The organism is Thermus tengchongensis (assembly GCF_021462405.1).
Taxonomy (GTDB): domain Bacteria; phylum Deinococcota; class Deinococci; order Deinococcales; family Thermaceae; genus Thermus; species Thermus tengchongensis.
In genome coordinates, this window is sequence record NZ_JAKEDU010000003.1 from 213,881 (window position 1) to 266,378 (window position 52,498).

Sequence of the window (52,498 nt, forward strand, 5' to 3'; positions counted from 1 at the left end):
CTTGGGGTGGTCTTTATCCTGCCCCGCCTGCTTTTGGGCAGGCACCTCTCCCACCCCCAGGTGGCGGCCTATGCGGGGCAGAGGGTGGAGGTGGCCTTTGCGCAGCCCGTGCCCGCCCATGCGGACGGGGAGCTCCTGCCGGAAAGCGCCCTCTACCAAGCGGAGGTGCGGCCCTTGGGCCTGCGGGTGGTGGGGGGAAGGGCGGCGGCCCGGGGGCAGGAGCCCCTCTTGGCTCCTGTAGGGGCGGGCTGAGGCCACCCCACGTGGACTTTGCCCCTGTGGGGGCCCCGGTGAAGAGGTACCCAAGGCCCCTGCTGGGGGAAAGGAGGCAAGGGTTTGGCAGCAAGGGTTAGGAGGCCGCTTTCGTGTGGAAAAAGCGGGGGAAGGAGAGGGTTTCTCCCCGGCTTAGGGGCGGGCTTCTTCCAAGCGCTTTAAGAGGTCCTGGAACCGGGCAAGCGCCTGGGGTAAGGCAGCGTAGATCCTTTCCGCTAAAGCCTCGTCGTAGGTGTGGCTGGTGAGGTTCCGGAGTTCCAGCATTTCCAGCCAGCCCGGGTCTTCCGGGAGGAGGCCCACCTGGAAGGCTCCGCGGATGGCGGCCCTGGGGGAGCGGGCCTCGAGGCCCTCCCGTTCCAGGTAGAGCTTGAGCACCTTCCAAGCGAGCTCAAAGGTGAACTCAAAGCGCTGTATGGCCGAGTCCCGGATGAACTCATCCTTGGGGCGCGCCAGGGCATCCCCTAGCCGCTCCACCGCCCGTCGGAATAGGGCGGTGCGTTCTCTAAGATGGGTTTCCTTCTCCAAGGAGCACCCCTTCCCGTTCCACCGCCTCCTTGAGCCCTGGGGCCCAGGAGAGCTCTACCAGGTCCACCCTTTGCATGAGGGGCAAGCCCTCCAACTCCTCCCGCAAGCGGGCCAGGGTGGCCAGGTCCAGGGGCGGGTCGGCCCACAGGGCCAGATCGTAGTCGGAGCGGGGGCTGGCCTGCCCCCTGGCCCGGGAGCCGAAGAGCCAGAGGCGGTAGCGCCTGCCCTGAAGGTGGCGCGCCACCCGCTCGGCCACCTCCTCCAAAACCTCTTTTTGCGAAAGGGGGAGGCTCATTACTTCCTATACTAAGCACCCGCACGCAAAGGTTGCCCCATTGGCCAAAGCCCAAGCGGCCTGCCCATGGCCCCTTTGGGGCCACCGCCGTGGCGCGAGCCGTAGAACGTCAGAGTCCCCCGCCTTCCCGTATACTTATGCCATGCGCGGCCTCTCGCAAAGGGTCAAGGCCATGAAGCCCTCGGCCACGGTGGCGGTGAACGCCCGCGCCCTAGAGCTCAGGCGCCAGGGCGTGGACCTGGTGGCCCTCACCGCCGGGGAGCCCGACTTTGACACCCCCGAGCACGTGAAGGAAGCGGCCCGGCGAGCCCTGGCCCAGGGGAAGACCAAGTATGCGCCTCCCGCGGGCATCCCCGAGCTCCGCGAGGCCCTGGCGGAGAAGTTCCGAAGGGAGAACGGCCTCGAGGTCACCCCGGACCAGACCATCGTCACCGTGGGCGGGAAGCAGGCCCTTTTCAACCTCTTCCAGGCCATCCTGGACCCGGGCGACGAGGTCATCGTGCTGGCCCCCTATTGGGTGAGCTACCCCGAGATGGTGCGCTTCGCCGGGGGGGTTCCGGTGGAGGTGGCCACCCGTCCCGAAGAGGGCTTCGTCCCCGACCCGGAGGCGGTGCGGCGGGCCATTACCGGGCGCACCAAGGCCCTGGTGGTGAACTCCCCCAACAACCCCACGGGGGCGGTCTACCCCCGGGAGGTCCTCGAGGCCCTGGCCCGCCTAGCCCAAGAGCACGACTTCTACCTGGTTTCCGACGAGATCTACGAGCACCTCATCTACGAGGGGGAGCACTTCTCCCCGGGGCGGATCGCTCCCGAGCACACCCTCACCGTAAACGGGGCGGCCAAGGCCTTCGCCATGACCGGCTGGCGCATCGGCTACGCCTGTGGCCCCAAGGAGGTCATCCGGGCCATGGCCGACGTGTCCAGCCAGTCCACCACCAGCCCCGACACCATCGCCCAGTGGGCCACCCTCGAGGCCCTCACCAATCTGGAGGCCAGCCAGGCCTTTATCCAAATGGCCCGGGAAGCCTACCGGAGGCGGCGGGACCTGCTCCTTGCGGGCCTGGGCCGGCTGGGCCTGAAGGCCGTGCGCCCCAGCGGGGCCTTTTACGTCCTCCTGGACACCTCCCCCTTCGCCCCGGACGAGGTGCGGGCCGCCGAGAGGCTTCTGGAGGCCGGGGTGGCGGTGGTCCCGGGCACGGACTTCGCCGCCTTCGGGCACGTGCGCCTCTCCTACGCCACCGGCGAGGAGAACCTGCAAAAAGCCCTGGAGCGCTTCGCCCGGGCCCTGGGGGTGCCGAGCGCCTGAACAGCCTTCCTGGAGCCTTCAGCCCGCAGGCGCCTTCTCCCAAGTGGGGAGGGCCTCCAGGAGTAGGCGCCTCAGCGCCCCCGGGTCTGATAGCCGCTGGCTTGCGTCCAGGATCTCGATGCCCAAAAGCTTTCCTTGGGCATCCCAGTCCAGGGCAACCCCTTCTGCCACTTCTTCCACCTGGGCGGTTCCCTCCCCAAAGGCGATGTACAGCGCATCCGCTTCAGGATCGTAGCTGATCCTCATCCCTCCTCCTTCAGGCCGCCCCGGGGTAGGAAGTAAACGTAAACGGTGATCACCACCACAGCACCTTCTTCCTCCACGAACACGGGGCGCACCTGCTTACCAGTGTAGCGTTTCCCGTTCCATTCCCCATGGAAGGGAACCTCCAGAAGACACTCCCATCGCCCCCGGGCGGCTGGCCTCCAAGGAGCTTCCTGGATGGCGCGGATCACCTCCTCCAAAGAGGTGCCCCGGGCCAGGCGCAGGCGGGCGTGATGGGTGAAGCGGATGGGCTTTCCCATAGCAAAAATCATTCTGCGGGCAGACCTTTAAAAGCGGCGCCGCCTTCTGGGGGCCAGGAGGAGCAGGGCGGCCCCCACCGTCACGCACACGTCCGCCAGGTTGAAGACGGGGAAGTTGGCGATGAGGGGGATGGAGGTTCCCAGGTCCAGGTAGTCCACCACCCAGCCCCTTCCCAGGCGGTCGATGCCGTTGCCCAAGGCGCCCACCGCGATGAGGGAAAGGGCGAGGGTCTGCCAAAAGGGGTAGCGCCGCGTTGCCAGGAGATAGAGGAGGAAGCTCCCCACCAAAAGGCTCAACCATCCTAGGAGGAAGGCCTGGCCCTCGAGGAGGCCGAAGCCTGCCCCCGTGTTTTTGACCAGGGTGAGGTAGAGGAGGTCTCCCAGGAAGGGCCTCGGCACCGGGGAGAGGTTTTCCAGGGCCCAGAGCTTAAGGATCTGGTCAAAGGCCATGAGGAGGGGCACCAGGATCGTGGGCATCCCCTAAAGTCTACTGAAAGCTCTCCTTTGTGCTATACTCCATAGGGTTTGCCTTCGGGCACGGGAGGGTCGTATGTCCAAGGTGTGCGAGATCAGCGGAAAGAGGCCCATCGTGGCCAATAGCATCCAAAGGCGGGGTAAGGCCAAGCGGGAAGGGGGCGTGGGTAAGAAGACCACCGGCATTTCCAAGCGTCGGCAGTACCCTAACTTGCAGAAGATCCGCGTCCAGGTGGCGGGCCAGGAGATCACCTTCCGGGTGGCGGCGAGCCACATTCCCAAGGTTTACGAGCTTCTGGACCGGGCCAAGGGGCTTAAACTGGAGGGCCTTTCCGCCAAGGAGATTAAGGAAAGACTCTTGAAGCTACTCTAAGGCCTTCCCCCCTGGGAAAGTCCCCAAAGGGGGATTTTTGTAGCATGGGTTCATGGTCTGGAAGCCGGGGCATTACCTCCTTCTGGCCCTGGCCCTCTACAGCCTGGTGGTTACCCTGGGGTTTTCCCTAAGGGGAAGGCAGCTTGCCGGCCTACGCCAGGAGATGGGGGTTCTAAGCCAGAGGGCGGCCCTGGCGCCCGAGGGGTATGTTCTTCCCCTACCCGGGGCCTGCCTGCCCACTAGGCCCGAAAACCTCCCGGGTGCCCCCCGCCCCTACCGCAAGGGGGTGAGCGCAGGCTTCGTGTTCATCCAAGGGGATGCCTGCGTGCCCGTGGTGCGGGGGATGGGGGTGGTGGCCGCCCAGGCCGGGGAGGTGGTGCGGGTGGACCTGGACCACAAAGAACCCTCCCCAGAGGAGTACCAGAAGCTGCTGGAGGCGGTGCGGGAAGGGGCCTTCCCAGAGCAGATGGACCTCCTGCGGGGCCTCGAGGTCTGGCTCCGCCACCCGGACGGGCGCATCACCGTCTACGCCCACCTCCAGGCCCCCTACCCGGGCCTGAGGGTGGGGAAGCGGGTCTTCCGCGGCGACCCCATCGGCTACGTGGGCAACACCGGCCTCAACGGGGGCGCCCCCAGGCTCCTCTTTGAGGTCTGGGAGGGGGAGCCCGACCGAAGCCCGTTCCTCTTCCAGGGGTTGGCCCAGGAAGAGCTCCTCCGCCAGGCCAAGGTCTTCTTCGGCTTAGAATAGCCCCATGCGCGAGGCCTTCGCCCGGGTGTGGGAGAACCCCTACGTGCGGGTCCTCGTTTACCTTCTCCTCTTTTTCCTCCTCTACCGCTTCCTGGCCCGGACCTGGCCTGCCCTCTCGGTCCTCCTCACCGCCTTTACCTTCGCCTACCTGGCCCACCCCGTGGTGCGCTTCTTTGAAGGGCGAAGGCTTCCCCGCGCCTTGGGGGTGGTCTTGGTCTACCTCCTCCTCGGGCTCTTCTTGGGCCTGGCCTCCTTCCTGGCCGCCCAGACGGTTCTGGAGCTAACCCGCTTGGCGCAGGAGCTTCCCCGCCTGCTGGAGCCCCTCTTCTCCTGGCTTCTCTCCTTGCCCGACCGCGCGCGGGCGGTGCCCGTGCCCGAGGCCCTCAAGCCCATCCTGGCCGAAGCCAGCCGCGGCTTGCAGGGCCTTCTCCAGGGCTTCTTGGAAACCCTCGTTCGCTGGCTCCAGGGCCTCCTCGCCCAAGGGGGAAACCTCCTGGGCTTCTTGACCTCCCTCCTGGGCGGGGTCTTTCAGCTCCTCACCGCCCTGGCGCTTTCCATCTACTTCCTCTACGACCTTCCCCGCCTGGGCCGGGCGGCCCTCCTGGTCTTCCCCGAGCCCTACCAGCCCCTGGTGGCTGAGCTGGCCCACAAGCTGGACCGCAGCGTGGGCGGCTTCGTGCGGGGCCAGCTCTTGGTGGCCTTCCTGGTGGGCCTCTTGGTGGGGGTAGGGCTTTGGCTCGTTGGGGTGCCCCTGGCCGCCAGCCTAGGCTTCCTGGCCGGGGTCTTCAACCTCATCCCCTTCGTGGGGGTCATCGTCTCCGGGGTGCCCGCCCTCCTTTTGGCGGCCACTGGGGGCTGGGTCAAGGTGCTCCTGGCCCTTTTGGTCCTCTGGCTGGCCAACCAGATCGAGGGCAACCTCCTGGGCCCCCTCATCGTGGGCCGGGCCACGCGCCTCCACCCCGTGACGGCCATCGCCGCCATCCTTCTGGGGGCTACCCTCTTTGGCCTCTGGGGAGCCCTTTTGGGGGTGCCCGCCGCCGCCTTCTTGAAGGTGCTCCTGGAAGACTACTATAAGGCAAGCCGTTTTTACCGGGAAGGTTAACCGTCCCTACAGGGAAAGCGGTTCCGGTTTGGAAGGGTTGCGCTTGCGGCCCCTTGGGGTGCCTACGGCAGGCGTTCCTCCTCGGTAGCCAGCTCCTCCGGCTCCAGCTGCTTGGGCAAAAGGAGGTTCAGCACCACCCCCACCAGGGCGGCCAGGGCCATGCCGCTCACCTTGAGGGGCACGGCGGCCCCCGCTACCTGCACCTTCCCCAGCTCCGCCACCGCACCGCCCAGGCCCAGGACCAGGATGGCGGACACCACGATCAGGTTGCGGCTGTGGGTGAAGTCGATCTCGGCCTCGGCCAGGGTGCGGATGCCGATGGAGGCGATCATGCCAAAAAGAAGCATGGAGATGCCCCCCAGAACCCCTTGGGGCAGGGTTTGGAGGAGGGCGGCGAGCTTGGGGGAGAAGGAGAGGAGGATGGCGAAGACCGCGGCGATGCGGAGCACCAAGGGGTCGTAGACCCGGGTCACCGCCAGCACCCCGGTGTTCTCCGAGTAGGTGGTGTTGGCTGGCCCCCCCAAAAGCCCCGCTAGGCTGGTGGCCAGGCCGTCCCCCAGGAGGGTGCGGTGGAGGCCGGGTCGGGCGAAGAAGTCCTTGCCCACCACCCGCCCGTTGGTCAGGATGTCCCCGATGTGCTCCATCACCGTGACGAAGGCCACCGGGGCGATGAGGAGCACCGCGCCCCACTCCCAGGTGGCCAGGGTGAAGGAGGGGAGGCCGAACCAGGTGGCTTCCTTCAAGGGCGTCAGGTCCACCCGGCCCAAGGCCAGGGCCAGCAGGTAGCCTGCCCCCACCCCCAGGAGCACGGGAATCATCTGGAAGAGCCCCCGGAGGAACACCGCGCTCACCACGGCGCTCAGAAAGGTGAAGACCGCAAGAAGCCAGTCCTTGCTGGCCATCTGCACCGCCACCGGGGCCAGGGTGAGGCCGATGACCACGATCACCGGCCCCGTCACCACCGGGGGGAAGACCTGGCGCACCCGCTCCGAGCCGATGAAGAGGACGAGCAGGGCAAAAAGGGCGTACACCAGCCCCGCCGCCGCGATCCCCCCGCCCACCGCCGCTAGGGAAAAGCCCGCCTCCTTGGCGGCCAGGATGGGGGCGATGAAGGCAAAGCTGGAGCCCAGGAAGACCGGGACCATGCGCCCCGTGACCAGGTGGAAGACCAGGGTGCCGAGCCCGGCGGTGAAGAGGGCCACCGCCGGGTTGAGCCCGGTGAGGAGGGGTACCAGCACCGTGGCCCCGAACATGGCCACCGCGTGCTGGAGGCCCAGGATAAGGTGCCTTGGCTTCATACCGAGCCCATTCTAAGGGTCCTTGGGGGGCCCGTCGCCCAAACCGAGGCTTTTCACCCCCGGAACGGGGGCTCCCTCAGCCCCTTTCCCCATAGGCCGCGTCACCAATGCCCACCTGCCGCCATGGCCTCCCGGAACCAGGCGGGCACCTCCTTGCCGAAGCGCCGTTCCGCAAAGGCCCAGGCGAAGGCCCCGTAGTCTCCACGCCGTATAGCCTCCCGGGCCCCCTCGGTGAGGCGGTGGAGGTGGCGCAGGTTGTGCAGGGAAAGGAGGATGCCCCCCAGCATCTCCCCGGCGCGCACCAGGTGGGCGATGTAGGCCCGGCTGAAGTGCTGGCAGGCGTAGCAGTCGCACCCCTCCTCCAGGGGCCTTGGGTCTTCCAGAAAGCGGGCGTTTTTGAGGTTGATCCGCCCCTCCGGGGTGAGGGCGCTCCCGAAGCGGCCCGTGCGGGTGGGGTAGACGCTGTCGAAGAGGTCCACCCCCAGGCCCATGGCCGCCACCAGGTCCTCGGGGTGGCCCACCCCCATGAGGTAGCGGGGGCGGTCCTCCGGGAGGATTTCCGTGGAGAGGGCCACCATGGGGAACATGGCCTCCTTGGGTTCCCCCACGGCCAGGCCTCCGATGGCGTAGCCGGGCAGGTCAAAGCGCAGGGTTTCCCGGGTGGAAAGGGCCCTGAGTTCCGGGTCCGTCCCCCCTTGGGCGATGCCGAAAAGGGCCTGGTCGGGCCGGGTCTTGGCCTTCAGGCTCCGCTCCAGCCAGCGCAGGGTGCGCTCCAGGGAGGCCTTCAGGTACTCGGGGGAGGAGGGGTAGGGGGGGCACTCGTCGAAGGCCATGATGAAGTCCGCCCCTAAGGCTTCCTGGACCGCAATGCTCCTTTCCGGGGTTAGCCGCACCAGGCTCCCGTCCAGATGGCTCTGGAAGACCACGCCTTCCTCGTCGATGCGCCTGAGGTGCCCCAGGCTCATCACCTGGAAGCCCCCGGAGTCCGTGAGCCAGGGGCCCCGCCACCCGGCGAAGCCGTGGAGCCCCCCTAAGGTCCGTACCCGCTCGGGCCCAGGCCGCAGGAGGAGGTGGTAGGTGTTGGCCAGGAGCACCTGGCTACCGATGGCCTTCAGGTCCTTGGGCAGGAGGCCCTTCACCGAGCCCTGGGTGCCCACGGGCATGAAAAGGGGGGTTTCCACGGGGCCGTGGGGGGTTTGCAGGCGGCCCACCCGGGCCCGCCCCGAGCGGGCGAGGAGCTGGAAGCGGAAGGGCTCCATCAGCTCCCGAAGCGCCGCTCTACGTAGGCTTCCACCAGGGCGATGAACTCCTGGGCGAGGTTTTCCCCTTTGAGGATGGTGAGGAGCTTGCCGTCCGCGTAGACGGGGGCCTTGGGCTCCTCCCCCGCCCCTGGCAGGGAGATGCCGATGTGGGCGTGGCGGCTCTCCCCGGGGCCGTTCACCACGCACCCCATCACCGCCACCTTCAGGCCCTCCACCCCGGGGTACTTTTCCCGCCACTCGGGGAGCTTGGCCCGGAGGTGGGCGTTCACCTCCTCAGCCAGCTCCTGGAAGAAGGTGCTGGTGGTGCGGCCGCACCCCGGGCAGCTCGTCACCTCGGGGGCAAAGCTCCGGAGGCCCAGGGCCTGGAGGATCTCCTGGGCCACCTCCACCTCCTTGGTGCGGGGCTCGCCCGGGGCGGGGGTGAGGGAGACCCGGATGGTGTCCCCGATGCCCTCCAGGAGCAAAGGGGCCAAGGCGGCGGCGCTGGCCACCATCCCCTTCACCCCCATCCCCGCCTCGGTGAGGCCCAGGTGCAGGGGGGCCTGGGTGCGCCGGGCCAGCTCCCGGTAGACCCACACCAGATCGGGGGCCTTGGACACCTTGGCGGAAAGCACGATCCGGTCCTCCCCCAGGCCTAGCTCCAGGGCGGCCTCGTAGGCGCGTACGGCGCTTTCCACCAGGGCCTCCAGGAGGACCTCGTGGGCGCTTTTGGGCTCGGGCCTCTTGGCGTTTTGGTCCATGAGCTCGGTGAGGAGGGCAGGATCCAGGCTTCCCCAGTTGGCCCCGATGCGCACGGGCTTGCCCAGGTCCTTGGCGATCTCCACCATCTCCCGGAAATGCTCGTCCTTGTGGCGGCCCCGGCCCAGGGTGCCGGGGTTCAGCCGGAACTTGTCCAGGGCCTCGGCCATCTTGGGGTATTTCCGGAGGAGCAGGTGGCCGTTGAAGTGGAAGTCCCCCACCAGGGGTACCTCCGCTCCCTCCGCCAGGAGCCTTTCCTTGATCTTTGGCACCGCCTGGGCTGCCTTCTCGTCGTTCACCGTGAGGCGGACGATCTCGCTCCCCGCCCGGTGGAGGGCCAGGACCTGGGCTGCCGTGGCCTCCACGTCCGCGGTGGGGGTGTTGGTCATGGACTGGACGGCGATGGGGTGGGCGCTTCCCAGGGGAACGCGTCCCACCCATACCGTGGGGGTAGGGCGTCTCATCCCACCCATGGTAGCGGAGAGGGGGCGTTCTCGTCTGGATATTGGCCTGCTATTCCAGCTCCATCCCCATCACGTGGTACCCCGCATCCACGTAGACCACCTCTCCCGTGATGCCGCTGGCGAGGGGGGAGAGGAGGAAGAGGCCCAGGTTGCCCACTTCCTCCTGGGTAATGTTGCGCTTCAGGGGGGCCACCTGGGCCACGCGGTCGTACATCTTCATGAAGCCAGGGATGCTCCTTGCGGCCACGGTGCGCACGGGCCCCGCGGAGATGGCGTTCACCCTGATCCCCTTGGGGCCGAGCTCGTAGGCCAGGTAGCGGACGCTTGCTTCCAGGGCCGCCTTGGCGATGGCCATCACGTTGTACCGGGGCACCACCTTCTCGCTGGCGTAATAGGTTAGGGTCACGATGCCCCCGCCCTCCCTTAGGAGGGCTTCCGCCCTTTGGGCCGCGGCCACCAGGGAGTAGGCGGAGACCTCGAGGGCCAGAAGCCAGTCCTGCCGCCTGGTGTCCAGGTAGCGCCCCTCCATGGCCTCCCTTGGGGCGAAGGCGATGGCGTGGACCAGGTAGTCCAGATGCCCCCAGGCTTCCCCAATGCCCGCAAAGAGCCGGTCCAGCTCCTCGTCCCGGGTTACGTCCGCTTGGAAGGTGAGGGCCCCTAGGGGGGCGGCGAGCCGCTCCACCTCCTCCTTGAGCCTCTCCCCCTGGTAGCTGAAGGCCAGCTCTGCCCCGGCTCCGTGGAGCTTTTCCGCGATGGCGTAGCCCAGGCTCCTTTGGTTGGTAACGCCCATGACAAGGGCTTTTTTGCCGGAAAGGTCCAGGGTGAGCATGGGGGGATTATACCCAAGGGTTGAGGGGCCGTGCTCAAGATGAAGGGGGACTTTGTTGTTCCACGTTTTCCAGAAGAAGCGTCCAGGCTTGCCTCAGGGACAGGACCCATACCCCCCGTATCTTCCGCCCCATGAGGGAACCGAAATGCTTGTGGTCCCCGGTGACAAGAAGGTCCGCCTTGGCTGCCCAGGCGGCCGCCAGAATGGGAGCGTCCTTTGGGGGCAACCCCTCCTTCAGGGCCTGGCGTACCAGGCGGATGGGCGCTTCGGGAACCCGTTCTACCTTGAGGGAGAGTTCTTCCAGGACCCTAAGGGTTTCCGGCCGCTTTAGGGACAGGTTTCTTCGAGCCTCCTCCAGGGCGTGCGCGGAGGTCAGGAGGTGGACTCCTGCCCTTTGCGCCAGGAGGAAGAGGCTTCTGGCCCTTCCCTCCTGCCAGGCTGCGGCGAAGAGGACATTGGCATCCAAAAAGAGGCGCATCAGCGCTCGCCCAAGGCTTTGGCCAGGCGTTCTCTTTCCTCCTGAGTAAGCTGGTCCTGCTCCAGAAACTCTCGGATGCGGGCCTGGGAGTAGATCTCCACGGGATAGACCCCGGCGGGCCGAAGCACGATGGCCCCTTCAGGGGAAAGCTCCACCAGGAAGTAGGCCTCCCCCTCGAGGCCCAAGGCCTTGAGGAGGCGCTTGGGAATGGAAACCTGCCCTTTGCGGCTGAGCTTGGCGAGCTCCATGCCTTTAGCTTACCCGATTTCCCTGAAGTTTGGTTTCCTTACTTTTAGCAAACCGGGAGCTGGGGCTGAGCCATTTTTGGATAGGCCGACGGCCCCCGTTTCAACGGGAAGCCGGAGTTTGCTCCGCCTGATACCTGGCCAGCCAGGCGTTGAGGGAGGCCGGGGAAACCCCGCGGATGGCCTCCACCTTGCCGTTCCACTCCAGGACCACCCCGGCGGTGGGGCTTCCCACCAGCTCGGCCATCTTCCGCGCCGCCTCCGTGTCCTGGCGGGCGTTCACGAACTCGAAGGGGATACCCTTTTGCGCCAGGAACATCTTCACGATTTCGCACGGGCCGCATCCGGGGATGCCGTAGAGCCGCACCATACCCCTCCATGGTACCAGAGGGGCCTGCGTGGTACCCTGGGGGTATGGGGCAAGTGCTGGAAAAGACCCACTATGTTCTACAAGTGGGCTCCAAGGGTCGGGTGGTCCTGCCCGCGGAGGTGCGGGCGGCCCTGGGCCTCCAGGAGGGGGATCGGCTGGTGGCCCGCCTGCGGGAGGACGGCACCCTGGAGCTCTTGAGCTTCCGCGAGGTGGTCCGGCGGGTCCGGGGCCTCTACAAGGACCTGGTCCCCCCCGGGGTGAGCCTGGTGGAGGAGCTCATCCGGGAAAGGCGGGAGGAGGCGAGAAGGGAGGAGGAGTGAAGGCCGTTCTGGATGCCTCGGCCCTTCTGGCCCTTCTCCTGAACGAGCCGGGCGCGGCCCGAGTGGAGGCGGTCTTGGCGGAGGGAGCGGCCATCAGCGCGGTGAACCTGGCGGAGGTGTTCTCCAAGCAGGCGGAGCGGGGCCACGCGCCCGAGGCGGTGCGGGAACGGCTGGTGCGGGAGGGCCTCCTGGGCCAGGTCCTCGAGGTCTTCCCCTTCACCGAGGAGGACGCCCTCGAGGCCGCCCGCCTGCGCCCCCTCATCCGCCCCATGGGCCTTTCCCTGGGGGACCGGGCCTGCCTGGCCCTGGCCCGGCGCCTGGGCCTTCCCGCCCTCACCGCCGATGCCACCTGGGAGGGGCTGGATGTGGGGGTGAAGGTGGAGGTGGTGCGCTGATATCGCCCCACCCGACCTCGTCAGGGCAGGGGCCCCGGTGCAGGGGTGTGTGCGGCTTTTTGAGGGCACGAGAAGCACTTTAGAATGGGCCCCATGCGCCTAGTGGACCGCCACCCCGAGGTGGACCTGGAGAAGCTCCTGGCCCACTTTGTCCCCCCGCCCCGCTTCCGGGGGGCCACCTTCGCCGCCTACCGCCCCGACCCCCGCTACCCTTCCCAGGCCCTGGCCAAGGAGCGCCTGCGACGATGGGTCAAGGACCGCCCCCGGGGCCTCTTCCGCCCGAGGCTCCCCGGGCCCCAGGGGATCTACCTGGACGGGGGCTTCGGGGTGGGGAAGACCCACCTCCTGGTGGCCGCCTACCTGGAAGCCCCCGCGCCTAAGGCCTTCCTCACCTTTGAGGAGCTCACTTACTCCCTGGGCCTCATGGGCCTAAGGGAGGGGGCCAGGCGCTTCGCCGCTTTGCGCTACCTCTTCCTGGACGAGTTCGAGCTGGACGACCCCGGGAACGCCCAGATGATCACCCGCTTCCTGGCCCTCACCATGGAGCGGGGCCTCAGGGTGGCCACCACTTCCAACACCCCGCCCGGGGCCTTGGGGGAGGGGCGGTTCAACGCCGAGCAGTTTAGGCACCAGATCCAAAGCCTGGCCCGGCGCTTCGCCGTGGAGCGCATAGACGGGGAGGACTTCCGCCACCGCGACCCTGGGCGCTACCCCGAACCCCTCTCCGAGGAGGCCCTCCTGGCCCTTTACCGGGAAGACCCCAGGCCCAAGACCCTGGACGCCTTCCCCGAGCTTCTGGCCCACCTGCGCACCCTCCATCCCATCCGCTACCGCTACCTCCTGGAGGGGGTGGAGGCGGTCTACCTCCTGGGCCTCGAGCCTATCCCCGACCAGAACGACGCCCTGCGCTTCGTGCACTTCGTGGACCAAGTGTACAACCTGGGGGTGGACCTCCGGGCCTCGGGGGCGCCCTTGAGGGAGATCTTCCCCGAGAGCTACCGCCACGGGGCCTTCGCCAAAAAGTACGGGCGGGCCCTTTCCCGGCTGGCGGAGCTTTTGGGGTAGCATGGGGGCATGGAGCTCTCAGAAAGGCTCTCGGAGCTGGCCCAGGCCCTTTCCCAGGCCAGCGCGGCGGTGGGGATCCTCGAGGCCATCGAGGAGGTGTTGGACGAGTACCAGGACGGGGAGCTCTCCCTGGAAGAGGCCATGGAGGAGATCCAAGGCCTGGTGGAGGAGTTCCAAGCGGTGCGGGCCCTTTCGGAGATGACCCCGGAGGAGCTTATGGCCCTGGCCGGGGAGGAAGAGGAGGAAGAAGAAGGGGGCTTGAGGTCTTAATGAAGCTCACGGCCATCGTCCTGGACTCGGTGGGCCTTGGGTATCTACCGGATGCCCCTCTTTTCGGGGACGAGGGGGCGGACACCCTGGACCACACCGTTTTGAAGACGGGGGTGGAGCTTCCCCACCTGACGGCCTTGGGCCTGGGGTGGGTTCCTGGGGTCCACACCCTGCCCCGGCCCAAGCCCCAAGGGGCCTTTGGCCGCATGCGGGAGGTGAACCCCGGCAAGGATACCACCACCGGGCACTGGGAGTTCGTGGGGGTGCACCTGGAAAGGCCTTTCCGCACCTACCCCGAGGGCTTTCCCGAGGAGCTCCTTAGGGCGTGGGCGGAGGCCATTGGGGTGGGGGGGTGGCTCCTGAACCGGCCCTACTCCGGCACCGAGGCCATCCGGGACTACGGGGAGGCCCACCTGAAGACGGGGTTTCCCATCGTCTACACCTCCGCGGACAGCGTCTTCCAGGTGGCGGCCCACCTGGAGGTGGTGCCCCTGGAGGCGCTTTACCGGTGGTGCCAGGTGGCCCGGGAAATGCTTTTGGGCGAGCACCAGGTGGCCCGGGTCATCGCCCGGCCCTTCGCCGGGGAGCCCGGGAACTTTTACCGGCGGGAGGATTTGCGGAAGGACTTCGCCTTGGAACCCCCCAGGAATGTTCTGGACCTTCTGAAGGAGGGGGGCCTCGAGGTGGTGGGGGTGGGGAAGATCCCCGACATCTACGCAGGGCGGGGCTTCACCCGGGAGGTGAAGACGGTGGACAACCGCGACGGCCTGGAGAAGACCCTTTCCCTCATGCAAGAGCCCTTCTCCGGCCTCGTCTTCACCAACCTGGTGGACTTTGACGCCAAGTACGGCCACCGCCGGGACCCAGAGGGGTACGCCCGGGCCCTCAAGGAGGTGGACGATTTCCTCCCCCGGCTCCTCGAGGCCCTGGGCCCCGAGGACCACCTCTTTTTGGTCTCCGACCACGGCAACGACCCCACCTTCTTCGGCACCGACCACACAAGGGAGTACGGCATGCTCCTCTGGGTGGGGCCGGGGGTGGAGGGGGATTTGGGTACCCGGGAGAGTTTTGCGGATCTGGGGGCCACCTGGGCCAAGCTTTTTGGGCTTCCCTGGGAGGGCCCTGGAAAAAGCCTCCTTTAGGCCATGCCCTTCACCTGGCGCGACCTCTTGGACATCCTCCTGGTGGCGGTCCTCTTTTACTCCCTCCACCGCCTCCTCTCCGGCACCCGGGCCCTGAACCTGGTGCGGGGGGTTCTGGTCTACCTGGCGGTCTGGTTTTTGGCGAGCCTCCTGGGGCTTTCCACCCTTTCCTGGCTCTTGGGCAACGCCGCTACCCTGGGGGCCTTCGCCCTGATCGTGGTCTTCCAGCCGGAGCTCAGGGGGCTTTTGGAGCGCATCGGTCGGGCGCAGGGGCTCAGGGCGCCTTCCCTGGCCCTGGAGGAGCTGCTTTTGGGCCTTTCCCGGCTTTCCGAACGGCGCTACGGGGCCATCCTGGCCCTGGAGAGGCGCACCCCCCTGGGGGAGTATGCGGCCACGGGGGAGATCCTCGAGGCCCGGCTTTCCGCCAGGCTTCTGCAGACGGTCTTCTACCCCGGCACGCCCCTGCACGACGGCGGGGCCATCCTGCGGGGAGATCGGCTTTTCGCCGCGGGGTGCGTCTTTCCCCTTTCCGAGGCCCAGATGGGCCTGGGCACCCGGCACCGGGCGGCCTTGGGGCTTTCCGAGGTTTCTGATGCCCTGGTGATCGTGGTGAGCGAGGAAACGGGGGCCATAAGGCTGGCGGAGGGGGGAAGGCTTTCCCCGCCCATGAGCCTCGAGGCCCTGAGGGAAAAGCTCAAGGAGGTGCTCCGTGCGTGACTGGGGGAGCTTTCTCCTGGCCCTTTTGGCAGCTGTGGCCGTCTGGTACTCCCTAAGGGAGAGGGCTCCGGTGGTGGAGCGGGCGGTGAGCGTGCCCCTGCAGGTGGTGGGCTTGGGGGAGGAGCGCACGGCGGAAGGGGTGCCCAAGGAGGTGATGTTGCGCTTAAGGGGGCCGGCCCCCCTGGTGGAGGGGGCCAGGCTCCCCGTTTCCGCCTACCTGGACCTCTCCGGGGCGGAGGGGGCCTTTGCCCGGGAGGTGCGGGTGGCTGTGCCCCAGGGGGTAGAGGTCCTGGAGATCCGCCCCGCCCGGGTGGAGGGCCGGGTGGAGGCCATCCTCACCCGCACCCTTCCGGTGGAGGTTCTTTCCCAAGGGGCGTGGGTGGAAACCCAGCCCGCCTTTGTGGAGGCCAAGGGGCCGCGGAGCCAGGTGGAGGAAGCGGTGGCCGCGGTGGGCCTGGACCTGGGAGGGGAGGCGGTGGGCCTCACCGCCTTCGGTCCCCGGGGTCCCCTCCTGGGGGTGGAACTTGCTCCCCAGGAGGTGCGGGTGGTGCAGCGGGAGGCTCCCTTCTTCCGCAAGGAGGTGGCCGTGGTCCTCAGGCCCCCGGTGGGCCTCAAGGTGCTGGACTATGCCCCCAAGACCTTGGAGGTGGTGGGACCCAAAGAGGCCTTGGAAGGGCTAGCCGAGGTAGAGGCCAGGCCCCAAGGGGGCTTTCGCCCAGGGGAGGTCTCGGGTCCTCTTGTCCTTAACCTGCCCCCAGGGGTGAGGGTTCTGGGGGAGGTTTTGGGGAGGGTGCGGCTTGCGCTAGAATAGCAAGGATGATCTACCCCATCCGCCTTTACGGGGACCCGGTGCTGCGCCGGCGGGCGCGGCCGGTGCAAGATTTTTCCGGGATCAAAAAGCTCGCCGAGGACATGCTGGAGACCATGTTTGAGGCCCGGGGGGTGGGCCTGGCCGCGCCCCAGATTGGGCTTTCTGAGCGCCTTTTCGTGGCGGTGGAGTACGCCGATGAGCCCGAGGGGGAGGAAAGGCCTCTCCGCGACCTGGTGCGCCAGGTCTACGTGGTGGCCAACCCGGTGATCACCCACCGGGAAGGGGAGGTGGAGGGGCTGGAAGGGTGCCTCTCCCTCCCTGGCCTCTACGCCGAGGACGTCCCCCGGGCGGAGCGGATCCGGGTGGAATACCAGGACGAGGAGGGGAGGCCCCGCGCCCTGGAGCTGGAGGGGTATATGGCCCGGGTCTTCCAGCACGAGATGGACCACCTGGACGGTATCCTCTTCTTCGAGCGCCTGCCCAAGGCCAAGCGGGAGGCCTTCCTGGAGGAAAACCGGGCGGAGCTGGCCCGGATGCAGAAGGAGGCCAGGGCCCTTTTAAAGGAGCTCTCCCGGGGATGAGGGTGGCCTTTTTCGGCACGCCCGCCTGGGCGGTGCCGGTATTGGATGCCCTGGGCCGCCACCACCAGGTGGTCCTGGTGGTCACCCAGCCGGATAGGCCCAAGGGCCGGGGCCTGAAGCCCGCTCCCAGTCCGGTGGCGGAGTACGCCTTGGCCCACGGGCTTCCCCTTTTGAAGCCCGAACGCCTTAAGGGGAACCGGGAGTTTCTGGAGGCCTTTAAGGCCGCGGCCCCGGAGGTGGCGGTCACCGCCGCTTACGGCAAGATCCTGCCCAAGGAGGTCCTCGAGGTGCCCCCTTGGGGTTTTCTCAACCTCCACCCCTCCCTCCTCCCCAAGTACCGCGGCCCCGCCCCCGTGCAGTGGGCCCTCATCCGGGGGGAGAAGGAAACGGGAGTGGCCATCATGCGGACCGAGGAGGGCCTGGATACCGGGCCCCTCTACGCGGTCTTCCGCACGGAGATCGGCCCCGACGAGGACGCGGTGGCCCTTGCCGAACGCCTTCGGGACAAGGGGATAGAGCTTCTCCTTTGGACCCTGGAAAACCTCCCCCACCTCACCCCCACCCCCCAGGAAGGGGAGGCTTCCTACGCCCCCCTCCTCACCAAGGAGGAGGGGCGCATCCGCTTCGCCGAAAGCGCCCAAGCCATCTACAACCGCCACCGGGGGGTGCAGCCCTGGCCGGGGAGCTACTTCTTCCACGGGGGGAAGCGGGTGAAGGCCCTCAGGATGCGCCCCGAGCCGGGTTCGGGGGAGCCTGGGGTGGTGCTGGGGGTGGACCGGGAGGGGGTCTTGGTGGGCACGGGGGAAGGGCTTATCCGGCTTCTGGAGGTCCAGCCTGAAGGGAAGCGGCCCATGCCCGCCGCCGACTGGGCCCGGGGGTATGGGGTTGTTCCGGGTACGCGGCTGGAATAGGAGCTCTGGGCGGGGTCCTTCCCTTTCCTGTGGCGCCCCAGGTCTCTTGGCTGGGGCCCCCGTCGGGGCGTAAGCCCCGACGGGGTACCTAGAACTCCTCGTCCCACTCCACGATGGTTTCGCTGGTGAGGGTGGTGGCGGATGGCCTTTGGTCTTGGGTGGCGGTTACCTCCCGCCCTCGCTCCCTGAGGAGGCCGAACTGGGCGGCGATGCCCCTTAAGCCCGCCCCGGCAAGGGCCACCACAAAGAAGATGGTGAGCCCCCAGGCCAGGTACGGGATCAGCCCCTGGCCGATGGAGAGGTTGGCCAACCATGCCAGCCAAGGTAGGTTGCCGTAGTCAGCCATTAAGGAGCCAAAGTAAGAGAGCCCTTCTGCCACAATAGGCAGGAAGAGGAAGAGAAAGGCCAGCCCCAGAAGGTTCCAATAGACGTTTCGTCCACCGAAGGTGAGCTGGATGAGGTAAAGAGGGAAGAAGCTGAGGGCCGAGGCCAGCAGGAAGAAGACGGTCCTGGGGATCCCGGCGGTCTGGGCCAGCCAAAGCTTTAGCTGTAGCCAAACGTTGGGGCTTGGCCCTTGGCTGAAACTGTTCCTCAGGGCTTCTAAGGCTTCGTAAACCACCAGTGCGTCCGAGGCCCGGATGCCGGTGGCGGTGGATAGGTGGATGAGGGTCCGCGAGACTTGCTCCGTGAGGACGGGGTCGATTGCAGCAAACACCGGCTCCAGGCCAAGGTGGAACTGCCACGAGGCCCTATCCAGATGAGAACGGCCCGCCTGCGCGTCTCCGCGGCCCAAGGCGGTGATGGCCAAGCCAACGGTGGCTTGGGTTTGGGCGAGGGCTTCTAGGAGCTGGAAGTTGTAGTCGTATCCCAGTTCCAGGGCTTTTTGGCGCACGAGCCGGGCTTGGGTTTCCCCCATCCAGGGGGGGGTGTAGAAGGTTTGGACGTCGTCCGCTGGGGCTTGTGGGGGAGCAAGTTGAGGCGAGGCCATGGGCAGGCCTGCCTGCGGGGAAGGAGCCGTGGGGGCAGGGGAGGCCGGTTTTTGCGCTTCTGGAGGGGAGGAGGGTTGGGCCTCCCGGGGCGGAGGGGATGGGGCGGCAGGGGTTTGGGAGGATGGGGTGGGAGCCAGAGCCTTGCGCCAAGAGGACGCCCTTTCTATGAGTTTCTGTACCTCTGGCCGGAAGCTCTCCCCTCCCGAGACCCGGGCTAGGGCCTGGACAAAGTCTTGGGCCTTCAGGGTGCTTTGCGGGCTATCCTGGATCACCAGGAAGCGGGCGTAGGCCCGGGCCAGGGACAAGTAAGCCTCCGGGCGGGAGGGAGCGGCAAGGGCCCGGCTTAGATCCTCTGCCATGAGCTGGAGGTAGGACGATTCCAGGCGGCGGCGGGCCTCTTCCGGGGAGAGGTTCTGCACCCCCTGGACCTGTGCGGGGTCCAGGCCTGTGGCCCGGGAAAGGCGGGCCAGGTAGGCGGCCTTCTCCCCGCTTGGAGCCTGGAAGAACCCATCGTAAAGGGCTTTACCCACCAGGTGGCGCACCAGGAGAAGGCGGGCCTCGAGGTCCACCCGGCTTTGCTTGAGCACCGCCTGCCGGGTATCCTGCAGGTGCAGGAGGGTGGCGTCGCGCAACACGGGGGGAAGCCCCTCGCTTTCCTGGCGCAGAAGGCTTTGCGCCCGATCCAGGGCAGCCAGAGCCTGGGTGGGGTTTTCCAAGCGCACCTGCCTCAAGGCTTCCTCCAGGCGGTCGTAAACCTGGGGCAGCGGGGCGGCCAAGGCCCAAAGGCCGAGGAACCAGGCTAGGGCTAACCATCGTTTCATCCGCTAACCTCCGCTAAGGATATAAGCCGCCTCAAGGCGTGGAGCAGGCGGCCGATGTTGGCTTCCTTTCTGGCTAGAAGGCCAATGTATCCCTGGGCCAGGGGCCTTAAGGCCACGATTTCCCTCTCCAAAAGGGCATAGAAGACCCCATATCCCTGGCGCCTGAGGAGGGGGTAGGCTAGGTCCAACGGGATAGGCTCCCCAGAAAAAAGCTCCTCCTTGCCGTTTTGGCTGGCCACCACCACTCCCGTCACCCCCTCCAGGCGAGCGAGCCTCCTGGCCAAGTGCTGGCGGGCTAAGGGATCCTCGAGGTCCACAACCTCCAGGGGTGGTTCTTCTTCCTCAGCTTCGGCTGCTTCGGCTTCCGCCACTTGGGAAGCGGCTAGCTCCCTCCATTCCCGTGCCAAGGCCCTGAGCTCCGGAGGCATCTCCCGGAAGGGAAGGAGGCGGCGAAGCTCAGGCCAGAGGGTTTCCTCTAGAAGCTGGGCCCACTCCCCAGGCGAGGTGGGCATCCTCTGGGCCAAGGCCCGCCTCACCAGGTTCTCCGCAGCCCGGGGGGAAACGTACCGGCTTAGAACTTCCAAAAGGTTTTCCTCATTCGCCGCCATAGAGAGCACCCCGGGGCTTGCCAATCTGCCCTTCAAAGTGTACCATAACCTCTGCCCGAGGGATCGGGCAGACGCCGCTGGGGTGTCGTCTAACGGCAGGACAGCGGACTCTGGATCCGCCGGTCGTGGTTCGAGTCCACGCACCCCAGCCAAAACCTGGCCCCATCGACTAGTGGTTAGGTCACCGCCCTTTCAAGGCGGCGGCGGGGGTTCGAGTCCCCCTGGGGTCACCAAACGCAGTCCGAGCCGCGCATGGCCCCATCGTCTAGAGGCCTAGGACACGGCCCTCTCAAGGCCGAGACGGGGGTTCGAATCCCCCTGGGGTCACCAGATGCGGCTCGGATTGCCTTTATGCCCGGGCCGGATTTCCCTTGACGGATGCCCCGGGCTTGGGGGAAACTGGATGGGCTATACCCCCACTGGGTATGTGGGGGTGTAACCTGGACGGAGGAGGAGGGATCCATGGAGTTCACCCTCACGGGGCTTGCGGGAAGCGGGGAAAAGGAGGAGCGGTACGACGTGGTCATCATCGGCGGGGGGCCTGCGGGCCTCACCGCGGGGATTTACGCCGGACGGGCCCAACTTAAGACCGTCATCCTGGAAAAAGGCCTTCCCGGGGGGCAGATCGCCCAGACCGACGAGGTGGAAAACTACCCGGGCTTCCCCGAGGGCATCTCCGGGCCGGAGCTGGCCAGCCGCATGGTCCAGCAGGCGGAGAAGTTCGGGGCCAGGATCGTCATGGACGAGGTGCTGGGCCTCGAGGTGCAGGATGGGGGTTTCCTGGTGCGGGGGTTTGAGCGCTCCTACTTCGGGCGCGCGGTCATCATCGCCACAGGGGCCAACCCCAGGAGGCTGGGGGTGCCCGGAGAGGAGAAGTTCTACGGCCGGGGGGTTTCCACCTGCGCCACCTGTGACGGCTTCTTCTACCGGGACAAGGAGGTGGTGGTGGTGGGCGGCGGGGATGCGGCCGTGGAGGAAGGGCTTTTCCTCACCAAGTTCGCCCGCAAGGTCACCCTGGTCCACCGCCGGGACGAGCTCAGGGCCAACAAGGTGGCCCAGGCCCGGGCTTTCCAAAACCCCAAGATGCACTTCCTCTTCTCCCATATCGTCACCGAGGTCCTGGGGGAGGAGCAGGTCACGGGGGTGCGCCTGAAGAACCTCAAGACCGGGGAGGAGTACGTCTACCCCACGGATGGAGTCTTCGTCTTCATCGGCCACGAGCCCAACACTGCCTTCCTCAAGGGGGTGGTGGAGCTCAGGCCGGACGGCTACGTGGCCGTGCAGGACGAGGTCTTCACCTCGGTACCCGGCATCTTCGCCGCCGGGGATGTGGCCGACCCCATCTACCGCCAGCTCACCACCAGCGTGGGAGCGGGCACCCGGGCGGCCATGATGGCGGAGCGCTACCTGGCGGAGGCGCATGAGGCGGTAAAGCCCTAGGCGTTTGGGGCAGTGCGCCTGTCCTTTCTCTTAGGCTTCCTCTGGCTGGGGGTGTTCTTGGGGAATCTGGGCCAAGCCCAGACCCTTTACCTGCCCCTGGACGACCGCCCCCCCAACTGGGCCCCCTGTGCCTGGGGCCTGGTGCTCTGCCCCCCCAAGGAGGCCTACCGGGGGCCTGAGGGGGCGGACCTTTCCCGCCTAAGGGCCTGGCTCCTGGCCACCCCGGGGGAGCGCCTGGTGGCCAGCTTGGACGCCCTGGCCTACGGGGGGCTCCTCCAGAGCCGCCACCTCCCCCTTCCCCCCGAGGACGCCCTGGCCCGCCTTGGCCCCCTCCTCTCTTGGAAGGTGCGTTATGGGGGCGAACTCCTCCTCTTCGGGGTGGTGCCCCGCTGGGACGCCACCCGAAGGGGGCGGAACCTGGAGGTTCTCGGGCGCCTCGCCCCTTGGGCCTCCCTGGCGGGGGTCCACCTGGAGGCGGTGTGGGACGACGCGGTGCGGGGCTCCCCCGCCCCCCGGGAGGCCCAGGGCCTCCCCTACCCTAGCCGCCCCGGGGCGGACGAGGCGGGGCAGGTTCTCCTCCTCAGGGCCCTGCGGCCGGGCCTAAGGGTGGCGGTGGCCTACGAGGAGGCGGCCTTGGCCGAGAGGGCCACCCCTTACGAGGGCGTCCCCTTGCGGGAAACGGTGGCGGGGCTTTTGCGGAGCGCTGGGGCGCGGGAGGTGGCCTTGGGGGAGGGACCGGACCTGGCCCTCTACGCCTACGGGGGGCGGAACCCCAGGAGGGCCATCCAAGACCTTCTCCACCTCATGCCCCGCTTTCCCGTGGCCCTGGCGGACCTTTCCCGGGTGAACCGGGGGGATCCCGGCCTTATGGCCTACCTTCAAGGCTTAGGGCTTTACGGGCGGCTTGCCGCCTATGCCGCCTGGGGTACCCCCGCCAACAACCTGGGGAGCGCCCTGGCCCAGGGGGGGCTTTCCCTGACGGACCAGGAGGGGCGGCTTAAGTGCCTGGCCGAGGCCTACTTTGCCTACTGGTGGGGGGAGGTGGGCCGCCCTTGGGTGCGCTCCCGCTTTTCCGAACCCTTGCCGGAGGGGGCCTCGGCGGTGAAGGCGCTTTGGCCCTATCTGGAGTTGGAAGGACACCGGGTGGATCTTTTGCGGGTGGAGTTTCCTTGGGGGCGTTCCTTTGAGGCCTGGGGTTTTCTGGAGGCCCTGCCGCTTTCCCGAGGGCCTAAGGTGGTAAAGTGAACCCAACATGACCCCTGAGGCGTTGGAGCTAAGGCGCCTGGAAGCCTTGGTCCAGGCCTGGCGCCTGCTGGCGCCTCTGGAGCGCCCGGAGGAGGTTTACCGTACGGTGGTGGAGACGGCAAAGGCCTCTACCCGGGCAGTTTCCGTCCTCCTCTTCCTTTACCGGCCGCAGGAGGAAGCCTTGGAGCTGGTGGCTGCTGCGGGGCTAAACCGGGACAAGGTGGGGCTGCGTTTACCCCGCAACCAGGGCATCTCCTGGGAGGTCTTGCGCAAGGGGGAACCGGTATACCTGGCCGATGTCAGCCGGGACCCGCGGGTGGTCTTCCTGTCGGGCAAGCGCCAACCAGGGGCCTACCTTGGGGTGCCCTTGCGGGATGCAGGGGGGAGGATCCTTGGGGTCCTGTCCATGGATACCACCGGGGGTGTGGGTGAGATCCGTCCGGAGGAACGCTTCTGGATCCAAGCCTTGGCGGAGGCGGCGGGGGTGGTGCTCTCCCGCATTGAGGCCTTGGAGCGCGCCCGGGCGGAAGCGGAGCGGGCCCAGGCCCTTTTGGACCTCTCCCTGGCCCTGGAGAGCGCCCGGGAGCCCTTTACCATGGCCCAGGAGGCCCTGGACACCCTCCTCCGCCTCACCCCCTACCACGCGGGGGCGCTCTACCTCTTCCAAGAGGGGACGGTGCGCCCAGCGGTGATTTCCGGGCGCTACCCTTCAGGGTTTCCCCGGCTTTACGAGGAGCACCCCATCCGCTTCGGGGAAGGGCTTTTGGGCCACCCCCGGCTTTGGGAAGGGCCGGTGTACGTGGAGGACTACGCCCGCTTCCCAGGGGCCTTGAAGCCTTTTGCAGAAAGCGGCCTCAAGTCGGCCCTTTTGGTTCCCCTGAAGCCGGAGGGGCGGCGGTACGGGGTGCTGGCCCTGGGTTCCTTCGGCGAAGGGGTACCCTACCGGCCGGAGGACGAAGGGGTCTTGAAGCTGGTGGCCAAGCGGCTGGAGGAGGCTCTAGAGAGGCTTTTTGCCCTCCACACGCTTCGGGCTACGCGCGAGGCTGCCCTCAAGGCCCTCTCCCGGGTCCTAGAGTACACCTCGAGACCAAGGGGCACACCGACCGGGTGGCGGAGCTTTCCGTGCGGCTGGGGCAGGCCTTGGGCTTTCCGGACCTCGAGGGCCTCCGCCTGGGCGCCTACTTCCACGACCTGGGCAAGCTGGCCTTGCCCGACGAGATCCTGCGCAAGCCCGCAGCCCTTTCCACCGGGGAGTGGCGGGTGGTGAAGACCCACCCGGAGGTGGGCTTGGAGATCCTGAAAAGCCTCCCCTTCCTGCCCCAGGCGGCCCTCCACGTGGTCCTCTACCACCACGAGCGCTGGGACGGCTCGGGCTACCCTCGGGGGCTTAAGGGGGAGGAGATCCCCCTCGAGGCCCGCATCTTCGCCGTGGTGGACGTATACGATGCCCTTCTCTCCGAGCGCCCCTACAAGCGGGCCTGGACCCCAGAGGAAGCGAAAAAGGAGCTCCGGGCCCAGGCGGGCAGGAGCCTGGACCCGGAGGTGGTGGAAGCCTTTTTGGGTTTGCTGGAGGATGGATAGCCCTCCTGGAAGGTCCGCCTTCACTCCACGGTGACGCTCTTGGCCAGATTGCGGGGCTGGTCCACGTCCCGCCCCAGGAGGACGGCGATCTCGTAGGCCAGAAGCTGCAGGGGCACCACGCTCACCATGGGGGCCAGAAGGGGGTGGACCTCCGGCACGTGGAATACATCCTGGGCCAGCTTCCCAATTTCCATATCCCCCTCGGTGGCGATGGCGATCACCTTGCCGCCCCGGGCCCGCACCTCCTGGATGTTGGAGAGGGTCTTCTCGTAAAGGGGGCCCTTCGTGGCCAGGACCACCACGGGCAGGTGCTCGTCGATGAGGGCGATGGGCCCGTGCTTCATCTCCCCGGCGGGGTAGGCCTCCGCGTGGATGTAGCTGATCTCCTTGAGCTTCAAGGCCCCTTCATAGGCGGTGGGGGCCTGCACGTGCCGCCCTAGGAAGAGGAAGTCCTGGGCCTGGTGGTACTTCTCGGCGATGTGGGCGATGAGGGGGCGCTTTTCCAGGACTTCCTCCACCAACCGGGGGAGCTTGCGCATCTCCTTAAGGAGGCGCTGGGCTTCCTCCTTGCTGAGGATCCCTCTCCTTCGGCCAAAGTGGACCGCCAGCATGGCCATGGCGGCCAGCATGGCCATGTAGGCCTTGGTGGAGGCCACCCCGATCTCGGGTCCCGCGTGGATGTAGAGGACGTCCTCCACCTCCCGGGTGATGCTACTGCCCTTGGCGTTGATGACCCCGAGGGTCCGCGCCCCCTTGCGCTTGGCCTCGCGCACGCCCTCCAGGGTGTCGATGGTCTCCCCTGACTGGCTGATGGCGATGGCCAGGGTCCTTTCGTCCACCACGGGATCGCGGTAGCGGTACTCGCTGGCCACGTCCCACTCCGTGGGGATGCGGGCCAGGGCCTCCAGGAGGTACTTGCCGTACCAGCCCGCGTAGGCGGCGGTGCCGCAGGCGATCACGTGGATGCGGTCGATGGCCTTGGGGTCCAGGCTGAGCCCCAGGTCCACGTCCCCCTCTTCCTCCCGCAGGCGGCCCCCCAGGGTGTTTTCCAGGACCCAGGGCTGCTCGTAGATCTCCTTGAGCATGTAGTGGGGGAAACCCCCCTTCTCGGCGGCCTCGAGGGTCCAATCGATCTCCACGGCTTCCCGCTCGAGGGGGTTGCCCTGAAGGTCGGTGACCTCCACCCCTTCCCGGGTGATCCGGGCCAGGTCCCCATCGTGGAGGAAGACCATCCGGCGGGTGTAGGGCAAGAGGGCGGGCACGTCCGAGGCCAGGAAGTTCTCCCCCTCCCCTAGGCCGATGACCAGGGGGCTCACCGTGCGGGCGGCCACGATCTCCTGGTGGTCCTCGTGGGCCACCACCACCGCGTAGGCCCCCCGCACCTCCTTTAGGGCCTCCTTCAGGGCTTGGAAAAGGTCGCCTTGGTACTTCTCCTCTATGAGGTGGGCCAGGACCTCGCTGTCGGTTTCCGAGGTGAAGCGGTGCCCCCGGGCCTTCAAGGCTTCTTTGAGCTCCAGGTAGTTCTCGATGATGCCGTTGTGGATCACGGCGATCCGGCCGTCCTCCGTGGTGTGGGGGTGGGCGTTGGGGTCGGTGGGGGCCCCGTGGGTGGCCCAGCGGGTGTGGCCGATGCCCAAAGGCCCCTCCAGGTGCTCCTCCTTGAGGGCGCTTTCCAGAGCGGCAAGCTTCCCCGAGCGCTTCACCACCCTAAGCCCCGCCGGGGTCCTCACCGCCACCCCGGCGGAGTCGTACCCCCGGTACTCCAGCCTCCTAAGGCCATCTATGAGCACATCCGTGGCGTTCCGGAAACCGATGTAGCCTACAATCCCACACATAGCGCATCCTTGTGGGTGGCCAGGCGCTAGGCCACCCCCCTTTTCCCCGTTGTTTCGCCCTGCCCCGCAGTTGTCCCCGGAAGGCGTCTTCCTTAGGGCTTTCCCTTGGGGCTTTTCGCAGGCGGGCGGGGCGGGCACACCCCGGGCGGCATCCGCGGATTCCTCGATCTTTCCCGGTTTCCCGGTTATCCCCTTGATCGGGGTCCGCCACCTCGTCAGGCCCCTTTGGGGCCCCCTGCGCTTCCCGCCTTCCTAAGTCTGGCTAGGATTTTTCCTGCCTTCCCACCTCCCCTCCGGGGGAGTATAGCAAACCTTAAGGCCGGGGATGCTTGACAAGGCCCGGGTGAGGCTTTTATGATACCAGCGGGCGCAAGGTGAAATTTCTCGGCGAGAGGCCACGCCCTGCGTCCCGGAAAGCACCCTTTGGGGAGGAAACGCGGCAACTCGCTCAAAAGGTGCTTCCGAAACCCTAAAGGGGGTGTAAGGAAGTATGAAGAAAAGGCTAGTGATGCTACTGGCGGGGCTTTTGACCGTGCTCTCCATGGGCTTCGGTCTAGCCCAGTTCTCCGATGTGCCCGCCGGGCACTGGGCCAAGGAGGCGGTGGAGGCCCTGGCGGCCAAGGGGATCATCGTGGGCTTCCCCGACGGCACCTACCGGGGCAACGAGACCCTCACCCGTTACCAGGCGGCCCTCATCATCTACCGCCTCCTGCAGCAGATTGAGGAGGAGCTGAAGGCCAAGGGCGAGTCCCCCACCTTGGAGGCCATGTCCCCCGAGGACATTGAGGCCCTGAAGAACGCCGTTCAGGAGCTGGCCGCCGAGCTGGCCGCCTTGGGCGTGCGGGTCTCCGCCCTCGAGGACAGCGCCGCCACCAAGGAGGACATCGCCCGCCTCGAGGCCCTGATCGAGGAGCTGAAGGCCCAGCCCATGCCCGAGCCCGGCATGGACCAGGCCGCCCTGCAGGACCTGGCCGACCGGGTGGAGGCTGCCTCCATCGCCGCCGACACCGCCTTGGCCCAGGCCCAGCAGCTGGCGGAGCAGCTGGAGGCCCTGGCCCAGGACGTGGAGGGGGTGAAGGGCGACCTGGCCGCCTTGCAGACCCAGGTGGAGGCCAACGCCCAGGCCATCCAGGCCCTCAACGAGCTGGCCGTCCTCCTGAACCAGGACGTGCTGGCCCTGCAGGACCGGGTGACCGCCCTGGAGAAGGGCCTGGCCGACCTCCAGGGGATCAACTTCGAGGAGTTCGCCTCCAAGGAGGACGTGGCCGCGGTGCAGGAGTTCGCCGCCGCCCTGCGCTCCGACCTGGTGGGCCTCTCCGAGAAGGTGAGCGCCCTCGAGGGGCGGGTGGCGGAGCTGGCCCGGGTGCAGTACAGCATCTCCGGCAGCCTCACCGCCACCTACGGGATGGTGACCCTGCAGGGGAGCAACTTCGACATCGACCGCCTCTTTGGCACGCCCTTCAGCACAGGGGTGTTTGGTGCTAGCCAGGTGGACTCCAGCGTACAGCTGGAGGACGTGGCCTCCCGTAACCTAACCAGCGGCGCGGCCACCCTGACCTTCGGGGTCAAGAACACCGCCCCCGCGGCCACGGGGGTGGCGGTCAGCGAGGCCAGCGCCACCCTGGGGGTGGCCATTTACGGGTCCACCTTTACGGCCACTCCTGCCCTTCGGCTTGATGCAGCTAGCGTCCGGGGCACCGTGGACGGCCAGGCCTTCACCGTGGCCTACAGCCGGGCCGCCAGCTCCTTCCGCTTCAACGACTACCTCTTCGTGAATAATAGTGACCCCGCTGGGCGGGAGACCCGCCAGGGTGTGGTGGCTGACGTTGACCTCAACAAACTTCCTCTCTCCCCCAAGGTGACCGTGGTGGCGGGGGTGAGTGATAGCACGGATAATGGCGGTACGGGTGGAAACCTCCAGGGAAATTACTTCGGCATCCGGGTGGCCACCAAGCCCTTTGCCGGGCTGGACTTGGCCCTGAGCTACGCGGCCAACGATGGCGGTGCTCCTCAGCCCAACCCCGTGCGTTCTGCCCTGGGGCTGGACGGCAGCCTGAAACTGGGCGACTTCTCCGTGAGGGGCCTCTTCGTCACCTCCAAGACTACCAACATCGGCAACTACTTCCAGGATTACTTTGACCCGGCTGTGGCCGACTGGGCCTACTACGTGCAGGCTGAGGCCAAGCTGGGCCCCTTGGGCCTGAAGGCCAACTACCGGGCCATCGACCCTGACTACGCGAACGGCGTGGCGGGGATGTCGGGTAGTCACGTGGCCTACTATGGCGGTGTTGCGGGCAAACAGTCCCCTGCTCCTTACCCGGCTGACGAGCGCGGTCTAGGGGCCAATCTCTCCGCCAACCTGGGCCCGGTAACTGTGGAGGTCAAGGGCGACAGCTACAACACCTACAACGCTCCTGCGGGCAACTTCACCACCGACCTGGGGGCCGCGGCTACCCTGGGCCTGCCCATGGCCTTCAGCCTGCGGGTGGCCTACGACACCAGCTTTAACAACGGGGCCAGCTACTTCGACCTCAGCAACCAGGCCTCCTCTACAGTCACGGGCACCCTGAGCCACGACGGCGGGGCCAAGGAGGCTCTGGTCAAGGACCTCAACCTCACCCTGCAGGGCACCTACGACACCATTGGCCAGACCTTTGGCCTCGCCGCCTACGGCACTTACAAGCTGGCCCTGGGGCCCCTCAGCCTGGACACCATTCTCTTCCGCTACGCCGATCCCAATACCGGCACCTCTGGCAACGAGACCCTCAAGGGCGGTCTCAAGGCCTCCGTGGACCTGGGTGGCCTCCTGCCCCTTAAGCCTAAGGTCCTGGGCGAGGTGGCAGCCCGGCAGACCGGCGGCGCCGGCGGTACTGAGGAGCTGAAGTGGAGCGCAGGCCTCTCCCTGGGCGAGTTCCTCTTCCCGGGCTCCAGCCTCGAGGCCCGCTACGCCCAGTACCGGGCGGCCAACGTGGCCAGCATGGCCGTGGGCGTGAACGACCATGCTTTCGCCGCCGATAAAGACGGGATTTACTCCGGTTCCGGTGGTGCCAGCGGTACCCTCTCGGGCTTCAACGTCACCTGGCGCTACTACGACTTCCGCGTGGACTACGGGGAGTACCTGCTGGAGCGCACCGCTCCCGCTCCTGCGGCTACCGACCGCGCCCGCACCTTCCGCGTGACCTACACCGTGCGCTTCTAGGCTGGAAGGCAACGAGGGCCCCCGTCCCGAGGCGGGGGCTCTTTTTTCCTCTCTCCGGGCGCCCTACACTAGGAAGGATGACTTTCCGCTACCTTGGCCCCGAGCCCAAGGGGGACCAGCCCAAGGCCATTCGCGAGCTGGTGGAGGCCTTAAGGGATGGGGAGCGCTACGTTACCCTCCTGGGGGCCACGGGCACGGGGAAGACGGTGACCATGGCCAAGGTGATCGAGGCCCTGGGGCGGCCTGCCCTGGTCCTAGCCCCCAACAAGATCCTGGCGGCGCAGCTGGCCGCGGAGTTCCGGGAGCTCTTCCCGGAAAACGCCGTGGAGTACTTCATCAGCTACTACGACTACTACCAGCCCGAGGCTTACGTGCCGGGGAAGGACCTCTACATCGAGAAGGACGCCAGCATTAACCCGGAGATCGAGCGCCTCCGCCACTCCACCACCCGTAGCCTCCTCACCCGGCGGGACGTGATCGTGGTGGCCTCGGTTTCCGCCATCTACGGCCTGGGGGACCCCCGGGAGTACCGGCAGAGGAACCTGGTGGTGGAAAAGGGACAGGTCTACCCCCGGGAGGCCCTCCTGGAGCGCCTTTTGGAGCTGGGCTACGAGCGGAACGAGATTGACCTGGCCCCAGGCCGCTTCCGGGCCAAGGGGGAGGTGCTGGAAATCTTCCCCGCCTACGACACCGAGCCCATCCGGGTGGAGCTATGGGGGGACGAGGTGGAGCGCATCCTGCAGGTGCACCCCATCACGGGGGAGAGGCTTAGGGAGCTTCCCGGCTTCGTCCTCTTTCCCGCCACCCACTACCTTTCCCCGGAGGGGCTGGAGGAGATCCTGAAGGAGATCGAGAAAGAGCTATGGGAACGGGTCCGCTACTTTGAGGAAAGGGGGGAGGTGCTCTACGCCCAGCGCCTCAAGGAGCGCACCCTCTACGACTTGGAGATGCTAAGGGTCATGGGCACCTGCCCGGGGGTGGAGAACTACGCCCGCTACTTCACGGGCAAGGCCCCGGGGGAGCCCCCTTATACCCTTCTCGACTACTTCCCCGAGGACTTCCTGGTCTTCCTGGACGAGTCCCACGTGACCGTGCCCCAGCTCCAGGGCATGTACCGGGGGGACTACGCCCGCAAAAAGACCCTGGTGGACTATGGCTTCCGCCTGCCCAGCGCTTTGGACAACCGCCCCTTGCGCTTCGAGGAGTTTTTGGAGCGGGTTTCCCAGGTGGTCTTCGTCTCCGCCACCCCGGGGCCCTTTGAGCTTGCGCATTCGGGGCGCATCGTGGAGCAGATCATCCGCCCCACGGGGCTTCTGGACCCTTTGGTGGTGGTGAAGCCCACGGAGAACCAGATCCTGGACCTCATGGAGGGCATCCGGGAAAGGGCGAAGCGGGGGGAGCGCACCTTGGTCACGGTGCTCACGGTGCGCATGGCGGAGGAGCTCACCGCCTTCTTGGTGGAGCACGGCATCCGCGCCCGCTACCTGCACCACGAGCTGGACGCCTTTGAGCGCCAGGCTCTGATCCGCGACCTGCGCCTGGGGCATTTTGACGCCCTGGTGGGCATCAACCTCCTGCGGGAAGGGCTCGACCTCCCCGAGGTTTCCCTGGTGGCCATCCTGGACGCGGACAAGACGGGCTTCCTAAGGAGCGAAAGGAGCCTCATCCAGACCATCGGCCGGGCGGCGAGGAACGCTAGGGGGGAGGTTTGGCTTTACGCTGACCAGGTTTCCGAGGCCATGGAGCGGGCCATCCGGGAGACGAACCGGAGAAGGGCGCTGCAGGAGGCCTACAACCGGGAGCACGGCATCGTCCCGGAGACGGTGCGGAAGGAGGTGCGGGCCATCATCCGCCCCGAGGGGTACGAGGAAGCCCCCCTGCCCGAGCCTGCCAGCGAGGACCTCAAGGAGCGGATCGCCGAGCTGGAGCTGGCCATGTGGCAGGCGGCGGAAGAACTGGACTTTGAACGGGCGGCGAGGCTAAGGGACGAGCTCAGGGCCCTCGAGGCCCGCCTGCAGGGGCTCGAAGCCCCCGAACCCGTGCCGGGAAGCCGCCGGAAGCGGCGCCGCCGCTAAGTACCCCGTCGTGGCTTGCGCCAAGACGGGGCCCCAAAGAGGCGATAAGCAAGCCGCTTTGGCCGATGGGAAAACCTTTGTGCGCGGGGGCTTAGGCCAAAAGGAGCACCGGGTTTTCCAGGTACAGGGCCACCCGCTCCAGGAGCTTTTTGGCCACGGGGCCTTCCAGCCCGGAGGCGGCGAGCACCCCCTCCTGGTAGAGGAAAAGGCTCGGACGGCCGGAGTGCACCTCCTCCTCCCCCGCGAAGCAAAGAAGCCCCTCCCCTTCCTCCCCCTCCTGCTGGTGGAAGAGGGCGAGGAAGCCACCCATGGGCCTTACGCCCCGCACCTCCTTCCCTGCCGCCTGTCCCAGGAGGGGCCTTAAGGGAAGCTCCAGCTCCGCCAGGGCCTTCTCCGCCGCCTTCAGCAAGAAGGGAAGGGGGTTATGGGGCACCCCGTGGGCTTGGTGGAAGGCTTCCAAGGCTGCCTCCAGCCTCCCGGGGTCAAACCGCAGGCGCTGCACCCGCAAGGGGAAGGGAGCAGGGCCCGGGGTGGCGGTGAGGCCCGGGGCCGGGCTGGGTGGGGGGACGGGGGCAACCGGGGGCGGGGGTTCTGGGGGAGGGGGTGCTTCCTCCAGGGCCTCGAGGGGTTCCGGGGAAGGGGCTTCCTGGGTTTCGCTGAGGAGGAGATCTTCCTCCAGTTCCAGTTCCTCCGGTTCAGGGGGAAGCATTGCCTCCTCGGCGGGAAGGAGGAGCTCCTCAAGTTCCTCCTCCGCGGGCTCGGGAGGAAGGGTTTCCTCTTCCTCCGGCCCGGAGGGGGAAGGGGCTTGGTCTTCCCGGGCGGGCTCCTCGGCCAGGAGGAGGTCCTCCTCCAGGTCTAGGTCCAGGTCCTCCAGGAGGGCGGGCTCGAGGTCCAGCTCCTCCTCCGCCACCTCCTCCACCGCCAAGGTGGGGGCCTTGGGGGTTTCGGGGAGGACGTCTTCCAGATCCACGCCCTCCCGGCTCAGGACCTCCTGTACCCGTTTCAGTTCCTCTTCCGGGGGAAGGGGCGGGGCTTCCTCGGGCATGGGGGGCAGGTCCACCTCCCCGGCCATCACCTTGGCCAGGAAGGCCAGGATGTCCCGCTCCACGATGGTGCCATCGGGGCCGGTCCCCTGGAGCCTGCGCCAGTCTATGCCGTTTTCCTCGGCAAGACGCCGGGCCAAGGGCGTGATCTTGGGTTCGGCCATCTTGGCCCTATGATAACAAAGTGGAAGCCGCTTTCGCTCAACTCCTGGTGGAGTACTGCCTCGAGGCCCAGGAAGGGGAGACCATTTTGGTGGAGACAGAGGTCCCGGCTTTGCCCCTCCTGCCCCATTTGAAACGGGCCTTCCTGAAACGGGGGGCCTACCCTGTTTTCCGCATAGGCTACCCCGGAGAGGGGCGGGATTTCCTCCTCTATGGGGGGGCTTGGCTGGAGAGGATACCGGAGGTGGAGCGCGCTCTTTATGAGAAAGCGGACAAGTTCCTGCGCATCCTTTCCGCGGAAAACCCCCTGGAGGGAGCCTCCCTGGACCCCGGGCTTTCGCTAAGGCACCAGCGGGCCTGGCGGCCCCTGGCCGAACTCCGCTTGAAAAAGCGCTGGACCCTCACCCTTTACCCCACGGTGGGCTACGCGGTGGGGGCGGGTATGGGGACGGAGGAGTTCCGGGAGTACCTTAAGGGGGCGTTATTCCTGGACCGGGAGGACCCGGTGGGCGCTTGGCGGGCCCTTTCCCGCTTCCAGGAGGCCTTGATCGGGAGGCTTTCCCAGGGGCGGGAGCTCCGCCTCCTGGCCCCGGGCACGGACCTGAGGCTTTCCGTGGCGGGGAGACGGTGGATCAACTCCGATGGCCGGCGCAACATGCCCTCGGGGGAGGTGTTCACCGGGCCCCTCGAGGATTCCGCCGAGGGGGAGGTGCGCTTCAACCTCCCCGCCTTCGTGGGGGGCAGGCGGGTGGAGGGGGTTTACCTGCGCTTCCAGGGGGGCGAGGTGGTGGAGGCCCGGGCGGAGGTGGGGGAGGAATACCTGCTGGCGGCCCTGGCCACGGATGAGGGGGCCAGGCGGCTCGGCGAGATAGGGATCGGCACCAACTTCGGCCTCACCCGGCCCACCGGCCTCATCCTCCTGGACGAGAAGATGGGGGGCACGGTGCACCTGGCCCTGGGCCGGAGCTACCCGGAGACCGGGGGCAAAAACGAGAGCGCCCTCCACTGGGACCTGGTCCTCTCCTTGGCGGAAGGGGCCCTCCTCCTGGACGGAAAGCCCTTGGTGGAGGAAGGGCGGTTCGTGGGGCTTCCCGAGCCTTACCCTGCCTAGAGGTCCTTGCGCTCGAAGACCAAAGCCGCCAGGAAGGCAAAGCCCAAGGTGTAGATGAGGAGGAGGGGCAGGCCGAGCCCCGCCACGCTGGGCCTTAAGTGAAGGTCCAAGTAGGTGGTGAGGAGGAAGGGGGTAAGGGGGGGGAAGGCCACCAGAAGGCGCATGAGAAGCAGGGTGGCCACCGCCGCCAGGGCGCTGGCCGTGGTGGAGAGGAAGACCGTGGCGTAGAGGAGGGCCAAGGCGGCGAGGGGCAAGAGGACGATCCCCGCCAGGAGGTGGGCGGAAAGGAGCTGGCCAAGGGCCTCTTGGGCGCTCAGAAAGCCTACCCCGGCGAACCCTCCTGCCCCAAGCCCCGTGCCCCCGTAGAACCCTCCTAGCCCGTGGGGCAGGCCCGCCAGAAGGCTTCCCAGGAAGCTTACCCCCAGGAGGACGAAGGGATATAGGAGGGCAGAGAAGAGCTTGGCCAGGATCAGCCGGGTCCGGGGGAGGGGGTGGAGGAGGAGGCTTTTCAAGGTGCCTTGGCTCACCTCACTGCCCAGGGATTCGCTGGCCGCCATCACCACCAGAAAGGGAAAGAGGAACTCCATCCCCGCCATCAGGCTTAGGGAAACCACCTGCCAGCCCGAGACCAGGACCAGGCCGTACACCTCCTTAAGCCCCGGGGCCAGGGCCCAGAGGAAGGGGAGGAGGAAGGCGGCCAGAAGGCCAAGGCCCACGGAACGGAGGCGGAAGAGCTTGTAGAGCTCAAAGACGAAGAGCCTAAGCATGCTTCACCCTCTCCTGGTAGTAGGCCATGAGGTCAAAGCGCTGGGGTCCCAGGGCCTGCACCCGGTAGCCCTCCTTGAGGAGGGCTTGCAGGACCACTTCGGGGCTCCCCTCAAAGAGGATGGCCCCGCCCTGCATCCGGGCCGAGGCCACCTGGGGAAGGGTCTTCAGGAGGGCCAAGGCGCCTTCCAGGGGGTGGGCCTCGAGGCGGAAGACCTCCCGTCCCTCCAGGACCACCTCGTCCAGAAGCCTGCCCCCTCCCAGGATGCCCACCTTGTGGGCGTAGGCGCTCACCTCCTGCAGGTGGTGGGTGGAAAGGAGGACCGCCACCCCCTCCCGGGCCAGCTCCTGCAGGAGGCCGTGGACCAGCTCCACCCCTTCGGGGTCGAGGCCGCTGGTGGGCTCGTCCAGGACCAGGACCCTGGGCCGGTGGAGGATGGCCGCCGCCAGGCCCAGGCGCTGGCGCTGGCCCAGGGAATAGCTTCCCACCTTCTGGTCGGCCACGGCGAGGAGCCTTAAGCGAGCCAGTACCTCCGTGATTCGGCCTTCCTCCTTCACCCCGGCCAGATAGGCCCGCATCCTGAGGTTCTCCCGGCCCGTGAGGTAGGGATAGAAGGCGGCCGGAGCCTCCACCACCGCCCCCAGGTGGCGCCGGGCCTGGGGGGTTTGGTGCACGTCCTCCCCCAGGAGGAGGGCCCTTCCCTCGCTGGGAAAGGCCAGGCCGGTGACCAGGCGTATAAGGGTAGTCTTGCCCGAGCCGTTGGGTCCTGCCAGGGCGTAGACCTCCCCGGGGCGCACAGAGAGGTTTATCTTCTCCAGGATGGGCTTGCGCCCGTAGCGCTTGCCCAGGCCCTCTAGCCTCAGGGCTTCCATGGGTGCTATACTACCCAAGCCCCCGGTCCAGCGCGACGGTCCGGGCGCGAACCGGGTCAGGTCCGGAAGGAAGCAGCCCTAAGCGCCATGGGTCGGGTGCCGCTGGGGCGCCGGGGGCAGTTATCCACAAGGTTATCCACAGGCAAAAGAACCCATGGATAGTGGATCCAGAAGCAAAAAGGGCCTTGGGGACGAGGTTTTTTCTCACTGCCTTTCCTTGGCTTGGATGCGGACCACACCCTTTTCCACAAGCCGGGCCACCTCCTCCGGCGTATAGCCTGCTTCCCTCAGCACCGCCTCCGTGTGCTCCCCCAAAAGGGGTGGGGGAAGGGAGGGGCCTGCGGGCGTTCGGGACAGGAAGCGCAAGGGGCTCGCCAGGGTGGGAAGGGCGCCCAAGAGGGGGTGGCTAAGGGTCCAGACCGCTTCCCGGGCCTGGGCCTGGGGGTCCTGGAAGGCCTCGGCCAGGTTGTTCACGGGGGCGGCGGGAATGCCCGCCTCCTTGAACCTTTCCAGCCAGTATCCGCGGGGGCGGGTCTTGAGGGCGGCGGAAACCGCCTCCACCACCTCCCTGCGGTGTTCCACCCTCTGGGCGTTTTGCGGGAAGCGCTCCCAAAGCCCGGGCAGCTCCAGCACCTGGCAGAGCCGCCGGAACTGCTCGTCGTTGCCCACCGCCAGCACCAGCCAGCCGTCCGCCGCGGGGAAGGCCCCGTAGGGCACGATCTGGGCGTGGGCGTTGCCCAAGCGTCCCGGGGGCCTACCCGTGAGGAGGTAGCTCTCCCCCAGGTTCGCCAGGGCAAAGAGGCCCACGTCGAAGAGGGAGAGGTCGATGTGCTGCCCCAAGCCGCTTCGCTCCCGCTCGTACAGGGCGGCCAGGACTGCCACCGCCCCCATCATCCCCGTCATCACGTCGATCCAGGCCACCCCCACCTTCATGGGGGGGCCTTCCGGTTCCCCGGTCACGGACATGATGCCGGTGTAGCCCTGTAAGGCGGCGTCATACCCCGGTTCCTGGGCCCTCGGGCCCGTGTGGCCGAAGCCGGTGATGGAGAGGTAGACCAGGCGGGGGTTAAGCTCCCGCAGGCTTTCGTAGTCCAGGCGGTACCGCTTGAGGTCCCCGGTTTTGAAGTTCTCCACCAGCACGTCGGCCCTTTGGGCCAGCTTCCGCACCGCCTCCTGGCCCTCGAGGGCCTTGAGGTCCAGGGCCAGGCTCTTTTTACCCCGGTTGACGGAGAGGAAGTAGGCGCTTTCCCCCTTGGCAAAGGGGGGGCCCCAGCCCCGGGTCTCGTCCCCCCAGGGGGGTTCCACCTTGATCACCTCCGCTCCCAGGTCGGCCAGGATCATGGTGCAAAGGGGCCCGGCCAGCACCCGGGAGAGGTCCAGGACCTTGATGCCGGAAAGGGGCCTCATGGGGGCATCTTACGGCGTATAGTGGGGTCGTGGTCCGGGGCTTGCGGCACCTCTTCGTCTTCCTGGTCCTCCTCTTCGTCCTCCTCCCCTTCCTCTGGATGGCCTACGCCGCCTTCATGCCCAAGGAGGCGGTGTATTCCGGGGAGCTTTTCTCCCAGGTGGGCTTCAGCCTGGAGAACGTGCGGGGCCTGTCCCGGGAAGGCTTCTGGGAGCGGCTCCTCTTCTCCCTGGGGCTCTCCTCGGGGGTGGTGATCCTCCAGCTCCTCACCGCCCTCCTGGCGGCCTACGCCCTGCGGGCGGGGCTGGGGCTTCTCCCCTTCTACCTGGTGCTCATGGCCATCCCGGCGGAGCTCCTCTTGGTGCCCCTTTACGGCATCCTGAAGGGGCTTTCCCTTCTGGACACCGTCTGGGCCTTGGTCCTGCCCTTTGCCGCCAGCCCCTTTGTCGTCTACCTGGTCTACCAGGCCATGCGCGCCGTGCCCGAGGAACTTCTGGAAGCGGCCCGGCTGGACGGGGCGGGGCACCGGGTGCTTCTTTTCCAGATCCTTTTCCCCTTGGTGCGGCCCACCCTGGTGGCGGCAGGCGTCCTGGCCTTTGCCGCCCACTGGAACCTGGTGCTTTACCCCCGGGTGGTGGTCTCGGACCCAAGGTTTTGGACCCTGCAGACCTGGCTCACGGACCTGCAGCGCAAGTACCCCACGGACTGGGGCCTGCTCTCGGCGGCGGCCCTCTTTTCCGTGCTCCCCATTATCCTCCTCTACCTGGCCTTCGAACGGCGGGGGGTGGCCACCTTTGAGGAGGGGCTCAAGGGGTAGCCCTGAACCGCTCCCGTAGGGCCTTGAGCCTTTCCCGCACCCGCTCTTCCCAGCCTTCCCCGGTGGCTTCATAGAGGCGGAGGCCCTCGAGGCCCTCCGGCAGGTAGGCCTGGGCGAAGCTCCCCTCCTTGTCCTCGTGGTAGTAGGCGTAGCCTCGGCCGTGGCCCAGGGCCTTGGCCAGAGGGGTGGGGGCGTTTCTAAGGTGGAGGGGCACGGGGGCCTCGGGGTGGGCCTTGGCCGCTGCTTCCGCCCTTTGCCAGGCGGCGTAGACGCTGTTGGACTTGGGGGCCAGGGCCAGGTAGATGGCGGCCTCCACCAGGGCAAGCTCCCCTTCCGGGCTCCCCAAGGCCTCGTAGGCCTCCTTGGCGGCCACAGCGAGCCTTAAGGCCAGGGGGTCGGCCAGGCCCACGTCCTCCGCCGCCACCCGGATGAGGCGGCGGGCCAGGTAGCGGGGATCGGCTCCGGCCTTAAGGAGCCTGGCCAGGTAGTAAAGGCTTGCGTCCACATGGCTTCCCCGAAGGCTTTTATGGAGGGCGGAGACCAGGTCGTAGAAGTGGTCCCCACCCCGGTCCATGGCGAAGCGCTCCGAACCCAGGGCCTCCCGGACGCTCTCCTCGTCCACCCGTCCGAAGCTGGCGGCGAGCTCCAAGGTGTTGAGGGCGAAGCGGGCATCGCCCCCAGCGGCCTGGGCCAGCAACCTCAAGGCCCCCTCCTCGTAGGGGGTGCCGGGGAGGCCCCGGGGGTCCGTGAGGGCCTTCTTGAGGAGGGTGAGGAGGTCCGTTTCGGAAAGGGGTCTTAAGGGGAAGAAGCGGAGGCGGGAGCGGAGGGCAGGGGTGAGCTCAAAGGCAGGGTTTTCCGCGGTGGCCCCGATGAGGGTGAGGAGGCCCGATTCCAGGTGGGGCAGGAGGGCGTCCTGCTGGGCCTTGTTGAAGCGGTGGACCTCGTCCAGGAAAAGGACCAGTCCGCCTTCCCGCCGGGCCCTCTCCACCGCTTGCCGCACCTCCTTGAGCCCCGCCTCCACCGCGGAGATGTGCAAGAAGGGCTTGCCTACCCCCTCGGCCAGGAGGCGGGCCAGGGTGGTCTTGCCCGTCCCCGGGGGGCCGAAGAGGACCATGGAGGCGAGCCTCCTGCTCTCCAGCATCCGCCGCAGGAGTCCCCTTGGCCCCGTGAGGTGGGGCTGGCCCAGGACCTCATCCAGGGAGCGGGGCCTAAGGCGCTCGGCCAAGGGCTCCATCCTCCCCATCCTAAAGTGTTGGCGCATGGGGCTTGCCTCAGCAGGTAAGGGAAAGGGCCATGCCCAAGGCCTTTCTGGGCCCCCCTCGTGAGGGGGTACTTAAGCCCAGGGCAGGGGGGACGTGGTAGGCTGGGGGCGAGCATGCGCTGGCTGTTCCTCTTGCCCTGGGCCCTCTTCCTCTTGGGCCTATCGCCCCTGGCCTTTTTGGAGCCTTCGGGCCAGGTGGAACGGGGCCTTTGGCTTCTCGCCTTGGCTCTGGCCTTGGCGGCGGTGGCCAGCCTGTACTCCCGCTTCCCCGTGGCCTATGGGGTGCAGGCGTTTTTGGTGGCGGGTTTAGGGTTTTTGGCCTTTCAGGCAGCTTTGGAGAGCGCTCTCCTGCTCACGGGGGCAGAGGCTTCGGGGTTCACGGTCTTAGGGGGGTTCCTGGGGGCCTTGGCCTTGGGGGGAGCCTTCGTCCTGGGCACGGGAAAGGAGGCCCCCCTTTTGCCCGCTTTGGAGGGGGTAGGGGGGCGGGAGGACCTTCTGCGCCTGGCGGGGGCCCTGGAGGGCCTGGCCCTAAGGCGGCCCCTGGTCTTGGTGTACCTCTCCACCTCTGCCCCGCCGGAGCGGCTTCAGGGCGAACTGAGGCGGGGGGACCTGGCCTTCCGTCTCAATGGGGGATACCTCTTGGTGCTTCAGGGAAGCCGCCCCGAGGACGCCGCCGGGCTTCTGCGGCGCCTTAAGGAGCGCTTTCCCCTCTCGGCCTATGCGGTGGAGCGCTGGCGGGGGGGGAGCTTGGAGCGGGTGCTGGCCCGTCTCGAGGCCGAGGCTCTGTTGCAGACCTGAGGGGGGCCGGTTTTGGTGTAGCTGCCACCGCATACACCATCGCCTGGGTGTACCGGTTTTCCCTTTACCTTGCTCCGGTGGCACCTCCTTCTTCTTACCCTTAGCCTTAAGGAGGTTCGCCATGGAACAGGCCAAGGAGATCAGCCAGGCGTGGCAGGAGGCCCTGGAAACCTACGGGGAGCGGGAAGAGGAGTAAAAAAGCGGGGAAGCCCAGGCCGGACCCCAGAGGTCCGGCCATACCTTTCCTTTTTGCGGGCTCTCCCCTCGGGTTGGGGTTAGCGGCCCACCAGGCGCTTCCGTGTTGAGGGATCCAGCACCTTCTTGCGCAGGCGCAGGCTCTTGGGGGTCACCTCCAGGAGCTCGTCCTCCGCCAAAAACGCCAGGGCCTCCTCCAGGGAGAGCCGTCTCGGGGGGGTGAGGCGGATGTTCTCGTCGGAGCCGGCGGCACGCACGTTGGTGAGCTTCTTGGCGAGGGTGACGTTCACGTCCAGGTCGTTTTCCCGCACGTGCTCCCCCACGATCATGCCCACGTAGACCTCGGTGCCCGGCTCAATGAAAAACTGCACCCGCTCCTGCAGGCGGTTCAGGCTGTAGGCGGTGGCCACCCCCGCCTCCATGGCCACGGCGCTTCCCGTGGTGCGGGTGGGAATGGGGCCGGCCTCGGGGCCGTAGCCGTGGAAGGTGTGGCTCAGGAGGCCTTCTCCCCCGGTAAGGGAGAGGAAGAGGCTACGGAAGCCGAAAAGGGCCCGGGCTGGGATGACGAACTCCGCCCGCACCCTTTCGCCCACCTCCATGTGGACCATCTCCGCCCGCCGGGCCCCTAAGGCCTCCATCACGCTGCCAAAGCGGTCCTGGGGCACCTCCACCACCAGGAGCTCGTAGGGCTCGAGGCCGTCTTTGGTGAGCACCCGGGGCTGGCCCACGCTGAACTCGTAGCCCTCCCGGCGCATGGTTTCCAGGAGGATGGCCAGGTGAAGCTCCCCCCGGCCCCTAAGCTCAAAGACCTCGGGGCCCACCTCCTCCACCTGGAGGGCCACGTTGGTGCGAAGCTCCTTCATGAGGCGCTCCTTCAGCTTCTGGCCCGTCACGTGCGCTCCCTCCCGCCCGGCGAAAGGGGAGGTGTTGGCCGTAAGGGTGAGGGCCACGGTGGGCTCGTCCACCTTAAGGCGGGGAAGGGCCTCAGGGGCTTCTTTGGCGGCCAGGGTGTCCCCGATTCCCACGCCCTCCACCCCGGCCACGGCCACGATATCCCCGGGAAGGCTTTCCTCCACCTCCACCCGCTCCAGGCCCTGGTGGGTATAGACCGCTACCACCCTGGCGGAAAGGACCCCGTCCTCCTTCAAGATGGCCACGCTTTCCCCCTTGCGCACCTTCCCCCGGGCCACCTTGCCGATGGCGATCCGCCCCAGGTAGGGGGAGTGGTCCAGGTTGGCCACCAGAAGCTGGAAGGGCCCTTCCTCCCACCTGGGTGAGGGGATGTGCTCGAGGATGGTTTGGAAAAGCTCCGAGAGATCTTCTTTGGGCGCTTCCCGCCAGGCCCGGCCCTCCCGGCCGATGGCGTAGAGGTAGGGGAAGTCCAGCTGCTCCTCCGTGGCCCCCAGCTCCACCATCAGGTCAAAGGTGAGGTTCAGCACCTCGTCGGGGCGGGCCTCCTTCTTGTCCACCTTGTTGAGGACCACGATGGGCTTGAGCCCAGCCTCTAGGCCCTTCCGCAGAACGAACCGGGTCTGGGGCATGGGGCCCTCGGCGGCGTCCACCAGGAGGAGCACCCCGTCCACCAGGGAGAGGGCCCGCTCCACCTCCCCGCCGAAGTCCGCATGGCCGGGGGTGTCCACGATGTTCACCTTCACCCCGTCCCAGACCACCGCGGTGTTCTTGGCCAGGATGGTGATGCCGCGCTCCCTCTCCAGGTCGCCGGAGTCCAGGATGCGCTCCCCTTCCTCTTTGGAAAGGGCCTTGGCCTGGCGGAGCATGGCGTCCACCAGCGTGGTCTTGCCGTGGTCCACGTGGGCAATGATGGCGATGTTTCGGATCTCCATGGGTGCACCCAATCCCCCCACTTTACCACGGGCGGGCACGTAGGATAAGGGCATGGTGGTGGCCACCTTCTCCCTGGTGGCCCGGGACCCGGAAACGGGGGACCTGGGCGTGGCCGTGGCCAGCAAGTTCCTGGCGGTGGGGGCGGTGGTGCCCTTCGCCCGGGCAGGGGTGGGGGCCATCGCCACCCAGTCCTACGCCAACCCCCGCTTTGGGCCGCAGGGCCTTGCCCTTCTGGAGCAGGGGGCGAGCCCGGAAGGGGTCCTGGAAGCCTTCCGCCGCACCGACCCCGGGCTGGAGCGGCGCCAGTTCGGCCTGGTGAGCGCCAAGGGCGAGGCCCTCACCTTCACCGGGGCGGAGTGCCACCCCTGGGCCGGGGGGCTTTCCGGAGAGGGGTACGCTGCCCAGGGAAACCTCCTCTCGGGTCCCGAGGTGGTGGAGGCCATGGTGGAGACTTTTTTGCGGGAAGAGGGCACTCCCTTTCCCGAGAGGCTTCTCTTGGCGCTCAAGGCGGGGGAGGTGGCGGGAGGGGATAAGCGGGGCAAGCAGTCCGCGGCGCTTCTTGTGGTGGGGGAAGGAAAAGGGTACGGGGGGCTTTGGGACCGCTACATCGACCTCCGGGCCGACGACCACCCCGAGCCCGTGGACGAGCTCTTCCGCCTCCTCTCCCTTCACCGCCTCCTCTTTGAAAGGCCCCGGGAAAAGCGCCCCCTCACCGAGGAGGAGGTGCGCTGGCTGCAGAGGGTCCTCCGGGCCCAGGGGCTTTATGCGGGGGAGGCCCACGGGGTCTTTGACCGGGCCACGGAGGAGGCCCTTTTGGCCCTCGTGGGCATGGAGAACCTGGAAGAGCGCTACGGGGGAGGCCCGGAGGTGGACGAGGCCACCTTGGCCTACCTGAAGGAGAGGTACCCATGGAGCTAGGGGCGGGGGGCGTGGTCTTCAACGGGAGGAAAGAGGTGCTCCTCCTGCGCGACCGCATGGGCTTCTGGGTCTTCCCCAAGGGACACCCCGAGCCGGGGGAGAGCCTCGAGGCGGCAGCGGTGCGGGAGGTCTGGGAGGAAGCCGGGATCCGGGCGGAGATCCTCCTGCTCCTCTTCCCCACCCGCTACGTGAACCCCAAGGGGGTGGAGCGGGAGGTGCACTGGTTCCTCATGCGGGGGGAGGGGGAGCCCAGGCTGGAGCCGGGGATGACCGGGGCGGGCTGGTTCAGCCCCGAGGAGGCCCGGGGCCTTCTCTCCTTCCCCGAGGACCTCAGGCTTTTGGAGGTGGCCCTTGAGCGTCTACCGCTTTGAGGACAAGACCCCCAAGGTCCACCCCACGGCCTTCATCGCCCCCGGGGCCTACGTGGTGGGGGCGGTGGAGGTGGAGGAGGGGGCCTCCATCTGGTTCGCTGCCGTGGTGCGGGGGGATCTGGAGCGGGTGGCCATCGGCCCGGGCACTAACGTGCAGGACGGGGCCGTCCTTCACGCCGACCCAGGCTTTCCCTGCCTTTTGGGGGCCCGCGTGACCGTGGGCCACCGGGCGGTGGTCCATGGGGCGGTGGTGGAGGAAGGGGCCCTGATCGGCATGGGGGCGGTGGTGCTCAATGGGGCCCGCATCGGCAAGGACGCCGTGGTGGGGGCGGGGGCGGTGGTGCCCCCGGGGATGGAGGTGCCCGCGGGGATGCTGGCCTTGGGGGTTCCGGCCCGGGTGGTGCGCCCGGCAGAGCCTCCGGGGAACGCCCCCCGCTACCGGGCCCTGGCGGAGCGCTACCGGGTGGGTCTCTTCCCCGTGGACCCGCCCCGGCGCTACCGCCTCACCCTGCGGGGCCAGGACGCCCTGAACCCCTTTAGCGAGCTGCACCTGCGCCTCAAGCGGAGCCGGAAGGAGGCCCTCGAGGCCCTGCAGCGGGTGGCCCAGGGCTTTCCCCTGGCTCCGGAGGCGGCTTCGCCCCTCCTGGAAGAGGGCCTCATCGTTCCCGAGTGAGCCCGGGGCCACACAGGGGATGGCGCATAGGGGGGACCATGGAAGGCAGAATGGTGGAGATCGAGGAAACCGGGCTGACCTTTGAAACCGAAGTGGACTTGGATCGCCTTCAGCGCCTGGCGGCGGAGTGGCTGGAGGTGATCGGGGAGGAGCCCTCCCGGGAGGGGCTCTTGAAGACCCCCGAGCGGGTGGCCAAGGCCTGGGCCTTCCTCACCCGGGGCTACCGCCAGAGCCTCCAGGAAATCGTGAACGGGGCGGTCTTCCAGGCCGAAGGCAGCGAGATGGTGGTGGTGAAGGGCATCGAGTTCTACTCCATGTGCGAACACCACATGTTGCCCTTCTTCGGCCAGGTGCACATCGGCTACATTCCCGACGGGAAAATCCTGGGGCTTTCCAAGTTCGCCCGCATCGTGGACATGTTCGCCAGGAGGCTCCAGGTGCAGGAGCGGCTGGCGGTGCAGATCGCCGAGGCCATCCAGGAGGTCCTCCAGCCCCTAGGGGTGGGGGTGGTGGTGGAGGGGGTCCACCTGTGCATGATGATGCGGGGTGTGGAGAAGCAGCACTCCCGCACCGTCACCAGCGCCATGCTGGGGGTTTTCCGGGAAAGCCAGAAAACCCGGGAGGAGTTTCTAAGCCACCTCAAGTGACCTCCTCCCGTCCTAAGTCCTCTTCCGCTGGGGATGGGCCGGGGTTTGTGAGGGTAGCGGAAAACCCCCTGCAGGCGCAGGGGGTTTGGACCGTTACTCGGGGGGTTGCGGCGGTGCGGGCACCTCGCATCCCGGCACAGCCATCTGCGGGGCCAAGGTCTGCACGTTTACCGGGATTTCCGCGTTCCCCACGCCTTCCACGTGGAGGCGCAGGATGCCGCTTTGCGCCCCTTGGGGAACGCGGAACATGAGGGTGGCCGGGTTCTCTGCCTGGGTGATCTCAGGGGACTCGGCGGGGAGGCCGGGTTCGGGGGGGAAGAGGGCGTGGTTGGCGCCGCTGTCCCACTCCGCCTGGGTACCGAAGGTGTTGCCCTTAAGGGCCATCCAGTCGCCGGCTTGTACGGTGCACCCGGAGACCACATCGGGTTGAACGCTTTGGATGCGCAGGTTCCCCGTGGTCTTGATGCCTTGGGGGGCAGTGCAGGCCGCGAGGGCCAGAAAGACAAGCCAAAAAGCCTTTTTCATGTTGGCCTCCTAAAACCCCCGGGCGGCCAGAGGCCGCCCGGGACAAAGGGCTCACTCGCTACAGTGGCCGGGGCCGATCAGGCCATTGTTGTAGCTGTCCAGGGTGGCGGCGTACCCCTTGGCCTGGTTGGCCAGGGTCTTGCTCAGGGAGTCGCTGGGCCTATAGGTGCCGAAGAAGCTTTCCGCCCAGGCCATGGCGGCGTCCACCGCTGGGGTGGTGGCGGCCCCCTTCAGGAGGTTCAGCTTGGCAGCGATGAACTGGTGGGCCAGGATGTAGTAGGCGTTGCCCCCGGAGGAGGAGGTCCAGAGGACCTGGTAGTAGCTTTGGCCGGAGAGGTAGAAGATTGTGTCCTCGCCGAGCTTGGCCCAGATACTGTCGTAGGGGGCGGGGCCGTACCGGGAGTGGGTCTTCCAGTAGCCCTGGGTGAGGGTGCAACCTCCGGCACAGGGCACGGAAACCTTTACCGTGGCCGAGGCGGAACCCTGGGTCTGGGTGGTGGAGGTGGTGAAGGTGGCGGTGTTGTCCACCTGGTACTCCCCGCATTGGTCAAACTTAACCCAGCGCTCAAAGAAGTAGGTCTGGGAGATGACCCCTTCGGGGGTGATGCCGCTGATGGCGCTCACCAAGGTGGCGGAGGGGTCTTGCACCGTCACGCTCCCGTCCACCACCTCGGCGGGGGCGGTGAAGGCAAAGCTGGCCTGGGCGGAGGCCGTGCCGCTTTCCCCGCCCGCACTCCAAGCCACCGTGGCGGTGTTGGTCCGGCTTTGCCCGTTGGGCAAGGCTTGGCTGTAGGTGCAGCTAAGGGTTTGTCCCGCAGGTAGGGTGTAGGGGAAGGTGACCCCGCAGTTTAGGGTTAGGCTCTCCCCTGTGGAAAGGGTATCGCTAGGGGTTTGAAGGACCACATCCACGGCGCCCGTGTTCTTGATGGCAACCGTTCCCTTCACCTTGAAGTCCGAGTCCATGGGGGTGCCCACCAGGGAAACCGCGTACTTCACCAGGTAGCTCTGCCCTGAAGCCAAGGTAAGGGTCCCGCCTGCGGGATCCGTGACCTTCTTCTCCATGGTCCAGCGGTAGGTGCGCTTGAACTCGGGCACCGCCGTTTTTTCCACCGTCACCGAGGCCCCCACCGCCACCTGGGGCTTGACGCCTTGGGGGACCTGGGAGCAGGCTCCAAGGAGCCCTGCTGCTAAAAGAACCGCGTGCCAATACCGCATACCAATCCTCTCCTTTCCTGAATCCTTTACCTCAATGGTTCGCGCTCTCCGAGGGGATGGCCAGGTCCAGTTCTCCCAGCGTTTCCCCATCGGCCAGCACCAAAAGGGTGTAGTGACCGGGGCTTAAGGGCACTTCCCCGGTCCAGGTGTAGCCGTCCTCGCTTTTTAGGGCGAAGCTTTGGCCCTTTTCCGTAAGGGCTACCTGGGTAGCCCGGAAGCGCAGGGTGATCTTTACCTTAGGACCTTCTAGGGAGCTGGGGCTGTAGAGGGAGCCGGCGACCAGCCGGAGGAAAAGGGGAGCCTCGGTCTCCTCCTGCCCCTTGGCGGCTTTCACGGTCAGGGTATGGAACCCAGGGGCCAAGGGCAGACGTATCCGGGCGGTGTAGTAGTTTCCCTCCTGGCGGACTAGGGTTACTGGGCCCGAGGGGAGATCCAGCCAGACCCGCTCCGCTTCTCCTTGGACCAGGGCCTTGACCTCCACCTCGGCTCCGGCGATGGGGGTGGAAGGGTCGGCGGTGGCCACCAGGCTCAGACGGCCTGCGGTATAGGTCACCTCCACCTCCCGCCTGGGGGGAATGGCCACCACCTGGATCGCCTTAGGGGGTAGGCTGGGGTCTACCTGAACCTGGATGGCCTCTTCGCCGCGGTAGCCCTCGGGCAGGTAGCGGGCATCAGGATAGATCCGATATTCCCCGCGGAAAAGCCCGCCGATGAGGGCTCGGCCATTGGCGTCCGCCCGGGTGCACCGCTTCACCACCCCCTCGGCGCAGACGCCGGCGAAGGCCAGGCCCTGCTCGTTTCCGCCGTCCAACACCTGGACCGCCAGGGTGGTGGCGGGAGCAAAGGGCAGGTTCTTCTCCAGGCTGGCGTTCAAGGTGACCTGTACCCGCTCCTCCCCCAAGAGGGCCAGGGTGGCGGGAAGGTTACCGAAAAAGAGGACGCCCTCGCCAGCAGCGGTGAAAAGGCGGTAGCGGCCCTGGGCGTCGGTGGTTTCGCAGGTCTTTCCCAGGCAGACCCTCAGGCCCGCTAGAGGTGCCTCGCCTGGATCCAGGCGCCCGTTCAGGTTCTCGTCGCGGAAGGCCTGGCCCGCCACCTCGCCTCCCTTGCGGCCGCCGAAGAGGTCCACCACCTCTTTGGGGGTGGTGAAGGTGAAGGTTTGCGTGTAGGCCAGGCTCAGGCCAAAGTCATGGCGGATCCCGGCTTCTTCCAGGATGAGGGTGTAGGAGGCTCCTAGGGAAAGACTGGGTTCCAGGAAGTTGCGCTGGAATAGGGAAAGGCCAAAGCGCTGGCTCGCGCTTTCTTCCAGGCGGTACTCGTAAGAGAGGCGGGTTTGCAGACTTCCCGGCCAGAGCTGGTTCCAGGCAGCCCCGTAGAGGGTGAGGTCCTTTTCCGTGCCCCGCTTTGCCAGGTACTGCCCCTCGAGGCTTCCCCCGCTCAAGGCCAGCCGGAGCAAGAGGCTCCCTTCCAGAAGGGGATTTTCCTGCAGAAGGTACCGGAGGTAGCCGGAGAGGTTCAGGTCGCGGGTTCCCAGGGTGAGGCCGGCTTGGTAGCTCTGGTTCTCGGGGGCTTCCCCGGAAAGCCTTCGGTTCAAGCCGTAGACCAGGCTGAGGCTTCCAGTGTACACCCCAGGTTCGCCGAAGGCGGTGCTGAGGCTTGGGGCCAGGCCATAACCCCGGTTTTCCCCTTGCTGCCGGTAGCTACCCGTGAGGCTTAGGAGGGCCCCGGCTACGGGCTGGGCGTAGAGGGTGAGCTGGTTTTGCCAAAGGCCCTGGCTGGGGCCAAGCTGCCAGCTGGTGCTTCCCCGAAGGCCCAAGGGGTAGAGGTTCCGGGTGCCTCCCGCCAGGCCCAGGGTGTGAAGGCCCGCCAGGGGTATGCCGCCGTAGCTTTGCACCAGCTCCAAATCCTGGGTCTGCCAGGTGAGGCTTTGGCTCAAGCCCAGGGAAAGGCGGTAGCCCTCCCCGGTCTGGCCGCTGAGGTCGGTGCCGAGGCTCAGGTTGAAGCCTCCCTCCAGGGGGAGCCGGTAGCGCAGGCTGAGGTTGTCCTGCCGGCCCGTGGGGGTGGTCTGGGTGGAGAGGGCCCCCTGGAGGTCCAGGCTCTTGTCCAGGCTCACCGCGCTGGCCCTAAGGCCCAGGGCCCCTAGGCGGTAGGTGCCCTCGAGGCTCACCCGCGCCGGGTCCAGGCGGAAGGTGCCCGCCAGGCCAAAGCTCCCCTGCCCCCCTTGGGCCCGGGCCTCCCAGCCTTCGCCCTTGAGGCTTAAGGCAAGGGTTTGGGGCAGGCGCAAGGGATTCTGCAAATCCCCCGTGAAGGGGCTTGGGGCGGCGGTGGCGGTCACGTAGTCCGAGAGGGCGCCGCTCAGGCTGGGGGCGAGGAGGTAGCCCACCTGCCCTTGGAGCTGGCCTTGTTCCCAGGTGGCCCCCAGGCTCAAGGCCACGCCTAGGCCCAGGGTGATCTCAGGGTCTCGGCCCTTTTGGCCGCTTGCCAGCAAGGGATCCTTGAAGAGCACGATGATCCCGGCCTCTTTACGGGCCTCGGGCTGGGTCTTGGGGGTGGCCCTGAGCTTCAGGTAGAACCGGTAGCCGGCGGAGACCTGCCCCTCAGGGTTCACCAAGACCCGCACCACCCCGGTTTCCCCGGGGGCCAGGCTCAGGCCCGCCGGGTTTAAAAACACCTGGAACATGGCGGCTTCCGCTTGCAAAAGGATTTCTTCTTTCTGATTGGAGCGGTTGCTGACGTAGACCGGGAACTCAAAGGGCCCCCCTAGGCTGGCCTCGAGGGTGGCGGGAGCGGAAAGGGCTATCTGGATCAGGGGCAACACCCTTAGCCCCACCTCGGTCCTGGCCACTTCCTTTTCCCCCTCGTAGGCCACCACCAAGGCCTTCCCCCGGGTGCCCGCAGGCAGAGGGGGTACCCGTAGGGTGAAGCTTAGGGTTTCCTCCTTGCCCTCCAGCACCGCCTGCCTCTCTTGGGAAAGGGCCTGCCACCCCTCCGGGGGGAAGAGGCGGAAGCGCACCGGCCCTGTTCCCTCCACCCTCAGGCTCAAGGTAAGGTAATCCCCTGGAACCCCGGCTAGGTCCGGGGAAGGAATCAAGCGCACCTGGGCCCAGACCAGGCCAAGAAGGAGGGGGAAAAGAGCCAGAAAACGCCTCATCTCACGGCTGCCTCAAGGCGGTGACCAGGGCCTGGACCACGTAGCTACCGGCGCGCTCGTTGCCGAGAAGCTCGAGGGCGAACTCTAGGCGGATCTCCAGCCAGTCCCCCGTGGGGCCCGCCTGGGTGTAGATGATCTGCGGGGTGCCATCGGCCCTAAGCCAAAGCCCGCCGTTCACCCGGTAGAGGACCTGTCTGGCAGGCAGCACCAAAACCCCGTTTTGATCCTTCAGGTCGGGGATTTGCAGGAGAAGGCTCCACACCCCGGTGGCATTGGAGAAGACCTGAACCGGTAAGACACCCCCCTCCAGGTTGCTGGCGGGGTAGGTGGCGGGAAACGCCTTGGGGGGGTAGTCCTGAAGGTCAAAGGCGATCTGGGTGGTGGGGGTGCGGAGGGCGATGGTCTCGGGGATCAGGGTCTGCACGATCCAGGTGGCCTGGGCCAGGGCCGGGGCCAAGAGGAGGATGAAACCGGCTAACCAACTTTTCATGGGGTACCTCCTTTTCCCCCCTCGTTCGCCGGAGGCCCAGGTGGGGCGCTCAGGGGGGTGCGCAGGGTGAAGGGCAGGTCTGCGGCCACGTCCTTGGTGGGGTCGCCGTAGTTGAGGATGGCCAAAGCGGTGTAGTTCCCTGCGGGCAATGGCCCCACCAGGGTTACCGGGAGGATGCGCACCTGGTCCGGCAGCACCACCACCTCCTCCACCTCGGCTTCCGCCACCTTCCGCCCCATACTGTCCCGTACCTCAAAGCGGCCGGAAAGCTTCTGGGCGGTGTTGCCCGTATTCTGGTACTGGATGGCGAAGCGGTAGGGCTCCTGCGGGTCCTTAGGGGGGCTGGGCACGATCCCGGTGATCCGCCCCCCAGAGGTTAAAGGTCCTATGTTCACGTAGAAGACATGGGCCATGCGCACCCGGAAGGTGGCCAGGGGTACCCCGGGGGGTGGATTGGGATCCTCGGATTCCAGGAAGAGGATGCCCCAGTGGGTGCCGGAGACAGCGTCCTTGGGCACGGTGAGGGTGTAGGTGAGGGGGCGGCTTTGCTTGGGTTCCAGTAAAAATTCCGCCGGAGAAAAGGTGGCCCAGGGGCTTGCGCTTTCCTTCAAGGTACCCGTGGGCAGGAACTGGATCTTTCCCATGGGGTCGTAGGTCCAGTCCCCCAGGCTGACCCGCACCCGCACGGGACGGGTGCCCACGTTGTAGACGGTGAGGGTTTGCGTGAGCACCTCCCCCGGCTTGGCCTCCTTGAGGAGGACGGGCGGTTCCACGCCCAGGGTGCTTTGAGCTAGGGCGCCGAGGGCCAGGGTGAGGAGGAAAGGAAAGATTCGTTTCATGGTTCACCGAGGGAGAAAAGGCCCGGCCCTAGGGCCGGGCCTCCTTGCCGCTTACCAAGCAGTCGTGGCCAGGGTGTAGGTGAGGTTCGCGGTGCTCTTGCCCCAGAGGTCGCTGTTGACCTTGACGGCCACCACCACCAGGTCATCCAGCCAGCTCTTGTAGCCGCACCGCTCGGGGTTGTTGCCGGAGCGGGTTCCCGTGGGGCCGGCCTGCAGGTTGCGGGGGACCAGCTCCAAGGTGGCCCCGTTGGGGAGCTCGTAGAGGCCCGTGGCCGCGCCGAAGGTGTCGCAGGGGTTGTCCTGGATGTAGAGGTGTTGGATCCCTTGAGCGCCCTGAGGGTCGTTGCGGTTTACGGTTAGGTGCCACTGTTTGCCGTTGGAAAACTTCTGCAGGATGAAGCTGCGGTAGCAGACGAAGTGGTTCTTGCTTCCGGGCACCAGTTCCCCGTCCTTATCCAGCTTGATGGGCGGGTAGGCGGTCACCGCCCCGCCACCGTTGATGGTGATGTTGGGCCACTGGGCCACGCCGTAGCTGGTGCCCAAGGGCAGGGTCTGCACCTGGTTGTAGAAGTTGTTCCCCAGCTGGGTCTTCACGTCCTGGTCCGTGAGGCCGTAGACGCAGACCATCTGCCCCCCGAAGTCGGGGGTGGAGTTGGGCCAGCTGGCCCCGTCCAGCCCCGTGAGGTCGAAGGTCAGGGTGGTGACGTCCAGGTGCAACGCCGTAGCCTTGGGGAGGATGAGCTCGATGGTCTGGTTCACGGCAGCCGAGTCAGCGCCTTTGGCGTAGGTGTCGGGGCCGTTGCCCTTGGTGGGGGCCACCGTGGGGGCCTGGGCCAGGGCCAGGGGAGCTAAAACCAGTACTGCTGCCAAAATGCCTTTGCGCATATTTCCCTCCGAATCTGCCCCTCGAGGTGGTGGCCTCTCAGGACGCCCTCACCCTAAGGGAAGGGCGTTACGGGGGCGTTACGAGGAGGAGGCCCGTGGCCCAAGGAACCTCTGGGTTCGTGGTAGGATGAAGGGCAAGGAAGGTAACGCTTTGAAACGTCCCCTTAACGATCCGGTTTATGCCCTGCCCCTTTTCGGCCGGGCCCGGGTGGTTTTCCAGGGTGAGGAGCTGCGGGTTTCCCGCAAGGGGCTGGCCCTGCTTTACTACCTGGCCCTCGAGGGGCCCACCTCGAGGGCCCGCCTGGCCGACCTCCTCTACGGCCATGGCTCGGCCCTGCAAAACCTGCGGGTGGAACTTCACCGCCTGAGCCGGGCTTTGGGGCGAGAGGTGTTCCCCAAGGGGCAGGATCCCTTGAGCTTGCCTTCCTGGCTGAAGCTGGAGACCTTGGGGCACGGGGAGGTTCTGGAGGGCTTGGAGGAGGTGGAGGGCTTGTGGGAGTGGGTGCAGGAGGTGCGCACCCGCTCTGAGGCCTTTCCTGGCCTTCCCTGCCGCCAGGAACTCTTGCGGGAGCTTTCCTCTTTGCACCCCCCATTTCTTTTGGTGTTAAGGGTGCGGCTTGGAGCGGGCCAGCGCCAGCTGGCCCAGGAGCTGGCCCGGGTTCTGGGCCTGGCCTTCCACCAGAGCCTGCGCCCAGAGGGTTTGGTCTACCTGGAGTTCCCCTATCCCCAGGTGCCCTTGCGGGAGCTTCTGCGCTCCAAAGCCTTTTTGGTCCTGAGCCTGGACCCAGGGGAGGAGCCTCGCTTCTTCCTGGAGCTACGCGCCAACTATCCTCCAGAGCGCATGCGGGTGCTGGAGCTATCCCCGTTACCATGGTACGAGGCCAGGCAGGGGCTTTTGGCTGGGTATGGTTTCCAGCAAGCTGCCAGGGCCTACTTCCTGGCGGGAGGCCAGCCTGAATGGATCCCCGAGTGGCTGGCTTCGGCTGGTTGCCCTCAGCGCCTCCTGGCCCAGCTTCGCCTACAAGCCCGTTGGCTTAGCGAACCCGCCCGCGTGGCCTTGGAGCGGCTTTCCGTGGCCTTGGGGCCCATTCCTGAGCAGGCCCTGGACGCCCTGGGGGCTCTGCCCTACCTGGAGGAGCTGGAGCGCAAGGGATGGCTGGTTTACGGGGAAGGCTACCGCTTTGCCAAGGAGGCGGAGCGCCG

Annotated in this window: 53 protein-coding genes, 3 tRNA genes, 1 other RNA gene and 1 pseudogene (2 of these 58 cut by a window edge); 31 read left to right on the forward strand and 27 right to left on the reverse strand. The window is 67.1% G+C overall.

The features are described from left to right. A protein-coding gene (locus L1087_RS05685) for a diacylglycerol/lipid kinase family protein (protein ID WP_234558016.1) crosses the window boundary here: on the forward strand, positions 1-252 show its 3' portion. 669 nt of this gene lie to the left of the window's left edge; the window shows 252 of its 921 coding nt (coding positions 670-921); its start codon lies off the left edge, out of view; the stop codon is at positions 250-252. 153 nt (positions 253-405) lie between these two features. Here the strand turns inward: L1087_RS05685 and L1087_RS05690 are convergent, their stop codons facing one another. Together L1087_RS05690 and L1087_RS05695 are read right to left on the reverse strand one after the other, a co-directional pair. After that, a complete protein-coding gene (locus L1087_RS05690; RefSeq protein ID WP_051913578.1) occupies positions 406-798 on the reverse strand; it encodes a nucleotidyltransferase substrate binding protein in 393 nt (130 codons plus the stop codon). Beyond that, positions 776-1,093, reverse strand: coding sequence for a nucleotidyltransferase family protein (locus L1087_RS05695; RefSeq protein ID WP_234558018.1), 318 nt, complete (start codon positions 1,091-1,093; stop codon positions 776-778). The genes L1087_RS05690 and L1087_RS05695 overlap by 23 nt, the downstream gene beginning before the upstream one ends. Positions 1,094-1,235: 142 nt before the next feature. On the opposite strand from L1087_RS05695, the gene aspC reads away from it, so the two are divergent. Then, positions 1,236-2,399 carry an aspartate/prephenate aminotransferase gene (gene aspC, locus L1087_RS05700; RefSeq protein ID WP_234558020.1) on the forward strand — a complete coding sequence of 388 codons (1,164 nt, stop codon included), beginning with the start codon at positions 1,236-1,238 and terminating at the stop codon, positions 2,397-2,399. Between the two features lie 18 nt (positions 2,400-2,417). On the opposite strand, the gene L1087_RS05705 is transcribed toward aspC, so the two are convergent. The 3 genes from L1087_RS05705 to lspA are packed head-to-tail and all read right to left on the reverse strand — an operon-like array spanning position 2,418 to position 3,400. After that, positions 2,418-2,645 carry a DUF2283 domain-containing protein gene (locus L1087_RS05705; RefSeq protein ID WP_038041010.1) on the reverse strand — a complete coding sequence of 76 codons (228 nt, stop codon included), beginning with the start codon at positions 2,643-2,645 and terminating at the stop codon, positions 2,418-2,420. After that, a complete protein-coding gene (locus L1087_RS05710) occupies positions 2,642-2,923 on the reverse strand; it encodes a DUF4258 domain-containing protein (RefSeq protein ID WP_234558022.1) in 282 nt (93 codons plus the stop codon). The genes L1087_RS05705 and L1087_RS05710 overlap by 4 nt, the downstream gene beginning before the upstream one ends. A 27-nt stretch (positions 2,924-2,950) precedes the next feature. Next, positions 2,951-3,400 carry a signal peptidase II gene (lspA, locus tag L1087_RS05715; protein WP_135260636.1) on the reverse strand — a complete coding sequence of 150 codons (450 nt, stop codon included), beginning with the start codon at positions 3,398-3,400 and terminating at the stop codon, positions 2,951-2,953. A 73-nt stretch (positions 3,401-3,473) separates the two neighbouring features. Between lspA and rpmB the strand changes: the two genes are divergently transcribed. From rpmB to L1087_RS05730, 3 genes are read left to right on the forward strand one after another with little or no spacing between them, the layout of a single operon-like run. Then, positions 3,474-3,770 (forward strand): 50S ribosomal protein L28, encoded by a 297-nt coding sequence (gene rpmB / locus L1087_RS05720; RefSeq protein ID WP_015718306.1) that lies wholly within the window; start codon positions 3,474-3,476, stop codon positions 3,768-3,770. Positions 3,771-3,822: 52 nt separating this feature from the next. Beyond that, positions 3,823-4,518: a M23 family metallopeptidase gene (locus tag L1087_RS05725; protein ID WP_234558024.1), complete on the forward strand. Its 696-nt coding sequence runs from the start codon at positions 3,823-3,825 to the stop codon at positions 4,516-4,518. A 4-nt stretch (positions 4,519-4,522) separates the two neighbouring features. Next, positions 4,523-5,620 (forward strand): AI-2E family transporter, encoded by a 1,098-nt coding sequence (locus tag L1087_RS05730; RefSeq protein WP_234558026.1) that lies wholly within the window; start codon positions 4,523-4,525, stop codon positions 5,618-5,620. Positions 5,621-5,682: 62 nt separating this feature from the next. Here the strand turns inward: L1087_RS05730 and L1087_RS05735 are convergent, their stop codons facing one another. The 7 genes from L1087_RS05735 to L1087_RS05765 form a co-directional block, all read right to left on the reverse strand. Continuing rightward, on the reverse strand, positions 5,683-6,918 hold the full coding sequence (locus L1087_RS05735; RefSeq protein ID WP_234558028.1) for a uracil-xanthine permease family protein: 1,236 nt from the start codon (positions 6,916-6,918) through the stop codon (positions 5,683-5,685). Positions 6,919-7,019: 101 nt separating this feature from the next. Beyond that, positions 7,020-8,177, reverse strand: a complete 1,158-nt coding sequence (gene tgt / locus L1087_RS05740; RefSeq protein ID WP_038041004.1) for a tRNA guanosine(34) transglycosylase Tgt — start codon at positions 8,175-8,177, stop codon at positions 7,020-7,022. After that, positions 8,177-9,382, reverse strand: a complete 1,206-nt coding sequence (gene ispG, locus L1087_RS05745; protein WP_386083472.1) for a flavodoxin-dependent (E)-4-hydroxy-3-methylbut-2-enyl-diphosphate synthase — start codon at positions 9,380-9,382, stop codon at positions 8,177-8,179. The genes tgt and ispG overlap by 1 nt, the downstream gene beginning before the upstream one ends. Before the next feature lie 49 nt (positions 9,383-9,431). Then, positions 9,432-10,211 carry an enoyl-ACP reductase FabI gene (locus L1087_RS05750; RefSeq protein WP_234558033.1) on the reverse strand — a complete coding sequence of 260 codons (780 nt, stop codon included), beginning with the start codon at positions 10,209-10,211 and terminating at the stop codon, positions 9,432-9,434. A gap of 34 nt (positions 10,212-10,245) precedes the next feature. Continuing rightward, complete coding sequence (locus L1087_RS05755; RefSeq protein WP_234558035.1) at positions 10,246-10,689, reverse strand: PIN domain-containing protein; 444 nt, start codon at positions 10,687-10,689, stop codon at positions 10,246-10,248. Then, positions 10,689-10,937 carry an AbrB/MazE/SpoVT family DNA-binding domain-containing protein gene (locus tag L1087_RS05760; protein ID WP_038040993.1) on the reverse strand — a complete coding sequence of 83 codons (249 nt, stop codon included), beginning with the start codon at positions 10,935-10,937 and terminating at the stop codon, positions 10,689-10,691. The genes L1087_RS05755 and L1087_RS05760 overlap by 1 nt, the downstream gene beginning before the upstream one ends. Before the next feature lie 100 nt (positions 10,938-11,037). Then, positions 11,038-11,304 (reverse strand): glutaredoxin family protein, encoded by a 267-nt coding sequence (locus L1087_RS05765; protein WP_234558037.1) that lies wholly within the window; start codon positions 11,302-11,304, stop codon positions 11,038-11,040. 44 nt (positions 11,305-11,348) lie between these two features. Between L1087_RS05765 and L1087_RS05770 the strand changes: the two genes are divergently transcribed. From L1087_RS05770 to fmt, 9 genes are all read left to right on the forward strand, one after another. Continuing rightward, positions 11,349-11,624: an AbrB/MazE/SpoVT family DNA-binding domain-containing protein gene (locus L1087_RS05770; RefSeq protein ID WP_135343582.1), complete on the forward strand. Its 276-nt coding sequence runs from the start codon at positions 11,349-11,351 to the stop codon at positions 11,622-11,624. After that, positions 11,621-12,019, forward strand: coding sequence for a type II toxin-antitoxin system VapC family toxin (locus L1087_RS05775; RefSeq protein ID WP_234558038.1), 399 nt, complete (start codon positions 11,621-11,623; stop codon positions 12,017-12,019). The genes L1087_RS05770 and L1087_RS05775 overlap by 4 nt, the downstream gene beginning before the upstream one ends. 93 nt (positions 12,020-12,112) lie before the next feature. Further along, the gene (gene zapE, locus L1087_RS05780) at positions 12,113-13,084 is read left to right on the forward strand and encodes a cell division protein ZapE (protein WP_234558039.1); all 972 of its coding nucleotides are present in this window, start codon (positions 12,113-12,115) and stop codon (positions 13,082-13,084) included. 9 nt (positions 13,085-13,093) lie between these two features. Further along, positions 13,094-13,354 carry a hypothetical protein gene (locus L1087_RS05785; RefSeq protein ID WP_038040989.1) on the forward strand — a complete coding sequence of 87 codons (261 nt, stop codon included), beginning with the start codon at positions 13,094-13,096 and terminating at the stop codon, positions 13,352-13,354. Beyond that, positions 13,354-14,496 (forward strand): phosphopentomutase, encoded by a 1,143-nt coding sequence (locus tag L1087_RS05790; protein WP_038040988.1) that lies wholly within the window; start codon positions 13,354-13,356, stop codon positions 14,494-14,496. The genes L1087_RS05785 and L1087_RS05790 overlap by 1 nt, the downstream gene beginning before the upstream one ends. Positions 14,497-14,499: 3 nt before the next feature. Next, positions 14,500-15,213 (forward strand): diadenylate cyclase CdaA, encoded by a 714-nt coding sequence (cdaA, locus tag L1087_RS05795; protein WP_038048411.1) that lies wholly within the window; start codon positions 14,500-14,502, stop codon positions 15,211-15,213. Further along, entirely contained in the window at positions 15,206-16,024 is an 819-nt protein-coding gene (locus L1087_RS05800; RefSeq protein ID WP_234558040.1) for a CdaR family protein, read from the forward strand. Before cdaA ends, L1087_RS05800 begins: the two co-directional genes overlap by 8 nt. Before the next feature lie 5 nt (positions 16,025-16,029). After that, positions 16,030-16,605 carry a peptide deformylase gene (def, locus tag L1087_RS05805; protein WP_234558041.1) on the forward strand — a complete coding sequence of 192 codons (576 nt, stop codon included), beginning with the start codon at positions 16,030-16,032 and terminating at the stop codon, positions 16,603-16,605. Continuing rightward, positions 16,602-17,516 carry a methionyl-tRNA formyltransferase gene (gene fmt, locus L1087_RS05810; RefSeq protein WP_234558042.1) on the forward strand — a complete coding sequence of 305 codons (915 nt, stop codon included), beginning with the start codon at positions 16,602-16,604 and terminating at the stop codon, positions 17,514-17,516. The genes def and fmt overlap by 4 nt, the downstream gene beginning before the upstream one ends. 88 nt (positions 17,517-17,604) lie before the next feature. On the opposite strand, the gene L1087_RS05815 is transcribed toward fmt, so the two are convergent. Together L1087_RS05815 and L1087_RS05820 are read right to left on the reverse strand one after the other, a co-directional pair. After that, positions 17,605-19,326 (reverse strand): hypothetical protein, encoded by a 1,722-nt coding sequence (locus L1087_RS05815; RefSeq protein WP_234558043.1) that lies wholly within the window; start codon positions 19,324-19,326, stop codon positions 17,605-17,607. Then, positions 19,323-19,934: a hypothetical protein gene (locus L1087_RS05820; protein WP_051906156.1), complete on the reverse strand. Its 612-nt coding sequence runs from the start codon at positions 19,932-19,934 to the stop codon at positions 19,323-19,325. Before L1087_RS05820 ends, L1087_RS05815 begins: the two co-directional genes overlap by 4 nt. Before the next feature lie 78 nt (positions 19,935-20,012). Here L1087_RS05820 and L1087_RS05825 point away from each other — a divergent pair. The 6 genes and pseudogenes from L1087_RS05825 to L1087_RS05850 all read left to right on the forward strand — a co-directional run bounded on the left by L1087_RS05825 (position 20,013) and on the right by L1087_RS05850 (position 24,200). Then, positions 20,013-20,086, forward strand: a tRNA-Gln gene (locus tag L1087_RS05825). Between the two features lie 6 nt (positions 20,087-20,092). Next, positions 20,093-20,167, forward strand: a tRNA-Glu gene (locus L1087_RS05830). Positions 20,168-20,188: 21 nt separating this feature from the next. Beyond that, a tRNA-Glu gene (locus L1087_RS05835) sits at positions 20,189-20,264 on the forward strand. Positions 20,265-20,396: 132 nt separating this feature from the next. Further along, entirely contained in the window at positions 20,397-21,374 is a 978-nt protein-coding gene (gene trxB / locus L1087_RS05840; RefSeq protein WP_135260620.1) for a thioredoxin-disulfide reductase, read from the forward strand. A gap of 12 nt (positions 21,375-21,386) precedes the next feature. Beyond that, positions 21,387-22,619, forward strand: coding sequence for a DUF4127 family protein (locus L1087_RS05845; protein ID WP_234558044.1), 1,233 nt, complete (start codon positions 21,387-21,389; stop codon positions 22,617-22,619). Positions 22,620-22,626: 7 nt separating this feature from the next. Further along, positions 22,627-24,200, forward strand: a pseudogene (locus L1087_RS05850) (HD domain-containing phosphohydrolase). A gap of 20 nt (positions 24,201-24,220) precedes the next feature. Here the strand turns inward: L1087_RS05850 and glmS are convergent. Then, on the reverse strand, positions 24,221-26,035 hold the full coding sequence (gene glmS, locus L1087_RS05855) for a glutamine--fructose-6-phosphate transaminase (isomerizing) (protein WP_234558045.1): 1,815 nt from the start codon (positions 26,033-26,035) through the stop codon (positions 24,221-24,223). A gap of 490 nt (positions 26,036-26,525) precedes the next feature. On the opposite strand from glmS, the gene L1087_RS05860 reads away from it, so the two are divergent. Together L1087_RS05860 and uvrB are read left to right on the forward strand one after the other, a co-directional pair. Continuing rightward, the gene (locus tag L1087_RS05860) at positions 26,526-29,234 is read left to right on the forward strand and encodes an S-layer homology domain-containing protein (protein WP_234558046.1); all 2,709 of its coding nucleotides are present in this window, start codon (positions 26,526-26,528) and stop codon (positions 29,232-29,234) included. 77 nt (positions 29,235-29,311) lie between these two features. After that, the gene (gene uvrB, locus L1087_RS05865) at positions 29,312-31,309 is read left to right on the forward strand and encodes an excinuclease ABC subunit UvrB (RefSeq protein ID WP_234558047.1); all 1,998 of its coding nucleotides are present in this window, start codon (positions 29,312-29,314) and stop codon (positions 31,307-31,309) included. Positions 31,310-31,400: 91 nt separating this feature from the next. Here uvrB and L1087_RS05870 read toward each other — a convergent pair whose 3' ends face one another. Continuing rightward, on the reverse strand, positions 31,401-32,516 hold the full coding sequence (locus L1087_RS05870; RefSeq protein ID WP_234558049.1) for an E3 binding domain-containing protein: 1,116 nt from the start codon (positions 32,514-32,516) through the stop codon (positions 31,401-31,403). A gap of 20 nt (positions 32,517-32,536) precedes the next feature. Between L1087_RS05870 and L1087_RS05875 the strand changes: the two genes are divergently transcribed. Next, the gene (locus tag L1087_RS05875; RefSeq protein ID WP_234558050.1) at positions 32,537-33,625 is read left to right on the forward strand and encodes an aminopeptidase; all 1,089 of its coding nucleotides are present in this window, start codon (positions 32,537-32,539) and stop codon (positions 33,623-33,625) included. On the opposite strand, the gene L1087_RS05880 is transcribed toward L1087_RS05875, so the two are convergent. Together L1087_RS05880 and L1087_RS05885 are read right to left on the reverse strand one after the other, a co-directional pair. Next, entirely contained in the window at positions 33,622-34,392 is a 771-nt protein-coding gene (locus L1087_RS05880; protein ID WP_234558051.1) for an ABC transporter permease, read from the reverse strand. The genes L1087_RS05875 and L1087_RS05880 overlap by 4 nt on opposite strands. After that, complete coding sequence (locus tag L1087_RS05885) at positions 34,385-35,263, reverse strand: ABC transporter ATP-binding protein (protein WP_038040973.1); 879 nt, start codon at positions 35,261-35,263, stop codon at positions 34,385-34,387. The genes L1087_RS05880 and L1087_RS05885 overlap by 8 nt, the downstream gene beginning before the upstream one ends. 19 nt (positions 35,264-35,282) lie before the next feature. Here L1087_RS05885 and ffs point away from each other — a divergent pair. Beyond that, an RNA gene (ffs, locus tag L1087_RS05890) (signal recognition particle sRNA small type) lies at positions 35,283-35,383 on the forward strand. A gap of 84 nt (positions 35,384-35,467) precedes the next feature. On the opposite strand, the gene L1087_RS05895 is transcribed toward ffs, so the two are convergent. Continuing rightward, entirely contained in the window at positions 35,468-36,670 is a 1,203-nt protein-coding gene (locus L1087_RS05895) for a CaiB/BaiF CoA transferase family protein (protein ID WP_234558052.1), read from the reverse strand. A 29-nt stretch (positions 36,671-36,699) separates the two neighbouring features. On the opposite strand from L1087_RS05895, the gene L1087_RS05900 reads away from it, so the two are divergent. Continuing rightward, positions 36,700-37,485, forward strand: a complete 786-nt coding sequence (locus tag L1087_RS05900; protein WP_407702041.1) for a carbohydrate ABC transporter permease — start codon at positions 36,700-36,702, stop codon at positions 37,483-37,485. Here the strand turns inward: L1087_RS05900 and L1087_RS05905 are convergent. Then, positions 37,475-38,728: a replication-associated recombination protein A gene (locus L1087_RS05905; protein ID WP_234558092.1), complete on the reverse strand. Its 1,254-nt coding sequence runs from the start codon at positions 38,726-38,728 to the stop codon at positions 37,475-37,477. The genes L1087_RS05900 and L1087_RS05905 overlap by 11 nt on opposite strands. A 132-nt stretch (positions 38,729-38,860) precedes the next feature. Here L1087_RS05905 and L1087_RS05910 point away from each other — a divergent pair, with 132 nt between their 5' ends. Beyond that, positions 38,861-39,544: a hypothetical protein gene (locus L1087_RS05910; protein WP_234558053.1), complete on the forward strand. Its 684-nt coding sequence runs from the start codon at positions 38,861-38,863 to the stop codon at positions 39,542-39,544. Between the two features lie 275 nt (positions 39,545-39,819). On the opposite strand, the gene typA is transcribed toward L1087_RS05910, so the two are convergent. Then, on the reverse strand, positions 39,820-41,583 hold the full coding sequence (gene typA, locus L1087_RS05915; protein ID WP_234558054.1) for a translational GTPase TypA: 1,764 nt from the start codon (positions 41,581-41,583) through the stop codon (positions 39,820-39,822). Between the two features lie 52 nt (positions 41,584-41,635). Here typA and L1087_RS05920 point away from each other — a divergent pair, with 52 nt between their 5' ends. Genes L1087_RS05920 through folE form a run of 4 tightly spaced genes read left to right on the forward strand, consistent with a single transcriptional unit; the run spans position 41,636 to position 44,193 of the window. Continuing rightward, the gene (locus L1087_RS05920; RefSeq protein WP_234558055.1) at positions 41,636-42,502 is read left to right on the forward strand and encodes a DUF1028 domain-containing protein; all 867 of its coding nucleotides are present in this window, start codon (positions 41,636-41,638) and stop codon (positions 42,500-42,502) included. Continuing rightward, positions 42,493-42,873: an NUDIX hydrolase gene (locus L1087_RS05925; RefSeq protein ID WP_038040968.1), complete on the forward strand. Its 381-nt coding sequence runs from the start codon at positions 42,493-42,495 to the stop codon at positions 42,871-42,873. Before L1087_RS05920 ends, L1087_RS05925 begins: the two co-directional genes overlap by 10 nt. Beyond that, positions 42,854-43,546, forward strand: a complete 693-nt coding sequence (locus L1087_RS05930) for a gamma carbonic anhydrase family protein (RefSeq protein ID WP_038040967.1) — start codon at positions 42,854-42,856, stop codon at positions 43,544-43,546. Before L1087_RS05925 ends, L1087_RS05930 begins: the two co-directional genes overlap by 20 nt. 38 nt (positions 43,547-43,584) lie before the next feature. Beyond that, positions 43,585-44,193 (forward strand): GTP cyclohydrolase I FolE, encoded by a 609-nt coding sequence (folE, locus tag L1087_RS05935; RefSeq protein ID WP_234558056.1) that lies wholly within the window; start codon positions 43,585-43,587, stop codon positions 44,191-44,193. A gap of 93 nt (positions 44,194-44,286) precedes the next feature. Here the strand turns inward: folE and L1087_RS05940 are convergent, their stop codons facing one another. The 6 genes from L1087_RS05940 to L1087_RS05965 are packed head-to-tail and all read right to left on the reverse strand — an operon-like array spanning position 44,287 to position 51,295. Next, entirely contained in the window at positions 44,287-44,718 is a 432-nt protein-coding gene (locus tag L1087_RS05940) for a hypothetical protein (protein WP_234558057.1), read from the reverse strand. A gap of 51 nt (positions 44,719-44,769) precedes the next feature. After that, a complete protein-coding gene (locus tag L1087_RS05945) occupies positions 44,770-45,933 on the reverse strand; it encodes a hypothetical protein (RefSeq protein WP_234558059.1) in 1,164 nt (387 codons plus the stop codon). A gap of 31 nt (positions 45,934-45,964) precedes the next feature. Further along, positions 45,965-49,081, reverse strand: a complete 3,117-nt coding sequence (locus L1087_RS05950) for a hypothetical protein (protein ID WP_234558061.1) — start codon at positions 49,079-49,081, stop codon at positions 45,965-45,967. A gap of 1 nt (position 49,082) precedes the next feature. Continuing rightward, positions 49,083-49,571, reverse strand: a complete 489-nt coding sequence (locus L1087_RS05955; protein ID WP_038040962.1) for a hypothetical protein — start codon at positions 49,569-49,571, stop codon at positions 49,083-49,085. Then, entirely contained in the window at positions 49,568-50,410 is an 843-nt protein-coding gene (locus L1087_RS05960) for a DUF916 domain-containing protein (RefSeq protein WP_234558062.1), read from the reverse strand. The genes L1087_RS05955 and L1087_RS05960 overlap by 4 nt, the downstream gene beginning before the upstream one ends. A 51-nt stretch (positions 50,411-50,461) precedes the next feature. Then, the gene (locus tag L1087_RS05965) at positions 50,462-51,295 is read right to left on the reverse strand and encodes a hypothetical protein (RefSeq protein ID WP_234558063.1); all 834 of its coding nucleotides are present in this window, start codon (positions 51,293-51,295) and stop codon (positions 50,462-50,464) included. A 151-nt stretch (positions 51,296-51,446) separates the two neighbouring features. Between L1087_RS05965 and L1087_RS05970 the strand changes: the two genes are divergently transcribed. Continuing rightward, positions 51,447-52,498, forward strand: the 5' portion of a protein-coding gene (locus L1087_RS05970; RefSeq protein WP_234558064.1) for a hypothetical protein. It continues 670 nt past the right edge of the window; the window shows 1,052 of its 1,722 coding nt (coding positions 1-1,052); it begins with the start codon at positions 51,447-51,449; its stop codon lies off the right edge, out of view.

Excerpts from the sequence above, each read along its gene's own strand:
- L1087_RS05695 (WP_234558018.1), bottom strand. The coding sequence starts at position 1,093 with ATGAGCCTCCCCCTTTCGCAAAAAGAGGTTTTGGAGGAGGTGGCCGAG.
- aspC (WP_234558020.1), top strand. The coding sequence starts at position 1,236 with ATGCGCGGCCTCTCGCAAAGGGTCAAGGCCATGAAGCCCTCGGCCACG.
- L1087_RS05705 (WP_038041010.1), bottom strand. The coding sequence starts at position 2,645 with ATGAGGATCAGCTACGATCCTGAAGCGGATGCGCTGTACATCGCCTTT.
- L1087_RS05710 (WP_234558022.1), bottom strand. The coding sequence starts at position 2,923 with ATGGGAAAGCCCATCCGCTTCACCCATCACGCCCGCCTGCGCCTGGCC.
- lspA (WP_135260636.1), bottom strand. The coding sequence starts at position 3,400 with ATGCCCACGATCCTGGTGCCCCTCCTCATGGCCTTTGACCAGATCCTT.
- rpmB (WP_015718306.1), top strand. The coding sequence starts at position 3,474 with ATGTCCAAGGTGTGCGAGATCAGCGGAAAGAGGCCCATCGTGGCCAAT.
- L1087_RS05725 (WP_234558024.1), top strand. The coding sequence starts at position 3,823 with ATGGTCTGGAAGCCGGGGCATTACCTCCTTCTGGCCCTGGCCCTCTAC.
- L1087_RS05730 (WP_234558026.1), top strand. The coding sequence starts at position 4,523 with ATGCGCGAGGCCTTCGCCCGGGTGTGGGAGAACCCCTACGTGCGGGTC.
- L1087_RS05735 (WP_234558028.1), bottom strand. The coding sequence starts at position 6,918 with ATGAAGCCAAGGCACCTTATCCTGGGCCTCCAGCACGCGGTGGCCATG.
- tgt (WP_038041004.1), bottom strand. The coding sequence starts at position 8,177 with ATGGAGCCCTTCCGCTTCCAGCTCCTCGCCCGCTCGGGGCGGGCCCGG.
- ispG (WP_386083472.1), bottom strand. The coding sequence starts at position 9,382 with ATGAGACGCCCTACCCCCACGGTATGGGTGGGACGCGTTCCCCTGGGA.
- L1087_RS05750 (WP_234558033.1), bottom strand. The coding sequence starts at position 10,211 with ATGCTCACCCTGGACCTTTCCGGCAAAAAAGCCCTTGTCATGGGCGTT.
- L1087_RS05755 (WP_234558035.1), bottom strand. The coding sequence starts at position 10,689 with ATGCGCCTCTTTTTGGATGCCAATGTCCTCTTCGCCGCAGCCTGGCAG.
- L1087_RS05760 (WP_038040993.1), bottom strand. The coding sequence starts at position 10,937 with ATGGAGCTCGCCAAGCTCAGCCGCAAAGGGCAGGTTTCCATTCCCAAG.
- L1087_RS05765 (WP_234558037.1), bottom strand. The coding sequence starts at position 11,304 with ATGGTGCGGCTCTACGGCATCCCCGGATGCGGCCCGTGCGAAATCGTG.
- L1087_RS05770 (WP_135343582.1), top strand. The coding sequence starts at position 11,349 with ATGGGGCAAGTGCTGGAAAAGACCCACTATGTTCTACAAGTGGGCTCC.
- zapE (WP_234558039.1), top strand. The coding sequence starts at position 12,113 with ATGCGCCTAGTGGACCGCCACCCCGAGGTGGACCTGGAGAAGCTCCTG.
- L1087_RS05785 (WP_038040989.1), top strand. The coding sequence starts at position 13,094 with ATGGAGCTCTCAGAAAGGCTCTCGGAGCTGGCCCAGGCCCTTTCCCAG.
- L1087_RS05790 (WP_038040988.1), top strand. The coding sequence starts at position 13,354 with ATGAAGCTCACGGCCATCGTCCTGGACTCGGTGGGCCTTGGGTATCTA.
- cdaA (WP_038048411.1), top strand. The coding sequence starts at position 14,500 with ATGCCCTTCACCTGGCGCGACCTCTTGGACATCCTCCTGGTGGCGGTC.
- def (WP_234558041.1), top strand. The coding sequence starts at position 16,030 with ATGATCTACCCCATCCGCCTTTACGGGGACCCGGTGCTGCGCCGGCGG.
- fmt (WP_234558042.1), top strand. The coding sequence starts at position 16,602 with ATGAGGGTGGCCTTTTTCGGCACGCCCGCCTGGGCGGTGCCGGTATTG.
- L1087_RS05815 (WP_234558043.1), bottom strand. The coding sequence starts at position 19,326 with ATGAAACGATGGTTAGCCCTAGCCTGGTTCCTCGGCCTTTGGGCCTTG.
- L1087_RS05820 (WP_051906156.1), bottom strand. The coding sequence starts at position 19,934 with ATGGCGGCGAATGAGGAAAACCTTTTGGAAGTTCTAAGCCGGTACGTT.
- trxB (WP_135260620.1), top strand. The coding sequence starts at position 20,397 with ATGGAGTTCACCCTCACGGGGCTTGCGGGAAGCGGGGAAAAGGAGGAG.
- glmS (WP_234558045.1), bottom strand. The coding sequence starts at position 26,035 with ATGTGTGGGATTGTAGGCTACATCGGTTTCCGGAACGCCACGGATGTG.
- L1087_RS05860 (WP_234558046.1), top strand. The coding sequence starts at position 26,526 with ATGAAGAAAAGGCTAGTGATGCTACTGGCGGGGCTTTTGACCGTGCTC.
- uvrB (WP_234558047.1), top strand. The coding sequence starts at position 29,312 with ATGACTTTCCGCTACCTTGGCCCCGAGCCCAAGGGGGACCAGCCCAAG.
- L1087_RS05870 (WP_234558049.1), bottom strand. The coding sequence starts at position 32,516 with ATGGCCGAACCCAAGATCACGCCCTTGGCCCGGCGTCTTGCCGAGGAA.
- L1087_RS05880 (WP_234558051.1), bottom strand. The coding sequence starts at position 34,392 with ATGCTTAGGCTCTTCGTCTTTGAGCTCTACAAGCTCTTCCGCCTCCGT.
- L1087_RS05885 (WP_038040973.1), bottom strand. The coding sequence starts at position 35,263 with ATGGAAGCCCTGAGGCTAGAGGGCCTGGGCAAGCGCTACGGGCGCAAG.
- L1087_RS05895 (WP_234558052.1), bottom strand. The coding sequence starts at position 36,670 with ATGAGGCCCCTTTCCGGCATCAAGGTCCTGGACCTCTCCCGGGTGCTG.
- L1087_RS05905 (WP_234558092.1), bottom strand. The coding sequence starts at position 38,728 with ATGGGGAGGATGGAGCCCTTGGCCGAGCGCCTTAGGCCCCGCTCCCTG.
- L1087_RS05910 (WP_234558053.1), top strand. The coding sequence starts at position 38,861 with ATGCGCTGGCTGTTCCTCTTGCCCTGGGCCCTCTTCCTCTTGGGCCTA.
- typA (WP_234558054.1), bottom strand. The coding sequence starts at position 41,583 with ATGGAGATCCGAAACATCGCCATCATTGCCCACGTGGACCACGGCAAG.
- L1087_RS05920 (WP_234558055.1), top strand. The coding sequence starts at position 41,636 with ATGGTGGTGGCCACCTTCTCCCTGGTGGCCCGGGACCCGGAAACGGGG.
- L1087_RS05925 (WP_038040968.1), top strand. The coding sequence starts at position 42,493 with ATGGAGCTAGGGGCGGGGGGCGTGGTCTTCAACGGGAGGAAAGAGGTG.
- folE (WP_234558056.1), top strand. The coding sequence starts at position 43,585 with ATGGAAGGCAGAATGGTGGAGATCGAGGAAACCGGGCTGACCTTTGAA.
- L1087_RS05940 (WP_234558057.1), bottom strand. The coding sequence starts at position 44,718 with ATGAAAAAGGCTTTTTGGCTTGTCTTTCTGGCCCTCGCGGCCTGCACT.
- L1087_RS05945 (WP_234558059.1), bottom strand. The coding sequence starts at position 45,933 with ATGCGGTATTGGCACGCGGTTCTTTTAGCAGCAGGGCTCCTTGGAGCC.
- L1087_RS05950 (WP_234558061.1), bottom strand. The coding sequence starts at position 49,081 with ATGAGGCGTTTTCTGGCTCTTTTCCCCCTCCTTCTTGGCCTGGTCTGG.
- L1087_RS05955 (WP_038040962.1), bottom strand. The coding sequence starts at position 49,571 with ATGAAAAGTTGGTTAGCCGGTTTCATCCTCCTCTTGGCCCCGGCCCTG.
- L1087_RS05960 (WP_234558062.1), bottom strand. The coding sequence starts at position 50,410 with ATGAAACGAATCTTTCCTTTCCTCCTCACCCTGGCCCTCGGCGCCCTA.
- L1087_RS05965 (WP_234558063.1), bottom strand. The coding sequence starts at position 51,295 with ATGCGCAAAGGCATTTTGGCAGCAGTACTGGTTTTAGCTCCCCTGGCC.